This is a genomic window from Cognatishimia sp., from assembly GCF_049116455.1.
GTDB lineage: Bacteria > Pseudomonadota > Alphaproteobacteria > Rhodobacterales > Rhodobacteraceae > Cognatishimia.
Map to the genome: position 1 here is coordinate 287,294 of NZ_JAGDYW010000005.1, position 56,561 is coordinate 343,854.

Here is a 56,561-nt window from a genome sequence, read left to right on the forward strand (position 1 = left end):
TTTTGCTGCAGGCACCGCCATACGCGCCAAACACTAATTCACATTTCTTTTTGGCAAAGATACCCGGGGTGAATGCGCAAAGCGCGGAGGGGCGAAGCCCCTACTGAGCCAGTGCCGCCTGTACCAGTTCTGTAAAATGCTCGCCACGCTTCTCAAAGCTGTCGTATTGATCAAAGCTTGCTGCCGCCGGGGCTAGCAAAACCGTATCGCCTTCTGCAGCCTCTTCCATGGCACGGGCGACTGCGACGTCCATGGAGGTGCAAACCTCAGCCTTAATGTCACCCAATTGCATTGAAAAACTCGCAGCTTCGCGCCCAATCACATAGGCCTTGCTCACCTGACCCGTCGCCGTATGCAGCGCCTCAAGCCCGCCGTCTTTCTCAAGCCCGCCGCAGATCCAGCGAATGTTCTTGAACGCACTTAGCGCCTTTGCTGCTGCGTCGACATTTGTGGCTTTACTATCATTCACATAGGTCACGCCGCCAGCTTCTGCGATGATTTGCGAGCGATGCGGCAAGCCGCCAAAGCTTGCAAAGCCTTGCTCGATCACCCGAGGTGCCAAACCAAGCGTTCGGCAAACAGCATAAGCCGCGCAGGCGTTTTGGTGGTTGTGTGTTCCGGGCAGCCCTTTGATGGGTCGCAAATCAATCGATCCGACCTGACGCCTTTTGCGGTATTCAGCCAGAAAGCCCTTCTTTGCAAAAACCTGCCAGCCCGGTCCTGTCAGCTTCTGATCTACGGAAATTCGAATAACCCGATCATCTGCCGCCGACTGCGCCATTTGCCCAGCCAGATACAACCCTTCGTCTTCATCGATGCCAATCACAGCCCGATCCGGCCCGCCCTCGGCAAACAGACGGCGTTTGGCCGCGAAGTACCCGCCCATGCCGTCATGGCGATCCAAATGATCCGGCGAAAGATTGGTAAAAACAGCCACATCTGGTGTCAGGTTTCGGGCAAGATCAGTCTGGTAGCTTGAAAGCTCCAGCACCACCACATCTCCATCCGCTGCAGGGTCAATGTCCAACACACCGCGCCCAATGTTGCCAGCCAGCTGTGTATTTCGCCCAGCTTGTTCCAACACATGGTGGATCAGCGCAGAGGTGGTGGATTTACCGTTAGACCCGGTGACCGCTACAACCTTTGGCATCACATCAAAATTGTCCCAATCGCGGGTCGCAAATGACGCAAAGAACAGGCTGATATCATTGTCGACCGGCACACCCGCCGCCATGGCAGCACGGATCACAGGATTGGGCGTCGGGTACAAATGCGGAATGCCCGGGGACACGACCAAACAGGCGACATCATCCAATGCGCCCTGCTTACCCAACTCAACAATCTCGAACCCTTCTTCAGCTGCCGCTTCTCGTGCAGAGGGGTTGTCATCCCAACACAAAGGTACCGCGCCGCCTTCGCGCAGTGCGCGTGCAGAGGCCAAGCCCGAGCGTCCAAGCCCTAAAACACCAATGCGTTTACCTGAATATCCCTGAACTGGAATCATACTCTTGCCTCCACGCCAACGCATTTTTTGCTACTGGACTTTAGATCAGAGTGCCAGTTCTTGTGGTAAAATTCATCCCCCAAAAACAGTCAAAATCCGCGCGGCGCTGACTGTTGACAGATCTACAATCAAAGTTCATTTCTTGCGCCGAAGGGGAGAGGGAAAACCAATGGATCAGTCCATTCAAAGCTGCATTGATCATATCGCCAAAGACATGCGACGTCGCGAGGATCGAGGCCAAGTTGCGGCCTATATCCCCGAACTTGCTCGCGTGGATCCAAACCAGTTTGCCATTTCTGTCACCACCGCGCATGGGGACTGCTTTGATGCAGGTGATGTTCATACCGGGTTTTCCGCGCAAAGCATCACAAAGGTTTTCACCCTTGCAATTGCACTGGGCCGGTCCGGCGATCAACTGTGGCACCGAGTAGGCAAAGAACCCTCTGGCAACGCGTTTAATTCGATTGTGCAGCTGGAAAAAGAAAACGGGCGCCCGCGCAATCCCTTTGTGAATGCAGGGGCCATTGTGACCACAGACGAAGTCCTTGCTGGGCGCGCCCCCAAACAAGCCCTTGCTGAAATTGTGGGTTTTGTCCGCGCCGCAGCAGAAGATTCAGATATTCATATCAATGAAAACGTCGCACAATCAGAACTCGCCCACGGAGATCGCAATTTCGCACTCGCACATTTCCTTGCAGCGCATGACAATCTGCGCAATGCGCCTGAAATGACCCTAGGCACTTATTTTCATCAATGTGCCATTGAACTGACAACGCGGCAACTTGCGCTTGCTGGTAGGTTCCTGATGAATGCCAAGACCGGATCCAAGCTTGTTTCCCCATCTCGCGTTCGGCGCATGAATGCACTGATGCTGACATGTGGCCACTACGACGGATCAGGGGATTTTGCCTATCGCGTTGGCCTGCCAGCCAAAAGCGGCGTCGGTGGTGGCATTTTGGCGATTGTGCCGGGGATCGCATCTATTGCGGTTTGGTCGCCGGGCCTTGATCGAAATGGCAATTCCAAACTGGGCACAGAAGCTCTAGAGCGTCTGGCCCACGAAATGGAATGGTCGGTGTTTTAACGTACCTTCAATGTGGCAAGGCCAATCATCGCAAGGATCAAAGAGATGATCCAAAACCGGATCACGATCTGAGGTTCGGCCCAGCCCTTTTTCTCATAGTGGTGATGGATAGGCGCCATTAAGAACACGCGTTTGCCTGTGCGTTTGAAGTAAAGCACCTGAATAATCACAGACAGGGCTTCGATCACAAAAACCCCACCAATGATGCCCAGAACGAGTTCGTGTTTGGTGGCCACCGCGATGGCGCCCAATGCACCGCCCAAGGCCAACGAACCTGTGTCGCCCATAAAGACCGCAGCCGGAGGCGCATTGTACCAAAGGAAACCAAGACCGCCGCCAATGAGGCCCATAGTAAAGATCAAGATTTCGCCCGTGCCCGGAACATAATGAACATCAAGGTATTCCGTGAAATCCACCCGCCCAACGGCATAGGCGATGATACCTAATGCACCCGCGGCAATCATGGATGGCATGATTGCAAGACCGTCCAGACCATCGGTCAGGTTCACGGCATTTGCCGCCCCTACAATCACAAACATCGCGAATGGAATGAAAAAGAAGCCGAAGTTCAGCAAAAGGTTCTTAAAGACTGGCAAAGCCACATGATATTGCAGCTCTTGCGGATGCAAAGTTGTCGCCCAATAGCTGGCGATTGCTGCAATCAAAAAGCCTAGCAACAACCGCACTCGGCCAGATACGCCTTTGGTGTTTTGCTTGCTGACCTTTGCAAAGTCATCGGCAAAGCCGATCAGCGCGTAGCCGATGGTCACAAAGAGAACCAACCAAACAAACCCATTGTCCAATCGCGCCCAAAGCAGCGTCGAGGTCAGCAAAGCGCCGACAATCAACAGGCCACCCATTGTTGGCGTACCTGCTTTGGCGAAATGCCCTTCAGGGCCATCATCTCGGATCGGTTGGCCTTTGCCCTGTTTGCGGCGCAGCACATTGATCAATGGACGGCCGAAGATAAATCCAAAGAACAACGCTGTCATAAAGGCCCCACCTGCCCGGAAGGTGATATACCGAAACAGGTTAAAGAAATCGCCGCCATCAGACAGCGCGGTCAGCCAATATAACATTTACAAAGTCCCCTCGTTCGCTTTCGGGGCGGGATGGCCCAATTTTTTAATGGCGTCAACCAAACGGCCGATGCCCATATAAAGCGAGCCCTTAGCCATCACCACGTCGCCTGCGTCCAGATCTTTAGCAAGACCATCAATCATGCCCGCGGTGTCTTCTGCCCAACGGCCCCGCTTCTGAGGCGGAAGTGCCTCGTGCAAATGGCGCATCAACGGACCGATGCAGTGCACACGATCAATATGATCAATCGAGGCAAGTGCCGCGATGGATTGGTGGATTTCCACTTCGGTCGCACCGAGCTCTCCCATGTCACCAAGATAGGCGATACGGCGACCTTGGCTGATACGCCCAATGTCATCTTTGACATCCGCCGCAGCCAGCACCTCAAGAGAGGCCGCCATAGAAGCTGGGTTGGCGTTATAGGCATCATCGATCAATTCGATTGTGGGCCGAGGATCAGCTGGATCCAGAGCAATCACTTCACGCTGCCCACGTCCAGCACCCGGCTCCCACTGACCTAGGTCTGCAATGGCTATGGCCTTATCAAGCTGCAGCGCATGTACGGTCGCGAGGACGCTCATGGCATTCATTGCGTAATGCCGGCCTGGAACAGCCACTTTGAACAGCAGTTCCTTGCCTGCCACAGATGCCGAAGCCACGGTCGTTGTATCGTTGATGATGACGGAAGACAGGCACAGATCAGAACCCGCACTTTCGCCAAATCCCAGTTGGATTTCGCTAAACTGAGCCGCCGTATCTTTCAATATATCAGTGACTTGCAGGTCATTATTAAAGATCGCAACACCACCACCTTCTAGACCTGAATAAATCGAAGCTTTCTCGCGTGCGATCCCTTCGAGGTTTTCAAAAGCTGCCATATGCGCAGGCGCAACCGTGGTTACAATCGCCACATGTGGGCGTGCCATGGCGACCAAAGGGGCAATTTCACCGGGATGGTTCATGCCAATTTCAATGACCGCTAGGTCTGTGTCGGCTGGCATGCGCGCCAAAGTCAGCGGCACGCCCCAATGGTTGTTGTAACTTGCAACAGAGGCATGAACTTTGCCCTGCCCACCTAAAACGGTGCGCAGCATTTCTTTGGTTGAGGTTTTGCCGACAGATCCGGTTACCGCAACTACCTTGCCCGACATGCGCGCGCGCGCAGCTTTTCCAAGATCTTCCAACGCAACAAGCACGTCTTTGACAATCAAAAGCGGTGCATCCTCAGCTACACCGTCCGGGCGGTGGGTGACCAAGGCGGCTCCAGCCCCTTTTTCCAAAGCCTGCGCTACGAACTCATGCCCGTCCCGCGCAGCTTTCAGGGCGACAAACAAATCACCCTTTTCAATGGTGCGCGTATCAATGGAAACGCCATTACAGGACCAATTACCAATTGCCGTGCCACCGGAGGCCTTTGCAGCCGCCTCGCTAGTCCAAAGCGTCATGCCAAACCTCCGTCAAGCGCCATCACAGCCACGCTAGCTTGTTCGGCGTCATCAAATGGTAGGATGTCATCGCCAACAATTTGACCTGTTTCATGACCTTTGCCTGCAATCAGCAACGCATCTCCGGGCCCTAGAGCATCGACGCCGCGCAGTATCGCTTCGGCGCGGTCGCCGACCTCGATAGCCCCCGGCGCGCCTTCAAGCACCATCGCGCGGATATCAGCTGGGACTTCAGAACGTGGATTATCATCAGTGATAAAAACAATATCTGCGTTTTCCGCAGCCGCTGCCCCCATCAAGGGGCGCTTGCCAGGGTCGCGATCTCCGCCAGCGCCAACGATGGCAATCAGACGGCCCATGACATGTGGGCGCATGGCCTTCAAGGCTGTGGCAACAGCGTCGGGCGTGTGTGCGTAGTCGACAAAGACCGCCGCGCCATTTTCGCGCGTCGCTGCCAATTGCATACGGCCGCGAACAGTTTTTAGTTCTTGCAACACTTCAAAAACACGCATGGCATCGGCACCACAGGCAATCGCCATGCCTGCCGCCAACAAGACGTTTTCAGCCTGGAAGCCACCAATAAGATTAAGCCGGGTTTGGTAAATATCTTCGCCAAAGGAGAAGCGGATATCCTGCCCAGTTTGATCAAATCTTTGCGCCAAAAGTTCCAGATCAGCCGCATGGCGACCAACGGTAATGACCTTCTGGCCGCGCCCAGTGGCAATGGCTGCCATATCCGCGCCGCGCATATCGTCGATATTCACAACGGCTGTGCCATCATCCGGCAAAACCCGCGCAAAAAGCCCCGCTTTGGCATCAAAGTAATCATCAAAGGTCGCGTGGTAATCCAGATGATCTTGCGTGAAGTTGGTGAACCCAGCAGCTGTCAGCTGCACCCCATCCAATCGACGCTGTTCCAACCCATGCGAGCTGGCTTCCATGGCCGCACATTCGATCCCATCCTCAGCTGCATCGCGCAAAGTGCGGTGCAAGGTGACGGGTTCTGGTGTTGTGTGATTGAGGGGCGCTTCGAAATCACCTTCAACGCCGGTGGTGCCCAGATTGACAGAGGGCAGACCCAATTCCTGCCAAATCATGCGCAAGAAGGTCGATACCGAGGTTTTACCATTGGTGCCGGTCACGGCTGCCACAACGGATGGCTGTTTTCCAAACCAAAGCGCGGCGGTGTAGGCCAGCGCCTGACGTGGGTCTTCGCAGATCACCAAGGCGGCATCAGAGGCCTCAAGTTCGGCAGCCGCAATTCGCGCCCCATCAGCATCGGTCAAAATGGCTGTTGCGCCCATGCGCAAAGCGAATTGAATGAAGGTCGCGCCGTGCACACGCGTGCCTGGGAGAGCTGCAAAAAGAAAGCCGTCTTTGATTTCGCGGCTGTCTACGGCAATGCCGGTGATCGTTGGATTGCGTCCCGCTGCAGCGGTCAGACCTAATTCAGAGAGTGCCTTTGCCTGCGCCGTCATGTACTGCCCTTATTGTTGCTTTTTGGCTTTAAAGCGTTTCGAAACTAACTAGAGACACTGTTGATTTCGAAACGCCCGCAACATCCATTAGTTCCACGCGTTTCGCGTTTAGTTCGTGCCTCAAGTTTAACGCAAAACGCTTTAATGAGATGCCAGCGTTATATCAGTCAGGGCGACAGGTTCAACTTGCGGACGCAGCCCCAAAAGCGGTGCAACGCGTTCGATAATTTCAGCCGCTACAGGTACAGCCGTCCAACCGGCGGTGCGACGTGGTTTGTCGCCAGAAGTTTCCACCGGTTCATCCAGGGTCACGACCAGCACGTATTTCGGATCATTTGCTGGGAAAACAGAGGCGAAGGTATTGATAACCTTATCTTCATAATAACCGCCAGTCGGCTTTGGCTTATCCGCTGTGCCAGTTTTACCCGCCACATGATAGCCTGCAACCTCGCCAAAACTTGCAGTTCCCTCGGTCACCACTTTGCGCAGCATCAGCACGCTTTCGGCGGCAACTCGCTCACTCATGACGCGGACACCTTCTTGTGGGCCATTTCGTTTCAGAATCGTTGGCTTGATCATGCGCCCGCCATTGGCCAGCGCGGCATAGGCTGTGGCTAAATGCATTGGCGTGCTGGAAAGGCCGTGGCCGTAAGAAACGGTGACAGCAGACAGGTCGGTCCATTTCGCAGGTAACAATGGTTTGCCGCCAGAAGCTTCAACCATCTCAACCGGCGTTGGTTCAAACAGGCCCAGAGATTTCAGGAATTCTTGCTGACGCTTCGGACCGATTTCCAAAGCCATGCGACCAGTGCCACGGTTTGAACTTTTAACGATAATGTCTGTGACCGACAGCTTGCCGTAGTTCTTATTCTGGAATTCGCCAATGCGGTGGCCGCCCACTTTCATCGGCCCTTTGGTGTCGATGATGGTATTGGCGTTCACCAAACCCAGCTCCATAGCCTGCGCCGAGGTGAAGATTTTGTAGGTCGACCCCAGCTCATAGACACCCTGTAAAGCCCGGTTGAACAATGGGCTGTCGGCGGCGTCACCTTCGGTCAGTGGACGAGGACGATCATTGGGATCAAAGTCAGGCAGGCTGACAATCGACAAAAGCTCTCCGGTTTGCACATCCATCAAAACAGCGGCTGCGCCTTTAGCGTTGAGCAGCTTCATGCCTCCATAGAGCACGCGCTCTGTGGCGTCTTGCACGGTCAAATCCACTGACAACGTCAGCGCTTTGCCGCCATTGGCTGGATCGCGCAGTGCATCATCAAAGGTCTTTTCAACACCGGCAACGCCGATGACCTCGGCCGCATTTACACCTTCGCGGCCAAACCCGGCACCGCCCAATACATGTGCCGCCAGTTTACCATTCGGATACAGCCGCATCTCACGTGGGCCAAATAGCAGCCCCGGATCGCCAATGTCATGCACCAATTGCTTTTGCTCTGGTGACAACTTTTTACGTACCCAAAGGAATTTACGTTTGCCCGTGAAGTCTTTGATAAGGCGCTGTTTATTCAATTCTGGGAAAATTTCGACAAGCCGTTCTGCAACGCGTCCTTTGTCGATCATTTGCTGAGGCTGAGCATAAAGGCTGAAGGTTTCCAGATTGGTCGCCAGAATGCGCCCTTGTCGGTCTACAATGTCCGCGCGCTGCGCGAGGATACGCGCACCGCTGGCACTGGCACGAGGCTCAGCCGCTTCGGTATTGGCCAGCGTGCCCATACGCACGCCAATCACGGAAAACGCCGCTAAAAAAGCGACGCCCAAAACCAACAACCGCCCTTCTGCACGAATGCGCGAGCGGTCTCGCATTTCCTCGTGCCGTTTACGCAGGTTTTCTTTTTCGATCACGTCCGGGTTTTCACCCTGCGCGCGGGCTTTGATGACTGTGGCAAGCGGACGAAGCGGCGTGCGGATCATCAGAGGCCCTCCTGATTAGAGACCTCAACGATCCCATCAATCACAAGGTTTTCAACTGGCGGATAAGAGACCTGTTCGATCCGACCAAACTGATCTGGGCGCAGAGGCAAAAGCTGTAGGCGCTCGAAGTTCAAATCGGCCAAATCGCGCAAACGATCCGGGCGGTTCAAATAGGCCCATTCTGCTTTCAAGATCGCCAAACGATCACGCGCCTCACCGATCTGGATCTGCAGTTTCTGCGCATCATCTAAGGCCGTTTGCGTGGTGTAATTTTCGCGGTAAGCCCAAAAGGCCAGACCAATGACCGAAACAACAGTCAGTACAAACATTAGGCCGCGCATTAGCGTTTCCCCTTGGTTTTGGTATTTGGATTATTTGCCGAAAGCGTTGGCATACCAATTTTCTTACCGTCCACAGTCCCCGCTGGCGCATCGGTGCGGCGCGCAATGCGCAACTTTGCAGACCGAGACCGTGGGTTTTCTGCGAGTTCTTGTTCATCCGGCCCGACAGCCTTGCGGGTTAGCAGCTCGAAGGCTGGAACCTCTTTTTGCACCTCAGGTGCATAACGCGACCCACCACCGGTTTTCCCAGCACGGGCTTGCAGATACTTCTTAACCATACGGTCTTCGATCGAATGGAAAGTGACCACAGCCAGCAAACCACCGGGTTTCAGTGCGCGCTCTGCGGCCATCATGCCCCGGAAGAGCTCGCCGTATTCATCGTTCACCGCGATACGTAGACCTTGAAAGCTACGGGTGGCCGCATGGCTTTGACCAGGCTTGGTGCGTGGGAGGTTTTTCTCAATCAAGTCAGCCAATTGCAGCGTGGAGTTAAATGGCTCTAGCTCGCGTGCTTTGACGATCGCCTTGGCAATGCGACGGCTCGCGCGCTCCTCACCGTAGTGATAAAGAATATCGGCAATCGCTGCCTCATCTGCATTGTTCACGATATCCGCGGCAGAGGGGCCATCTTGGCTCATTCGCATGTCCAATGGACCGTCACGCATGAAGGAAAACCCGCGCTCTGCGAGATCAAGCTGCATGGAGCTAACACCCAGATCGAGCACCACACCGTCTAGATCCTGCGCATATTCATCCATTTTCGAGAAGACGCCTTCGACCAGCTCGATACGCTCGCCATAGTCAGCGACCCAGTCGTCGGCCATTTCAAAGGCCAATGGATCGCGATCGACGCCAAAGACTTTGTCTGCCCCGGCTTCTAGCAGGCCTTTGGTGTAACCACCTGCCCCAAAGGTTCCATCCAACCAGATTCCAAAAACGGGCGAAACGCCCGACAAAAGCGGGCGCAGCAGAACTGGGATATGAGGGGCATCAGCGCTATTTGAGGCTGCATCACTCATATCTTAGCTCTCCGTTTGTTTGTCATTGGTGTTTTGATCCAAGAAGATCAGAGGATCAAAGTCATCTGGCAGCTCATCCAGCCACTCTTCGGTAGCGGAGAGTTCTTCTTGCTCGTAGGTTTCCGTCTTCCAAATCTGGAAGGTGTCGCCTGCAGCGATAAAGAAGGCTTCTTTATCTAGGTCAATTTTCTGACGTAACTTCGCAGGCAAAACCAAGCGACCTGTCTCATCAACCGATGTCGGGAAAGACTGACCATGGAAAAGGCGCTGCAGCATCTTACGTTCCATTGAACCACGCGGAAGCGCGTCGATCTTAGCGTCGACCTCTTCGATGGCTTCAATAGTATAGCATTCAAGGTAATTGCGGCGATGGTCGCCATAAACAATGACAAGCTCTGGCGTTTCGCCGGATTTCCAGTTGGGATCAGAAGCCTCAAGTACACGGCGAAACGAGGCCGGGATAGACACCCTGCCTTTCGTATCCACCTTGTGGTGGCTTTCACCTCTGAACCTGCGTGCCACTGTCTGACCCGCCCTTCTGTTGTTTCGCTCATTGCGACCCGCTGGAAACGAAACAGCGAATTGAACTGCTGCCACTGTTCAATTCGCTGCCCTCGTCCCGCTGTGCGGGTTATGTCCAGCTGCACGCGCCACCTGGGGGGATGTCTGCTCGCTCGCGCGCCGGATCTCTTCGTTCGATGAAAGCGGGGCCTGTATGAAACCTGACTTGGGATTTTTATTATTTGGGGTCTTTAGCGCCCCTTAACTCCCGTCCTCATCTTGAATACAGGGATGCCATGGGAATTTATGGAAATCAACAGATTTTTTGGGAAATCGTGGGAAAATCTGGACTTTTACGCACAACACACACACTTCTCATCCACAATAACACCAAAAAATACTCTATTTTTACCCACATATAGTGCCCGAAGACGAGAAATCACCTATATAATGCGCAATTCTTTCCTCAACGGAAACGTCCCTCAAATTCCCAGAAATTTTGATAAAGTTTGATAAAAACGTATAAGCCGCGCCGATAAACAACATAAAACGCAATAATTCAACACGAAAACTGAAACCAATTAGGGCAGCCATAAGAATTTTGAGCGAATTCCCATTTTCGGACCATGAATTCCCATGCGCGGAAACCACTCAAGCTTCAGCCCCATGTACCCCCATACTTGGGAATGGCATTTTGGCGGATTCAAAACGGGTTCCCGTGACAACCCAAATGAGAGATCGAATTGCAAATGATCAGAAATCCTATATTCTTAGAGCATAATAAAAACAGAGAGCAGTATTCGGTACTGATAGGATGACAGTGCAGCTTCCGATCAAATTGCCAAAAGCCAAGAAACGTGAGCTGCGCAGTCAGTTCGCTGCACTTGTGTATCGCGTTAAAGATGACAAGCTGCAGATCTTGTTGATCACCAGTCGCGGGACGGGCCGTTGGATCATTCCGAAAGGTTGGCCCATGCTGGGCCTGCGTCCAGCCGAAGCCGCCGCACAAGAAGCTTGGGAAGAAGCCGGCGTCAAAGGCGAGGTGACGGATCAATGTATTGGGCTCTATTCTTATTATAAGACGGACACCAAAGACGGCACCCTGCCCTGTCTTGTGAACATCTATCCGGTTAATGCTCGCAAGCTGTCCAAAATCTACCCAGAGGCTGGGCAACGCCGCCGCAAATGGTTTTCTCCTAAAAAGGCCGCAAAGCTGGTGCGTGAACCTGAATTGGCCAAGTTGATCAAATCCTTTGACCCGGAAAAGCTATTCTGATCACACGAAATTCGCACCCGTGTTAAAATGAAGACCGCCCTGCTGCTTGATCCCATGCCAAGTCGAGAATATGTAGGTCTTGTGAACACGGATACGCCCTCATGATCCAATACTCTTTGAAATGCTCGGAAGGGCATCAATTTGACAGCTGGTTCCAGAACGCCGGAGCCTATGACAAATTGCGTCAAGTCGGCATGGTGACATGCGCTGTTTGTGGATCAGCGAAGGTCGAGAAAGCTATTATGGCTCCGCGTGTACGCCCGTCACGCTCTGCAGCCACGCCGCAAATCGAAGAGGCTGTACAGCCTGCACAACCGACCGTCTCAGAAACACCCCTATCGACACCGGCGAGCCCGGCAGAGCAGGCTTTGGCTGAACTGAAAAAGCAAGTCGAAGAGAACTCGGATTATGTTGGCAAGAAGTTTGCCGAAGAAGCCCGCGCCATCCAAACCGGGGATGCGCCTGATCGCGCCATATACGGGGAAGCCAACGCTGAAGAGGCCAAGAGCCTGATTGAGGATGGCGTACCGGTTCTGCCGCTTCCGTTTCGACCAGGACGTAAGTCAAACTGAGCGATTCTGATCCGTCGCCGACGTTTTGACGCCACTGCGAGTTAAAATCCGTGAAGTTGGAACTTTGCCATTCGCTTTCATAAATAGCGGAAGCGGATACAAATAATTGCCGCGCAAACCGCATATCTCGTCGTTTCTCTGGACCCAAATCCTTGTCAGTTGTGTGACGAAGTCGTAAACCGCGCTGACATTTGGAAGACAGGGGCTGGACCAACAACATGCCTACACTTGTAATGAAATTCGGCGGCACGTCTGTCGCCAATCTGGATCGCATCCGCCGCGCCGCAAAACGCGTCGGCGTTGAAGTGGCAAAAGGCTATGACGTCATCGTCATCGTTTCTGCCATGTCCGGGAAAACCAACGAGCTGGTGGGCTGGGTCAATGAGACCTCGCCGCTGTATGATGCGCGTGAATACGACGCAATTGTCAGCTCTGGTGAGAACGTGACGGCAGGCTTGATGGCCCTGACCCTGCAGGAAATGGACGTCCCTGCGCGCAGCTGGCAAGGCTGGCAAGTGCCGCTGATGACCAATTCTGCCCATAGCCAGGCCCGGATCGAAGAGATTCCAACCGACAATATCAACGCCAAATTTGGCGAAGGCATGAAGGTGGCTGTTGTGGCTGGCTTCCAAGGCATCAGCCCTGAAGGCCGCATTACAACGCTGGGTCGCGGCGGGTCTGACACCACAGCCGTGGCCTTTGCTGCAGCCTTTGATGCAGAACGTTGTGACATCTACACCGACGTTGACGGCGTTTACACAACCGACCCACGTATCTGCCAGAAGGCACGCAAACTGGATCGGATCGCCTTTGAGGAGATGCTGGAGCTCGCCTCTTTGGGTGCGAAAGTTCTGCAAACCCGTTCCGTTGAATTGGCCATGCGCTACAAAGTGAAACTGCGCGTGCTAAGCTCTTTTGAAGAACAATCTGACGAGGCCGGTACGCTCGTCTGCGATGAGGATGAAATCATGGAATCCAATGTTGTGGCCGGTGTGGCCTTTTCCCGCGACGAAGTTCAAATGACTCTGCGCTCTGTGGCTGACCGCCCGGGCATCGCGGCGATCATCTTTGGCACCCTGTCTGATGCGGGCGTGAATGTGGACATGATTGTTCAGGACATTTCTGAAGATGGCCGCACCAACATGACCTTCAGCCTGCCATCAGAACAGGTCAGCCGTGCCGAAAAAGCCATGGACGCCATCAAAGGCGAAGAGATCAACTACGAGAATGTTGTGACGGATCTTGATGTTGCGAAAATATCCGTTGTTGGCATCGGCATGCGCTCACAATCTGGCGTTGCCGCCAAGATGTTTAAAGTTCTGTCCGACGAAGGCATCAATATTAAGGTGATCACAACATCTGAAATCAAAATTTCGGTACTGGTGGATCGCAAATACTTGGAGCTCGCTGTTCAAGCCTTGCATGACGCCTTTGAATTGGAAAAAGCAGCGTAAGCCAACGCAAATTCGATTTTAGAAAAGGGCTGTCTTCGGGCAGCCCTTTTTCTTTTGTTAACCAATTCCATGCATGGCTTTTCTCAGACCTGTTGGCGACTGACAGGACACATTGGGGACATAGGGCATGGCAACAACAAATCGCGCATATTGGCTAGACAGTTTGCGATTGATCGCGGCCCTTGCGGTGGTTCTTCAACATTACATCGAACGCAGCTTTCGCGCAGAAGCGCAGTGGTTCTTGCAACTGGGACCGGGCGTGTTTGGTGTTGTGCTCTTCTTTATGATCAGCGGTTACGTCATCCCATTTAGTGTCAAATCAGGCTTTGATTTCAAAGAATTTGTCCTGCGCCGCATATTTCGGATTTGGCCCATGTATCTCTGCGTTCTGGCAGGTATCATGGTGTTGGGGTGGGCCAATGTGGCCCCCTTTGATGCAATTCAGCACCTTGGTTGGATTGATATAGTTTTTAATCTTTTGCTGATCTTTGAATATTCCAACGCGCCAGCCGTGCTTGGCGTGGCGTGGTCACTGTCGCTTGAGCTTATCTGGTATGGTTTTTTCTGCCTCTATGTCATGCGATTTCGAAACCGCCATGCCGCACAGATTGCTTGCGTCGTTTCAGGGCTTTTGGTGACCGCTGCCGGGGTCGCGATTCTGCTCGACACGCGGCTGCCTTTTGGGCGGCTGGGGATGTTGAACGCAGCCATGTTGGGTTATGCCGTTTTCAGCTATCACCAGAGGCATTTGTCAGGCCGGGCATTGGCTTGTGCATTGCTCGCCTTCTTGCTGGCAACCTGGGCTACGCAATGGGTGGGGTTTGGATACTTCACACATGAAAACATTAGCTTACACAGCGGAGTTATATCATGGACAATTGCCTCAATCGTCTTTGCAGGGATTTGCCTTAGCCCAAGAATCCACTTGCACAACCTCTGGCAAGAACCCTGGCTCATTCAGCTGTGTGCAGCCAGCTATTCGATTTATTTACTACACGAACCGGTCAGTCTTTTGCTGGTGCGTTGGTTGAATGGAGGAAGTTTGATCATAGCAGCGCTGGCCTGCACATGCGGCCTCGCCCTCTTGTGCTATCGATTAATCGAAATCCCCGCGATCGCGCTTGGGCGTCAATTGAATTTCCACAAAGGAAGTCAAAACTCGAGGGTTCAACCTATTGACTGACCAAAAACTACGCTTCAAGCGTCCGTTAACGATTGTTCTACCAAGTAAGTATTTTCAAGCGCGACAAACCTCGCCTATAACTGATTTCCGGAACATCGGGAAAAACGTCATGCCCAGAAAGTTTGAAAGCGAAAGCCGTAAGCTCTTGTTGCGCTTGCGCGAGGCTATGGCCGAGGACAGTGCGGGTCAGGCCCGGCTGGATGAGATCACACGTCTGATCGCCTCCTCGATGGGTACGGAAGTGTGCTCTATCTATCTATTTCGTGACGAAGATACGTTGGAGCTCTGCGCGACCGAGGGGTTGAATCCTGAGTCCGTGCACCAGACACGTTTGCGCATCGGGGAAGGTCTGGTTGGCCGCGTTGCTAAAAAAGGACGTGTCGTGAATTCCGCTGACGCGCCCTCCGAACGTGGTTTCCGCTTTATGCCAGAAACCGGCGAAGAGATTTACAGTTCCTTCTGTGGCGTGCCGATCCAACGTCTGGGCGAAAACCTTGGTGTCTTGGTTGTGCAATCCAAAGAAGCGCGCGACTACTCTTCTGACGAGGTTTATGCGCTGGAAGTTGTGGCCATGGTTCTGGCAGAAATGACCGAACTTGGGGCATTTGTCGGCGAAGGCGCTGCTCTGTCACCGCTGCACCAGCAATCTGTGCTGATCAAAGGTGGCACAGCACAGGAAGGCGCGGCCGAAGGTCAGGTTTGGCTGCATGAACCGCGGGTGGTTATTTCAAATCCCATCGCGGATGATCCTGATGTCGAGCTGAAACGTCTGGAAACCGCCATCGACGAATTGCGCGTCGGTGTCGACCGGATGCTTGATGGCGCGGCTGGTGGCGACAAAGAACAATTACAGGTGCTTGAAGCCTACCGCATGTTTGCCAACTCGAAAGGTTGGATGCGTCGGATGGAACAAGACATCGGCCAAGGCCTGTCGGCTGAGGCTGCTGTTGAAAAGGAACAATCCATTGCGCGCGCGCGCATGTCACAAGCAACCGATGCTTACCTACGGGATCGCCTGCATGACTTGGATGATCTGTCCAATCGCCTGCTGCGCATCTTAACTGGACAGGGCAAAGACACCGGGGCCGAGCTGCCCGCAAACCCCATTTTGGTGGCGCGTAATATCGGCCCAGCGGAACTGCTGGAATATGACCGCAAACTTAAGGGTGTCGTGCTCGAAGAAGGCTCTGTTGGTTCCCACGCAGCCATTGTTGCACGTGCGCTGGCCATCCCACTGATCGTACATGCCGACCGGATCACCAATGAAGCGCTGAACGGTGACGCCATCATGGTGGATGGCGACGAAGGTCTTGTGCATCTGCGCCCCGACGACACAGTTGCAACGGCATTCCGCGATAAAATGGCCATGCGCCACAACGCGCAGAAACGTTATGAATCAATTCGTGATTTGCCAGCAGAAACACTCGACGGCAAAACCGTGCAATTGCACATGAACGCGGGCCTCATGGCTGACCTGCCTTCCTTGGCTGGGTCCGGCGCCGAAGGCGTTGGGCTTTTCCGTACGGAATTGCAGTTTTTGATCCGCAATCAGATGCCAAGGCGCGAAGAGCTTGCCGGGCTATACGCACGAGTTATGGACTCTGCGAAAGATAAACGCGTTGTCTTCCGCACGCTTGATATCGGGTCAGACAAAGTGCTGCCTTATATGGCGCCTCAGGATGAACCCAACCCAGCGCTTGGCTGGCGCGCCATTCGCGTGGGTCTGGATAAACCGGGTGTTCTTCGTATGCAGCTGCAAGCGCTTCTGCGCGCGGCGGCCGGTCGACCTTTGACGGTCATGTTCCCTTTCATTGCCCAGTTCGAGGAATTTCGGGCAGCCAAGGCAGAAATGGACAAGGCGGTCGAGCGTGAGAAAATTCTCGGCCATCCGGTGCCAGAAGAACTGAAGGTTGGCGCGATGCTGGAAACACCGTCGCTGGGCTTTGCACCACAAAAGTTCTTTGAAGAAGTCGATTTCATCTCAATCGGCGGCAACGATCTGAAACAATTCTTCTTTGCAGCTGACCGGGAAAACGAAAGAGTGCGTCGCCGCTATGACACGCTGAATGTCAGTTTCCTGACCTTCATCGAAGGCATCGTGAACCGATGCCGCAGCACCGAAGAGCAAACGCCATTGAGTTTCTGTGGGGAAGATGCTGGCCGCCCGTTGGAAGCGGTCTGTCTGGCGGCCATGGGGCTGCGCATTCTATCGATGCGCCCTGCCTCGATTGGCCCCGTGAAAAGCATTCTGCGCCGTGCCAACCTTGATGAGGTGCGTCAGATTATTGTTGAAGCCCGCGAACGTGGCGACCAATCGGTGCGCGATGCGGTTAGGGAACACCTTAAGACGTCTAACGACAGGGCTTAGGAAGGTGCGTCTTTTGTCAAGACGGCCACACTGCGAAATCGCTCCAGCAACTCCGGGTGGTCGACATCCGCATCAATGGACAGCTTGCGCAGGCCAAAATGCACATGCGCCATTTCGCGATAATAATTGATGAACGCATAGTTGGTGGCTGCCCCTGCTGCAGCCCCGAGCACCGGCACTGCCTGTGCGGCCAGCTTTTGACCAAAAACCGCAGCAAGTCGCGGCGCAACCCAGGTCATTAGCTTTTGCATCCCCCCACTCGACAGCGCCATGCGCGCGCCTAGAAAACCCAGATCCGCATTGTCGTCATGCGCCAATGGCCCTGCGGCGGCAAAAACCTGAATGCAGTCAAATTGGATGTTCTCTGAGGCAGGGTCAAAATCATGGTCTTCGGCGACGTCTTGAATGGTACGCAGCAAGACCGTTGTCGTAAGCGGCAATTCCGCCAACGCTGTACCAACGCCCCCGATGCCTCCCGCGGCGCCCATCGAGGTGGCCACGGCTGTCTGCAACCAAGTTGGTTGACCTGGACGAATGACACGACGCGATCCGTTCGCGGCTTTCATGGCCTGTTTCAACGCTGTTTCTGTGGCGCCTTCAAGGCGGTCGCGCACGGGTTTGGGCAAGCCTTCGACCAATCCGTCAGCCTGCGCACCCAAAAGGTTCAATAGATCGATCCCGACACCACCAGCGCTGCGATACCGCAACGCCAGACTGTCCAGTTCTTCTTCGACGTTCACAATGACAAATGGTTGGTCGCGCATGATCTCTCCCTCTGAAGGTAACGTGGGGAGAACTTGCGCCGTTTCAAGCCTCGCCGATGCGATTGACCTGCCCAGTGACGCCGTCCCAGGCGCCTTCAGACAGCGCAATGCCCAATACACGATCGGGGTTAGTGGGCGGCGGCATGATCACGCCTTTCAAGGGATCAAACCCATGGCGACGATAGTATGGTGCATCACCGACAAGGATGACACGATCCCAGCCTATCTCTTTGGCTTTGCTCAGGCTTTCGCGGATCAAAAAACCGCCCAGACCTTCACCTTGGCGAGTTGGGTGCACGGCCACAGGACCAAGCAACAAGGCCACGCTTGATCCAATTTGCACCGGCCAGAACCGGATAGCGCCAGCCAAAATGCCTGCGCTATCGCGTACGGTTAAAGATAATTCAGCCACGGGTTTTACATCATCGCGTAGACGATAAGACGACAAAGCCTCGCGCCCTGGCGCAAAGCAAAGGTCGTAGAGAGCCTCGACCTCCCACCAATCGTCACTGTCTTCCTGCGCTAGGTGAAACACCTGCCCTGCCCTTTCGATTTGTCCCCGAAACTCGGTAAATTTGCCACTATCATGTGGTTTACACATGAGCAAACATGAGCGGCAATTTATTGGGATTCGCTGATGTTTTACCAACCCGAAAATGGCCACGGCCTACCGCACAATCCGTTCAAGGCCATCGTGGCCCCGCGTCCCATTGCCTGGGTGTCCACGCAAGATCAGGCCGGCGTGGCAAACCTTGCGCCCTATTCCTTTTTCAACGCCATCGCGGATGCGCCGCCACAGGTGATGTTTGCCTCGACAGGTAGAAAACCCGATCAGCCCGAAAGCAAAGACAGCCTAAGCAACATTCGCGAGACCGGCGTTTTCTGCATCAATATCGTTTCAAAAGGTTTGCAGGACGCCATGAATGCGTCGTCTGCCCCGGCAGGCAAAGACGTGGACGAATTTGAACTGGCAGGCCTCACCAAAGCAAACTGTGACACCATCACCTGCCCCCGTGTTGATGAAGCGCCTGCGGCCTTAGAGTGTCGCCTGAACCAGATTATCCGCCTTGATGGAGATGATAATTATCTGGTGTTGGGTCATGTGACGGGCGTTCATATCAAAGACGAGGTCTTAAATGACGGCGTGCTGGATGTGACGCGCTACCAACCGCTCGCGCGGCTAGGCTATCGGGACTATAGCGCTGTCGAGTCGGTATTTTCCCTGACCCGCCCAAAAGCATGATCCGTTAGAAGAACATATTCGCCAAAACGATCCAGACTGGCAGGGTGATGGCACTCAGCAGCGTGGACTGTGCCACCATGGTCGCAGAAAGGCGTTGATCCGCGCCTAGAGCCCCAGCCAAGACATGTGACGCCGCAGCTGTTGGTAGCGCGGCATACATGATCAAGGTCTGTGTCAGCCCCCCATTTTGCGCAAAGGCAAGTGCCAGCCCAACCACACAGGCAGGCATCACCAAGAGTTTGGTCGCATTGATGAACAGGCTAAAGCTATCCATCTTAGACAATGCACCCCAGTTCATTGTGGCCCCAACCGAAATCAAAGCGATGGTAATGGCCGGCTGCGACAGCATCTCGAGGGGACGTGTTACCAAGAAAGGTAGACTTAGGCCAAACAACGCGAACGACACACCAAACAGGCTCGACACGAAAAACGGGTTCAGCAGAACCTTTTTTGCCATCTCGAACCAATCCTGCTGCTCACCAAGAGACAAAACAGACACGGCGCAGGCGTTGCTGACCGGCACGGCCATACCAACCACAACGGCGTAAATCGCCATATTGCCCTTGTCCAAGGCAGACACTGCGATGAATCCAATGCCTGCATTAAACCTCCATGTGGTCTGCCAGCATCCCGCAAAATCCAAATACTTTTCTGGTCCAAAACGGCGTGCACCGTAGCCAACCAAAAGCGTGACAGCGATGGTCGCCCAGACCAGCGGAGCGATGGCGGACACATCATCAAGCGTCAGCTTACGCTGAGAGGCGGCGAGAAACAGCAATGCTGGGAAGAAATAGGTGAAGTTCAACCGGTCCAGACCGCGCCAGGCGTTCTCTGGCAATTGGTGGCGCACCAAGCCGCCAACGCCTACCAACATCATCAATGGCAAGAGGCCTGTCATCACTGTAAGCAAAGTCAATTTTCTGCACCGCAGCATTGTAAAGTCGGCGCTCTAATGCATCAGCTTAATCCCCTCTGCAAGAACAAAAAAACCGAGGTCAGGCGACCTCGGTTTTTCCAATATCTTTTGTCGATTTCGACGTATTTAGTGATTGCCCAGAATGCCTGTGCGAACACTGTAGTCCACCGCGATCCCGTATTCAGGATCGTCCTGACTGTCGACCATCAGGTGACCGGCTTTGGTCAGCAATTGGTGACAATCGCGACTGAGGTGGCGCAGGGTCAGTTTCTTGCCTGCGGCCTCGTATTTGCCTGCGACGGCTTCGATTACTTGCAGGGCAGATTGGTCCACGACGCGGCTGTATTTGAAGTCGACAATGACGCTCTCTGGATCGTTCTCGATGTCAAAGAGTTCGACAAACCCGTCTGTAGAACCAAAGAACAGCGGCCCTTGGATTTCATAAACCTTAGCGCCTTTGTCGGTCACGGACTCGCGTTCAATCGCGTGGATACGACGGGCGTTGTTCCATGCATAGGCCAGCGCAGATACGATCACACCGACAACCACCGCAATCGCGAGGTCGGTCGCCACAGTCACAACAGTCACCAGAACAATCACAAACGCATCGGTGAACGGCACTTTGGTCATGATCTTGATTGAGTTCCACGCAAAGGTGCCGATCACAACCATGAACATCACACCCACCAAAGCGGCCAGCGGAATGCGCTCGATCAGCGGACTTGCAGCCACGATGAATAGCAACAGGAACAATGCTGCGACAATGCCAGCTATCCGTGTGCGGCCGCCAGATTTCACGTTGATCATGGACTGACCAATCATCGCACAGCCACCCATACCGCCAAAGAAACCGGTCAGAATATTCGCACCACCTTGGGCAATACATTCTTGTGACGCACCGCCGCGTTTGCCTGTGATTTCACCAACAAGGTTCAACGTCAGCAGGCTCTCGATCAGGCCAATCGCAGCAAGGATCACCGCGTAAGGCAGGATGATCTGAAGTGTTTCAAGGTTGAACGGAGCAAGCGGCGTGCCGTAAAGACCAGCACCTTCGCCAAACGGATTATGGAAGCTTGGGAAGTTACCCTTGATCGAGGCCATATCGCCAACCGTCGGCACGTCGATACCAAAACCAATCACGATCAAAGCAACGACGCCAATACCGGCCAAAGGCGCTGGGATCACGTTCGTGATCTTCGGCAGACCCCAAATAATCAACATCGTCAGACCAACCAGGCCCAACATGCTGATCATCTTAGAGCTTTCCAGCCACATGGATGTATCATCTGGGTCTTTGAACTGTGTGAGCTGCGCAAGGAAGATAACAATCGCAAGGCCATTCACAAAGCCCAACATCACCGGATGCGGCACCAGACGGATGAATTTCCCCCACTGCATTACCCCTGCGACAACCTGCAAGATGCCCATCAGGACAACGGTCGCAAAGAGGTACTCAACCCCGTGTTCTGCGACCAAAGCAACCATCACAACCGCCAACGCGCCTGTCGCACCCGAAATCATACCCGGACGACCACCAAAAACCGCGGTCACCAGACCAATCAGAAAGGCAGCATACAGGCCGACCAACGGGTGAACCCCAGCCACAAAGGCAAAGGCAACGGCCTCTGGCACCAAAGCTAGAGCCACAGTCAAGCCTGAGAGCAATTCAGTGCGGATACGAGGAACAGACCAGCCTTCATCCTGCATGATCGACAGGTTCGGCGGAGAGATATTCTTGGCGAAATTCGCCAATGCTGCGCGTTTCATCGGATAATCCAATCGGGAGGAAGCTTCGTTGCCCGCCACGTATCGGAAAACCCCTTAGTTCACAAGCCTCACGCCCTTTTCGCGTGAACGTGATTTGCTCTGTTGCGCTGCTGCGCCCAAAGATTTGGCAAAACTTCGGAGACAGCGATGCGACACCTATTACCTGCTTTGGCTATGGCTTTGGCGACTTCGGCAACGGCTCAGGATTTGGAAGGCAATGACACCGCCAGCAACTGGAAAGTGACGCATTTTGAGCAGTTCGGGATTTACCTGTCTTCTTGCGATGAACGCAGGGAAGCAGGCGCGCTGAAGCAACGCTGTTATCTGCGCTACGTCGATGTCTTTTCTCCGCGTCCCGAGTTCGCGGCGCAATTCTTTTTTGTGGTCAATGGCGAGGAAGGGCGCGAAGTGGATTTCGGTCTTGAGACCGGAACGCTCTTTGGCCCAAACGGGTTTCGGATCGAAGGGACTGACGGAGATATCTGGAAGACCCGACGCGTAGGCTGCCTGACTGGGCTGTCCTGTACTTTTGACGGCGAAGACGCAGATGAATTGCTGCAAGCTATGCAGGACGGTACGGGTTTTCGGTTCACCTTTCGCGACCGCAACGGCAATCCACAGGACTTAACCTGGCCGCTCGCGGGCTTTGCCGATGCGATGGCCGACTTTGCCGAACAAAGCGAAATTCGCGGTCTTTAAAGCACTGATTTGGTTGCATCCCAGTGGATTGCTCGCCAAGAATACGGCAACCAACAGGACAGGATTTGTCATGACAGACACAATGATTGCCGTGATCGGCGGCTCGGGCATTTACGATATCGACGGGCTTGAAGATGCGAATTGGACTAAGATCGAAACCCCTTGGGGGGATCCCTCTGATGAGATCCTGACAGGATCACTGAATGGCGTTAAAATGGCCTTCTTGCCGCGCCATGGTCGAGGCCATAAACATTCGCCGACAACCGTTCCCTATCGCGCCAATATTGATGCCTTGAAACGCATCGGTGTGACTGATGTGATCTCTGTCTCTGCCTGCGGGTCGTTCCGCGAAGAAATGGCACCGGGCGATTTTGTCATTGTGGATCAATTCATTGACCGCACTGTTGCACGGGAAAAGTCCTTCTTTGGCACAGGCTGCGTTGCCCATGTCAGCGTTGCCCATCCCACCTGCCCGCGTCTGTCAGACGCTTGCGAAACAGCAGGCAAAGCATCGGGCATCAACGTGCACCGTGGCGGCACCTATCTGGCTATGGAAGGTCCCCAATTCTCCACCCTAGCTGAAAGTAAAATGTACCGTGAAAGCTGGGGCTGTGACGTCATTGGCATGACCAATATGCCAGAGGCGAAACTCGCCCGTGAGGCAGAGCTTTGCTACGCATCCGTTGCGATGATCACCGATTATGACAGCTGGCACCCAGATCATGGTGAAGTTGACGTAACTCAGATCATCCAAACCCTGATGGGCAATGCCGACAAAGCCCGCGATATGGTGAAACGCCTGCCAGAGCTTCTAGGTGCCGAACGCAAAGACTGCCCACATGGGTGTGACAAGGCGCTGGAATTTGCGATCCTGACAGCTTCAGATGCCCGCGATCCGGCGGTTGTGGCGAAACTTGACGCGGTAGCTGGTCGGGTTCTCGGCTAACGCCTCTTGACGCTGCCGCATTCCGCTGTCTTTGCTTTCGGTAACTTGTTTTAAGAGGTTCCGATGGCATTTGATCTTTGGCTGGCCTTTGCGGCAGCGTCTACCGCACTCCTGATTATCCCTGGTCCAACAGTCTTGTTGGTCCTTAGCTACGCCATGACACAAGGGCGCAGCGTTGCAGTGGCCTCAGCACTGGGTGTGGCCGCTGGTGATTTGATCGCGATGACTTGTTCGGTGATCGGGCTTGGCGCCCTGTTTCTCGCCTCAGCAACCGCTTTTACCGTTCTGAAATGGGCGGGTGCGCTCTATCTTTTGTACCTTGGTATTAAAATGCTGCGCAGCCCCGCCAGCAAACCGGCGCTGACTGACAAACCGGCAGATCAACCGCCTGCGCGTGTCTTTCGTGATCTGGCAACCGTGACCGCACTGAACCCGAAATCAAACACTTTCTTCATCGCATTCGTGCCCCAGTTCATCCAACCGGAGGCAGCATTTGCGCCACAAGCGGCCATTCTGATCGCAACATTCGTAGGAATTGCAGGGGTGAACGCGTTAGTGTTCGCGTTGGGCGCAAACGCAATGCGTGGTCAAATCAGCCGCCCAAACATTCAGATGTGGATGACTCGCGCAGGCGGAGTAACTTTGATCGCAATGGCAGGCCTGACCGCCACTCTGCGTCGAACAAACTGAACGAATTGAAGTCTTTATTGGCAAAGATGTGATCAGACCGCGCGGCATCTGATCCGGCTTGGGACTTGCCATCATTGTCACCTTAGGCCAAACCCTAGGAAACCAAATTCGGGGATGAAGATGCGTAAATCCAATGACGTAAAAGACTATATTCGCACCATTGCGGACTTCCCGCATGAAGGCATTTTGTTTCGCGATGTAACCACCTTGTTTGCCGATCCGCGTGGCTTCCGCATGGCCATCGACCAGATGCTGCACCCATATGCTGGCGAACGGATCGACAAAGTTGTGGGATTGGAAGCGCGCGGATTCATCTTAGGCGGCGCAATTGCACACCAGCTGAGCGTCGGCTTTGTACCTATCCGCAAAAAAGGCAAGTTGCCCGGCACCACAATTTCTCAGGACTATAAGCTCGAATACGGTGAGGCGATTGTCGAAGTGCATGACGACGCCATTTCTCCGGGTGAGAAAATCCTCGTGGTCGATGATTTGCTGGCCACTGGCGGTACAGCAGAGGCTGGCATCAAACTGGTGGAACGCCTGGGTGGTGAAATCGTCGCCTGTAGCTTTATTATCGATCTGCCTGATCTCGGTGGCCGTAAGCGGCTTGAAGAGATGGGCATGGACGTCAATATTCTGTGTGAGTTTGAAGGGCTTTAAAACCCTTTCAGCACCGCACCGGGGTTCATGATCCCGTTAGGATCTAATGCCGCCTTGATTGCTTTCATGGCGGCAATTTTTGTTGGATCACCGTATTTCAGCAAATCGTCGGTCTTTAAGCGCCCTACGCCATGCTCTGCGCTGAACGAACCACCAAACTGTGCCACAAGATCATGTACTGCTGCTTTCACTTCTGGCTGCAAATGATTGAATTCGCTTTTATTCTTCCCTTCAGACGGGAAAGCGTTGAAGTGCAAATTACCGTCACCAAGATGACCAAAGCAATTCAACCGCAATCCAAATTCTTCGATGATCTTTTGCCCAGCCACAATAAACTCCGGCAGCTTGTCCAACGGCAACGACACATCATGACTGCTGATTGATCCAATCACCCGGTTCGCCAATGGAATGGATTCCCGAAGATTCCAAAAATCTTCACGTTGTTGCTCGGAAGCGGCGATGAAACCATCGTTGACCAGTTCGGCTTCCAAGGCAGCTTCAAAGAGGTCCTCCATTGCGCCCTGCCCGCTTTGGGCCCGGCTCAAACCAAAGTCCAGTAGAACAAACCACTCTGGATGATCAGCAAAAGGCTGCCTGACATCCGGCATGGTCACAGCAAGGAACTCTAATGCTTGTCGCGACATTAACTCAAATCCGCTGACCGCTTCGCCAACCATATCGCGCGCCATTGCCAACAAGGACAGCGCAGCCTGAGGATCGTTGACCACCATCAGAGCTGTTTCAAAAGCTGCTGGACGCGCAAAAAGCTTTAAGGATGCCGCAGTGATCACGCCCAATGTACCTTCAGCACCGATCAACAGATTTCGCAGATCATAGCCGGTGTTGTCTTTGCGCAAAGGCGTAAGCCCGTGCCAGATGTCACCGTTGGGCAGCACAGCCTCAAGCCCCAGACAAAGATCGCGCGCATTGCCATAGCGCAAAACATTGGTCCCACCGGCGTTGGTCGCCAGATTTCCACCAATCTGCGCCGTACCTTTGGCGGCAAGCGACAGAGGGAACAGACGGTCAACCTCGGCAGCCGCATCTTGAACGTCAGACAGAATGCAGCCTGCTTCGACTTCGATCACGTTGGAGTCTGGGTTTACAGCAAGTACTTTGCGCATACGTTCAAGCGAAATCACTATAGGGGATGGCAGGTCCTCGGAAACCTGCCCACCAACAAGCCCGGTGCCTCCGCCATAGGGAATGACAGGCGCTGACGCCGCATTGCAAGCCTTGAGAATGATTGCAACCTCTTTAGCGTTGCGCGGCAAAGCCACCGCTGCAGCAATGCCCTTTGCGCGGCCACGCGGTTCTTCCAAATAGCGAGGTTCTGCAGATTTCAAAGTGCCCGCTGGTAATTGATTTTCCAGCTTATCGAGAAAGGCCTTATCGGCAGGGTTCAGAGTCATTTCAGGCCTTTACCTTTTAAGCAACCGAATGCGCCAACGTATTGGCGAGTGCTAAGATCTTTTCGCAGGAATTCAAGTTTCTTGCGGTTTTTACGTCTGCGATCAAGTGTTTGTCCAGTTTCTCTGCAGCCTTGGATCGTCCATAGCCATTTGGCGTGGCGAGATAAAAGCACTGCTGATCCAGATGAAACTCTTCCTCTGCAGTACAGTGGGATCGTAACCCTTCAGCATCCAATTGCGCGCCTGCACTTAGAAACACCAAGTGCAAAAAGCGTTTGTCCTCAACTGTGAAGGGGCTGGTGGTAATCGCGGCCTCTAGGGCTGGAACCGTTAGCACAAGACCACTCGGTCGGAAGCCAAAGTTCGCTTCTATGAGGTCCTGCACCTCGGTTAGAACCGCCACGTGTTTCCGATCGCTGCGCAGGATTATATTACCGGTCTGAATATAGGTCTTGGCGCCATGATACCCTGCGTCCTTAAGGTTTTTACGCAGCTCTGTCATTGACAGCTTGCCAGCGCCGCCCACATTCACGCCCCGCAAAAGTATAATCAAAGTTTCCATAGCGAAGGGATATCATGCCCGCGTCGCAGGTCGAGGTTATTCTTCAACCATCAAATATTTGGGCTGCAATACGACAATGGTAGGCCGATCAGGCAGCGTGCGCAGTGAGATTTCGAGCGCATGGTCTCCTTTGTTTTCAACCAGATAGCTGTCTGACATATCAGATAGGAATTGGTTCAACGTGCCCGTTCCAAACCAATGCATCGGGATCACAACCGAAGCCTTCAACCGATTCAGAACACGTTTCATAGAAGGCAGATCCAAGGTTCGACCACCGTCCACAGCAGCCATCACCACATCCAGCCGCCCTAGGGCAGCATATTGCGCGTCATCCGGTTCGTGGTGCAGATGGCCAAGATGCCCTACACAAAGCCCGGCGGCTTCAAAGACAAAGATCGAATTGCCCTTGATCCCAACGCCACCTGCACGGCGGATGTCTGTGGGCACATTACGGATCAACATATCCTTGACCGTCAGGTGGTGTTCCGCCCCTTCGCTGCCATTGCCCCAGCCTTTTAACACATGCGGAATGGCCGGATCGGGCGACGGCGTCCAATGGCTGTCATGCCCAATGTTCATCGTGACCACATCCGGCAGAAAGGGCACATTACCAATGTAGCCAGTGAAATCCGTCACCGCAGAGGCGCCGCCCTCGCTGAGAACTAGAAAAGCCGCATGGGTGATATAGCGAATGCGAAGACTATCTTGCGCCACCGGGTCATCGAATGCAGCGCGGTGGATGAATTCAACACCCGGCAGGGCATCTGCAATGGCGATACAATGGCTGGGTTGTCGCTCTTGAGCAAAGGCCAAGGGGGCCCAGAACAAAGACAATAGAAAGACTATAAACGCGCGCATGATCGATCCTCCAGAAAAGAGGATAGCACAAATTAGTGCATATCGGGACTAGCCGGCGGTTGTACGCCCTCGGCGGTCGCTGCGCAGGCAGGCATAAAGCACATGGGTTCGCCATCGCCCGTTGATCTGCAGATAGCTTTGCGCCACACCTTCGTATTTGAACCCAGACCGCTCTAACAAAGCACGGCTCGGTGTGTTTTCCGGCAGGCAAGCCGCTTCGAGACGGCTGAGATCCATTTGGTGAAACGCATAATGGGTCACGGCTTCGATTGCTTCGCGCATATAACCTTTGCGGGCATGTTTCTGCCCAGTCCAATACCCCAAGGTCCCCGATTGCGCAGGGCCACGGCGGATATTGTCCAGCGTTATTGCCCCAACAATCGCATCCAGCTCACGATCTATCATAAACAGAGGCATTGCAGAGCCATTGTTAATGGACCGCTGCGCCCAATAGACACGGTTGGTGAAGTTCTTACGGATCAGATGATCATGCGCCCATTTTGGCTCCCATGGGATCAGGTAATCCGCGCTGCTTTCGCGCAACCACGCCCATTCGCGGAAATCAGAATGCACCGGAGGCCGAAGCGTTAGTCGTTCGGTCTCAATGCGGACTTTCTTCCTGCTCAGAAGCATCAAGCCGCACGCCTCTCCTGCAGTTGGTCCAAATCAGGTGCATTGGTCACCGGCCCATAAAGCGCCAAAGCGGCGCGGGCTTGTGTGGCCATATGCTCGGCAAAGGTCCGGACATCCTCGTTGGTCACGGCATCGATTTTCTCGACCGTTTCCTCAAGCCCCGGCACCCGGCCCCAGATCCCAACCATGCGCGCCAGACGCTCGGCACGGCTTGACGGGCTTTCCAGCCCCATCAGCATGCCCGCTTTCATCTGTACCCGCGCACGGTCGATTTCCTTAGGCGACATATCATCGGCAGCGCGTTTGAGCTCGTCAATGGTGATGGCCGCCAGCTCGCCGATTTGCTCGCCTGAGGTGCCCGCATAGATCGTGGTCATACCACTGTCTGAATAGGCTCCGGTGGAGGCATAGATCGTGTAGCAAAGACCGCGTTTTTCGCGCACTTCTTGGAAAAGACGTGAGGACATGCCCCCACCCAAAGCCACAGAATAAATCTGTGCTTTGTAAATGTTGTCATCGCGGTAGTCAGGACTTTCCAGACCCAACGCAAAATGCGCCTGCTCTAAAGATTTCTCGCGGCGGTATTCGCCCCCTGCAAAGCGCGCAGGTGTGTCGATCAATTTGCTGCCCGGCGTCATATGACCAAACATCTCTTCAGCCAGCTTCACGATTTCATCGTGATCTACGCCACCAGCTGCCGCCAGAACCATGCGTTCTGGCCCATAATGTTGACCGATAAAGCCACTGAGGTCTTCGCGACCAAAAGCTTTCACACGCTCTTCTGGACCCAGAATGGTGCGACCCATCGGTTGATCCGGGTAAGCGCGTTCCTGCAGCCAGTCAAAGATCACATCGTCTGGCGTATCGAGCGCTTGACCTATCTCTTGCAGGATCACCCCGCGTTCGACCTCTATTTCACGCTGATCAAACACCGGGTTCAAGAGGATATCGCCAATCACGTCCATCGCCAGAGGCACATCATTCTTTAGAACACGTGCATAATAAGCAGTGACTTCGCGACTTGTGTAGGCGTTGATATAGCCCCCAACATCTTCGATGGCTTCCGCGATCTGTAGAGCATTCCGGCGCTTTGTGCCTTTAAAGGCCATATGCTCTAGAAAATGGGCAATGCCGTTTTGTTGGGGCGTCTCGTGACGCCCCCCGGCTGTAACCCAAATGCCAATTGAGGCTGATTGCAAGCCGGGCATATGCTCGGTCACAATACGGAAACCATTTGAAAGAGTGTGTAGTTTTACTGTCAACGCGCGGCGATCCGGTCTTTGATGATGGTTTGCAGAAGTGCCAATTGATTTGGCACTTTGCAGAGCCGCTCTTCACGATCCATCAGGTCCGCCATATGCGGCGGCAAGCCCGGACGGGCACCCATGGCATCCTCAACCGCATCTGGGAACTTCGCCGGGTGGGCGGTGGCCAGAGTGATCATTGGCGTATCAGAAAGCTGCTCATTCGCCACCTTTACGCCAACTGCTGAGTGAGGGCAAAGCACTTCGCCAGTGTTTTTGAATTCTGCTTTGATGGTTGCAGTGGTCTCTTCTTCAGAGGCACGGCCGCTGGTGAAGTTTTCACGCAACATTTCCATGGCACCTTGGCTGATGGTGAAGGAACCGTCTTTCAGTTCTTCCATCAATTGCGCCACAGCTTCGCCGTCGCGATCATAGGCATAGAACAGTGCGCGCTCGAAGTTAGAGCTGACCTGTATGTCCATAGACGGGCTGATAGACGGTGTGACGCCACCTTTGGTGTAAGCGCCGGTTTCCATTGTGCGGTGCAGGATGTCGTTCTGGTTGGTCGCAATCACCAGCTTGTCGATCGGAAGACCCATTTGCTTGGCAATAAAGCCCGCAAAGATATCACCGAAGTTGCCGGTTGGCACGGTGAAGCTGACTTTGCGATGCGGCGCACCAAGGGAGGTCGCAGATGAGAAGTAATAGACCACCTGCGCCAGAACCCGGGCGCAGTTGATGGAGTTAACACCTGCCAGCTTTACGCCGTCGCGGAACTCAAAGTCGTTAAACATGTCTTTGACGCGCGCTTGGCAATCGTCAAAATCCCCTTCCAACGCCAACGCATGCACGTTGTCATCTGCCGGAGTGGTCATCTGTTTGCGTTGAATGTCAGATGTGCGCCCATCTGGATACAGGATAAAGACATCCACGTTATCCAGACCACGGAAGGCTTCCATCGCAGCAGAGCCGGTGTCACCGGAGGTCGCGCCGACGATGGTTACACGCTCGCCACGTCGAGAAAGCTCAAATTGAAAGAGCTGGCCGATCAATTGCATTGCAAAGTCTTTGAACGCCAAAGTTGGACCGTGGAACAGCTCCATCAGGTAGTGGTTAGGCCCCATCTGCACCAATGGCGCACGCGCATCGTGGCGGAATCCAGCATAGGCGCGCTCAATGATGCCTTTGAATTCTTCATCCGTGAAGCTTTCGCCGATGAACGGCTTCATCACGCGGAAAGCGATCTCTTCATATGGCAGGCCTGCCATCGCCGCGATCTCGTCTTGCGAGAACGTCGGAATTTTCTTGGGCACATAAAGGCCCCCATCACGGGCGAGGCCCGTCAGCATGGCTTCTGCAAAGCTAAGTTCTGGGGCATTACCCCGAGTAGAGACATATTTCACGGCGATTAAACCTTTTCTCGTGTGCGCATGCGGCGCAGGTAATACAGCGTCATGGAGACCCAGACCAGTGCCAGTCCGAACCATGTAACCGCGTATTGCAAGTGATCATTGGGAATGCCCGACGCAGTTACCGGAAAAGGCGTCACGTCGGTATTATTTGCGGTGTTTTCGCGCAGGACTATGAGGATGGGTTCAGCGTTTAGAACCTCGGCCATGGCGGCCACATCCCGCGCGAACCAGATGTTTTTACCGACATCGGGAGCAGGCGTATAACTGTCGATTTCATCGGGCCAATGCAGGTTGCCAATGATGTGCGTTTCAAAGGACGCACGTGGTGTGTCTTTTTGATTTGGTTTGATCCATCCGCGATCCACCATCAAACGTCGGCCATCCGTTTCAAAAGCCGAGACCACACGATAAATCGCACCGGTCTTTTTACTAGAGGCTAGGACGTGGATTTCGTCGGTGGTGATCTGCCCTTCACCTTCCACAGGCAGGTAACGATCCGCTTTGGCATCAGGGCTCTGCGGGATAGAGACAGGCGCGTCAGCGATGCGCGCATTGATCTCAGCAAGAACTGACTCTTTCCAAGCCAATCGTTGCACTTGCCAAGTACCAAGCCACAGCAGGATTGCCGTGCCAAGAATGCCAAAGAACAAGGGAAGGAAAAGACGGCGCAAGATGCTCGAAGCCTCAAAAAGACAAAACCGCGGCGCATGAACACGCCGCGGTTTGCTATAAACTTATCCGGTCAAAAGGTGCAACCTTTTGCAGCCATTCAGGGCTTACTGACCCCAGATGTAGACAGCTGCAAATAGGAACAGCCATACCACGTCAACGAAGTGCCAGTACCAAGCAGCCGCTTCAAAACCCACGTGGTGCGTTTTGGTAAAGTGACCGCGCTGCAGACGCATCAGGCAAACGAACAGGAAGATTGTCCCGATCAGAACGTGTGCACCGTGGAAACCAGTCGCCATGAAGAAGTTCGCAGCATAGATGGAACCAGAGAAGCCGAACGCCGCGTGGCTATATTCGTAAGCCTGTAGGATGGTGAAGAAAACACCCAGAACGATGGCAACGATCAGACCGTTTTTCATGTCACGACGGTTGTCTTCATGCGCCAGAGCGTGGTGCGCCCAAGTCGCGGCACAGCCAGAGCAAAGTAGGATCAGGGTGTTGATCAGTGGCAGGTGCCATGGGTCAAATGTTTCGATACCCGCTGGTGGAAACACACCGTCAATCGCTGGGCTGTCTGGGCCCATTGGGTAGATCGCGTGTTTGAAGAAGCTCCAGAACCATGCTGCGAAGAACATGACTTCGGACATCACGAAAAGGATAAAGCCGTAGCGCAGGCCGATTTGAACAACCGGTGTGTGGTCGCCTGTTTGGCCTTCTTTGGTGACTTCAGACCACCAAGCAAACATGACGTACAAAACGCCAGCAAGGCCCATCAGGAACAGCCAAGAACCCATGTCCTTGAACATTAGAACTGCGCCAAACAGCATAAAGAAGCCAGCGACCGAACCCATGAAAGGCAGGATCGACGGCGGCAAAATGTGATAATCGTGGTTTTTAGCGTGCGCCATGTGGAGTTATCCCTCGTTGGAGGTTTCTTTAGTTTCTATTTCTACAGCCTGACCCTCCTGGGTCAAAGCCGCGATTTCTTCGGGGAGATCGATTTCGTAGAACGTGTAGCTCAACGTGATTTCCTTGACGTATTTCGCGTCTCGGTCTTCAACGATCTCGGGATCAACAAAGAAGGTGACTGGCATATCAACCCGTTCACCTGGCATCAGCACCTGCTCTGTGAAGCAGAAGCAATCGATCTTGGAAAAGAACCCACCGGCCTCATAGGGCGCCACGTTGTAGCTCGCCTGCCCTGCGATGGGGCGGTCGGTTGGGTTATAAGCTTCATAGAACGCCAGACCAGTTTCACCGATCTTGATTTCCATTTCCAACTGCTGTGGCTTGAATTCCCACATCATGTTGCGATCTTTGGAAGCGTCGAATTTGACTTTGATGGTCTTCTCGAGAATGGTCTCGGAACCAGCATCCGCTTCTTGCGTGATGCCGCCAAATCCTGTCACACGGCAGAACCAGTCGTAAAACGGCACAGAGGCATAGGCCAAACCGCCCATGATGCCGACGACGCCTACAAGTTTTACAACGGTCTCCGCGTTCTTATCCATTGTCCGCCCCTTGCTGGATCGATGCAGGTTCAAAATCACCTCGGGTAACTTTGACAACGGTCAACCCCATTAGCAACGCGACAAAAGCGGCCAGGACAAGCGCAACGCCAAGGTTGCGACCAAAGCGGCGTTTGTGGATTTCGTGCTGTTCAGGAAAGCTCATATTACCAGCCTCCAAGGCCATAAGGGGCCAAAGCAACTTCGGCCAGGATCGCGCCAAAGTGCAGGAATAGATACAGCAGCGAAAATGCAAAAAAGCTTTTCTCGCGCTTGTGATTGTCTGCTTCACACTGCGCATCTGAACGGCGCCAGATCGAAATGGCTCCAATCACAAAGATCGCATTCAAGACAATGGCTACTGTCAGGTAGATCCAGCCACCTACAGAGGTGAAAGCCATGCCAACAGCAATCGCTGCCAGAAGCAAAGTGTACACAAGGATGTGGTTGCGGGTCACAGCCCGGCCATGGGTCACATGCAGCATCGGCACGCCCGCATCCTTGTAGTCAGATTTCATAAAGAGGCACAGCGCCCAGAAATGCGGTGGAGTCCACATAAAGATCAGCGTGAACATCAGTACGCTCTCGATAGAGACACCGCCGGTCACAGCCGCCCAACCGATCATTGGAGGGAAAGCACCCGCCGCGCCGCCGATCACAATGTTCTGCGGGGTCCAGCGCTTAAGCCACATGGTGTAGATCACCACGTAGAAGAAAATAGTGAAGGCCAGAAAACCGCCAGCGATCCAGTTAGTTGCAAGGCCAAGCATGACAACGGACATCACCGAAAGGGTCATGCCAATCGCAAAGGCTTCGTCCTTAGAGACCTTACCAGATGGAATGGGGCGGGTCTTGGTGCGGGACATGACCTGATCGATATCAGCGTCATACCACATATTCAGCGCGCCGGATGCGCCGCCACCAATGGCAATGAACAAAATGGCACAGAAGGCGATAAACGGATGTACACCACCCGGCGCTGCCAAAAGGCCGACCATGGCGGTGAAGACCACCAAGGACATCACGCGAGGCTTCAACAGAGCGAAGTAATCCCCGAAAGAGGCCTCGTTCTCTTGCGCTTGCGAATGAATGCTGGCGTCGCTCATGGTCTGTCCTGTTCACAAGGAAGGGCCCGGCCCTCCCAACGGATTATTCGTCGTTTTGATTGGGCGCGCCGCATCGAGAGCGCGCGCCCATCAGTCACTTAGTTTGCAGTCGCAACCTGGAAAGTAGGCGCAACGGTATCGTTAGACGCCAGATCCTGAGAAGATTTCACCCAAGCGGCGAAGGCTTCTTTGCTGACAACTTCAACTGTGATTGGCATATAAGCGTGGTCTTTACCGCAAAGCTCAGAACACTGACCGAAGTACACGCCCTCTTGCTCTGCTTCGAACCAAAGCTGTGCCAAACGGCCAGGTACAGCGTCTTGTTTCACACCAAAGGATGGGATGGTCCAAGAGTGGATCACGTCATCCGCTGTGATGCCCATCACAACAACAGTATCAACAGGCACGATCACACGTGTGTCTGTCGCCAGTAGGAATTCGTCTTCCTGGTAGCCGGTTTCAACGAGCTTGGCGCGCATTGCGTCGTTCAGCACGAACGGCTCAATGCCTTCGTCACCCTCACCCAAAGTCGCTGGGTGGCCGAGCATATAGCTGTCAAATTCCAGCTCTTGCTCTGGGTATTCATAAGTCCAGTACCACTGGTGGCCGGTCACTTTGATGTACAGTTCACCCTCAGGGATCTCTTGCTGCTTGAAAAGAACTGGCAAAGAGAAAGCACCGATGAAGACCAGAACCAGAATAGGAATAATGGTCCAAGCGATTTCGATTGGTGTGTGGTGTGTGAACTTGGAAGGTGTCGGGTTGGAGCGTTGGTTAAAGCGCACCATGCAATACACCAGAAGCGCTGCCACAAAGATAACAATCGCGAAGATGATGTAGTTGATCATGTTGTCCAGAGACTGAATGTCACGAGACAGTTCGGTGACTGCTGGCTGGAAGCCAAGTGCTTTGTCTACTGGTTTGCCGAGATGTTCGGCGTCTTGAGCAAGTGCTGGAAGCGCGGAAAAAGCTGCCCAGAGGCCCATGAGGGTCGAAAGAATTCGCATGTGTCACCCTGATCGGTTGCGTATTTGGTCGTGTACTGCGGGGAGATTCCTACCACATGGACGGAATCCCATTGTTTTGTCGGTGCTATGAACCATATTCTGAGGCGCAGATAAAGGAATATGCTTGCGTCAAACAGACGCTTTTTTGATTTATATCAAAATTCCTCCCGGTTTTTTGCTGGGTTCAGATCAAATAACCAATGGCAGGAGCGCCCCATGCAGAGCAAATTCAACCCATTTGAGACAACGCTCGATGAGGGCAGCGCCCTTAAAATGCTACGCGAAGCCACAGATGGTGCCGAAGATGGCGAGCTATATCTAGAACGTCGTCGGGCCGAGGGACTGGTTTTTGACGACGGGCGGATCAAAACCGCGAGCTATGACGCATCAGAGGGATTCGGACTGCGCGCCGTGAACGGCGAGGTTGCGGGCTACGCGCATTCCAGCGAAATCTCCGAAGCAGCTCTCAAGCGCGCCGTTGCAACAGCGCGCTTGGCGGTCGGGAATGGTGGTGGCACTTACGCTGATGGTCCGCTGCCGACAAATCGCAAGCTCTACACCGACGAAGATCCCATTTCTGGAGCGCCCTTCCCTGTCAAAATTGAAACCCTGCGCGAGATCGATGCTTTTGTACGCGATCTCGATCCGCGGGTTGTACAGGTCAGCGCTTCGATGGCGGCCTCGATCCAAGAGTTGGTCATTCTGCGTCCCGATGGCACGCGGATTATGGATACACGACCGATGGCTCGACTGAATGTCTCGGTGATTGTTGAAAAAGACGGCCGTCGCGAAAGCGGCAGCGCCGGAGGTGGTGGCCGCTTGGGTCTGGATGGGTTGATGGACCCAAAAGACTGGCAGGCCAAAGCGCGCGAGGCTCTGCGCGTTGCCAACGTGAACCTAGACGCGATCCCTGCCCCCGCAGGTCAAATGGAAGTCGTGCTTGGGCCGGGTTGGCCGGGTATTTTGCTGCACGAAGCTGTTGGCCACGGTCTTGAAGGGGATTTCAATCGCAAGGGCAGCTCAAACTTCTCTGGCCGTGTGGGCGAACAGGTGGCCTCTAAAGGCGTGACCGTGATTGACGATGGCACCATTCCAGATCGTCGCGGGTCTTTGACGGTAGACGACGAAGGCACCCCGTCTGGTAAAAATGTGCTGATCGAAGACGGCATCCTGAAAGGCTATATGCAGGATCGCCAGAACGCGCGCCTGATGGGTGTGGCTCCGACTGGCAACGGGCGACGTCAAAGCTACGCTCATGCCCCAATGCCGCGCATGACCAATACGTATATGGCAGGCGGAGACGCCAATCCCGCTGATCTGGTCGCGTCATTGAAAGACGGCATCTACGCCGTGGGATTTGGCGGCGGTCAGGTGGACATTACCAATGGCAAGTTCGTCTTTTCCTGCACCGAAGCCTATCACGTTAAAAACGGCAAAGTTGGCGCGCCAGTGAAAGGCGCAACCCTGATCGGCGATGGCGCAACGGCGATGATGCAGATCAAAGCGCTAGGGAATGACATGGCGCTGGATCCGGGCATGGGCAATTGCGGCAAACAAGGGCAATGGGTGCCGGTGGGTGTTGGGCAACCGACAGTTTTGATGGGCGGTTTGACAGTGGGTGGATCTGCAACTTAGGTTCCGCCAGTTTTATTCAAAGTAGCTTTACCGCTCATTAACTGAGTTCATCCCATAGTGATTCCGCAAGCAGGCGGAGTCACGGATGACCGACGGCAAACATTCTTCCAATCACCCCCAACTCCCACCCACCTCGGAAGAAGACAGAATTCTCTGGCTTCGCCTCTTGCGATCCCGCCGGGTTGGCCCAGCCACCTTTCATCGTTTGCTGCGTGAATTTGGCAACGTTGCAGCGGCGTTTGACGAGCTGCCAAACATCGCAAAAGAGGCCAGTGTCAAAGATTATGCGCCGTGTGAGGCAGTTGTTGCGATCCGAGAAATGGAGGCCGCAAAGAGGTTTGGTGCAGTCCCCTTGTTTCATGGCACGCTCACCTATCCAGAAGCCCTCTATGATCTACCAGATGCGCCGCCTTTGCTTTGGGCGTTCGGGGATACGTCACTTTTAATGCGTCCACAGATCGCGCTGGTCGGGGCACGCAATGCTTCATCATTGGGCACGCGAATGGCCCGATCAATGGCAAAGGACATAGGTCAACGGGGCCATGTCATTGTCAGTGGCATGGCGCGTGGAATTGATGCGGCGGCCCATGCGGCCAGTCTGGAGTCTGGCACGATTGCTGTCTTTGGTGGTGGCATTGATGTGATCTACCCCGTGGAAAACAGCGAGCTAGCAAAACAGATTGGCGAAAAGGGCCTGATCCTATCAGAACAACCTATGGGGCTACAGCCGCGCGCGCGGCACTTTCCTCAGCGCAATCGCATTATTTCTGGCCTGTCCAAAGCGGTCGTCGTGGTTGAAGCTTCCGCCAAATCAGGCACGCTGATCACTGCAAAGAACGCATTGGATCAGGGGCGCGATGTCTTTGCGGTTCCGGGGCATCCAATAGAAAGCCGCGCGTCGGGGTGCAACATGTTGATCCGAGATGGCGCAACGCTCATTCGGTCTGGCGCTGATGTTATTGAGGCCCTTGCTCCGATTGCTCCGATTGCGCTTGAGGCTGCTCAACAAGAATTGAGATTAGACATTCCATCACCGCTTAAACCGACGACTTTGCGAGATACCGCTTTGCTACACCGCCAAATCATTGACCGCGTCAGCCATGCCCCTATAGCCGAAGACAGCTTGATACGTGAGCTGCAGACACCAACCGAACAAACCGCGTCAGCCTTGGTAGATCTTGAACTTGCAGGCCGCATTCTACGCACGTCAAATGGGCTACTCACACGCATTAGCTAAAAGTGCCTTTAGAGTGCACATAACAACTAATTCACAATGAGTTTTTGGAAATCATTGACATTACCCTCTTTCGCCCCACATTTTTGGCCGCCATAAGGCCGACCTATTGAGTCGAGAGGAAATTGAATGCCAGTTGTCGTAGTTGAGTCCCCGGCGAAAGCCAAAACGATCAATAAATACTTGGGCTCTGATTACACCGTTCTTGCCTCTTACGGCCACATCCGCGACCTGCCGTCAAAAGATGGATCGGTGGATACGGAAAATGATTTTGCGATGACCTGGGAGGTCGACACCAAGTCCCGCCCCCATGTCAAAGCCATTGCCGACGCTTTGAAAGAAGACAACGCACTGATCCTCGCGACCGACCCGGATCGCGAAGGAGAAGCAATTTCTTGGCACCTCGAAGAAGCCCTGCGCAAGCGTCGCGCCATTAAGAAAGATACGCCGGTCAGTCGTGTGGTGTTCAATGCGATCACCAAGTCGGCAGTGACCGAAGCGATGCAGAACCCACGCCAAGTGGACGAACCACTGGTCGAGGCCTATTTGGCACGTCGCGCACTAGACTACCTTGTGGGCTTTAAACTCTCACCTGTTCTGTGGCGCAAATTGCCGGGTGCGCGCTCTGCGGGGCGTGTGCAATCGGTTTGCCTGCGTTTGATTGTGGAACGTGAGCAGGAAATCGAAGCCTTTAATGCTCAGGAATACTGGTCCGTTAAGGCGATGCTACAGACCCCGCGCGGGCAGGATTTCGAAGCCCGCCTAACCGTTCTGGGCGGCGATAAACTCGATAAGATGTCGCTGAAGGATAGCACGGCTGCGGAACTTGCAGTTCAGGCTGTAACATCCCGTAATATTTCAGTTAAATCGGTTGAAGCCAAGCCAGCCAACCGCAATCCATCTGCCCCCTTCATGACCTCCACATTGCAGCAAGAAGCCAGCCGAAAATTCGGCATGGGTGCGCGCCAATGTATGAATGCGGCACAACGCCTTTATGAGGCGGGATACATTACTTATATGCGTACCGACGGCATCGATATGGCTCCAGAAGCTGTGTCAGAGGCACGGGATGCAATCGCAGATCGCTACGGGGCGGAATACGTTCCAGCCCAACCGCGCATTTACAAGAACAAAGCCAAGAACGCGCAAGAAGCGCACGAATGTATTCGTCCAACTGAAATGACTCGTGATGCCTCGCAGCTGAAGGTGTCAGAAGATGATCAACGTAAACTGTATGATCTGATCTGGAAACGCACCCTCGCCTGCCAAATGGAAGGCGCGCGTCTTGAGCGCACCACCGTTGATATCGCCTCTGACGATGGTCAGGTCGTGCTACGTGCCAATGGTCAAGTTGTGTTGTTTGACGGTTTCATGCGGGTCTATGAAGAAGGTCGCGATGACGTTGCTCGGGACGATGAGAACGACAAGCGCCTACCGCAAATCATGCAAGGCGACGCGATTGTCTTTGGCAAAAAAGGCCTGATGGATCAATACACCAAGGCAACTGGTACAAGCTCTGTCATCGACAGCGGCATGTTGCGCGACGCAAAGGCTGTTCTATCAGAAAATGCAGGCGTTCTTGCACTGCAGCACCACACACAACCGCCACCGCGCTATACTGAAGCGACACTTGTGAAGCGTATGGAAGAGCTGGGCATTGGCCGCCCGTCGACTTATGCCTCGGTGATCACAACCATCCAAGACCGCGAATATGTTCGCAAAGAACAGAACCGCCTGTTCCCTGAGGAAAAAGGGCGGATCGTTACGATCTTCTTGATGAATTTCTTCCGCAAATACGTCGGGTATGAATTCACCGCGAACCTTGAAACCAGCCTGGATGACGTTTCAGCGGGTGATATGGACTATAAACAAGTCCTGAATGACTTCTGGCGCGATTTCTCGGCTGCCATCGCCGAAACCAGTGATCTGCGCGTGTCCGAAGTGCTGACCATTCTGGACACAGCGCTTGCGCCGCAACTTTACCCACCACGCGAAGATGGCACTGATCCGCGGGTTTGCCCGAAATGCGGCACCGGACAGCTGCACCTTAAGACATCTCGGACTGGTGGCTTTGTCGGTTGCGGCAACTATCCAGAATGTAACTTCACGCGCGCCATTGCAGGCAATGAAAGCGAAGACAAGCTGCTTGGCACCGACGAAGGTGATGAGATCTGGCTAAAAGATGGTCGATTTGGTCCCTATGTTCAGCGCGGCGAGCCGACCCCTGAAAACAAAAAACCACGACGTACTTCGCTTCCGAAAAAAGGTCGTGAATACCTTCCGGGCTGGTCTCCTGATGATGTTGATCTGGCCAAGGCCGTACAACTGCTGACATTGCCGCGCAAAGTGGGCGACCACCCAGAAGGCAACCAAGTTTCTGCCAATCTCGGACGGTTCGGTCCCTATATTTCTCACAAACATCCGGACGCAGAAAAACTGACCTACGTCAGCATCAAGAATTTCGATGATCTGTTTGACATCGGCATGAACCACTCGGTGGAGCTTTTGGCCGAAAAACGCGCTAACCCGGGTCGTGGACGTGGCGCCGCGGCCAAAGCATTGCGCGAAATGGGCGATCACCCGGACGGTGGCACAATGAGCGTGATGGAAGGTCGCTATGGTCCTTACATCAAATGGGAAAAGGTTAACGCCACTCTACCAAAAGAGATCGAGCCTAAGGATCTGACTGTCGAAAAAGCCATTGAACTGGTGAATGAAAAGGCAGCGGCCAAAGGCGTGAAGAAAAAGAAAGCGCCCGCCAAGAAAAAGGCGGCCGCGAAGAAGAAAACAGCTTCTAAATAAGAAAAGCCGGGCCTAGGCCCGGCTTTTTTATCCGCAATGCCAACGCGTTATCACACCATCATCATCGGTTATGAGGTTCAGGCGCGTTGGAATATGGTCCATTGTCATCATCATCCCAGGTTTCAGAATCCGCGTTTTTTCGGGCAGAAGTTCAGGGTTAATGTCACCCGCATTCATCCCCAATAGATCAAGCTTGATGATCTCATCACATGAATATGGCGTATCGCGATCGTTGATACCCGACTGCCCCTCTTGAGGCACACAAGCGGCCAATAGAATTGCCAGCATTGAATTTGAAACCACACGCACCAATTCGAAGTCTCCTTAACCAAAACCAAGCGACGGGTGCCGCTTGGTTCGATTGATCCATGAGGACATCCCTTAATGCAAGTGAGTTCGCGCTAGCGTCACTGGCTTTCTTGATGCGCGGCAACAAGCAGTTGCAACCGTTTGACCTCGCGGATCACGCGATCGGCTTGCATTTGCGGCATCAAGCTTAGTTTAATTTGGGTGGCCATTAGCAAAAGCACTGCAGATCCAATTCCGGTTTTGACAGCAGGCAGAAGCTCATTTGCATTGAGGAACTTGATCCCCAAATACGCTCCGGCAATGAACATTGTGGTTTGCACCACCATTAGAACCCATGTGACCCACCCCAGTTTTCCGGTGAATTGCTTTAATCCCAGTGCGAACCAGCCGAGTTCCTCAGTGCCATCAAGTATTTCCAGATCATGCCCCGTAAGGGCCGCTTTGATCATTTTGTCTAAGTCATTTTTATGGGTCATCAAACGCTCCTTTCAATTGCGCTTTCAACCGCTCTCGCGCTAACGAAAGCCTTGATTTCACAGTGCCAATTGGCACGTCCAGAGCCACGGAAACTTCCGCAAGGCTCATATCTTCTAGGTAAAAGAGCGCCACAGTCGCTGCCTGTTGTGGCGGCAAGCCTACAATGGCCTCTTGCACGAGTTTCAAATCATCCGAAGGTGTTTCAACCTCGGTTTCTGTAATCGGGGTCAATTCTTCGGCTATTTTGCGCGTTCTTTGATTGCCCGAAATGATCCGCGCGCAACGTCGAGTCACAATACGCGTGGCCCAGGCCGGAAAGGCCACATCCGCACGCAGACCGTTGAGATTACGGAAGATCTCGATCCAAGCCTCTTGAACGGCATCCTGCGCCTCTTCACGGTTTCCCAATAGGCGCGTGGCATGCACCAAAAGTCGAGGCCCACGCATGCGCACCAAATCCGTCATGGCCGCCGGATCACGCATGCGTGCGCCAGCCACGAGGTATTCTTCTAATGCCTGCTTTTTTATTGCCATCTCGGTGCCAAAGCTCGTTTACCTTTGTTTGTACTTAGAAGTGCGCGTTCAGAGGCAAAAGGTTCACGCCATTGTACAATATTTTGGGACAACCGTAGAAATACCGGAAAACACCCGTAATTGTTGACTTGCCCCTGCCCCTCAACAATACCAAGCTCAAGTGAACATCTTAGGGAGAGGACGATGCAAAAAGTCTATGCAAACGCCACAGAAGCGCTGGACGGCCTTCTGGAGGATGGCATGCTGATCGCTGCCGGTGGCTTTGGTCTGTGCGGCATTCCGGAATTGCTGCTGGAAGCCATCAAAGAAGCAGGCACCAAGGATCTGACCTTTGCGTCTAACAACGCGGGCGTTGACGACTTTGGGATCGGCATTCTGCTGCAGACCAAACAGGTCAAAAAGATGATGTCGTCTTATGTTGGTGAGAACGCAGAATTCATGCGCCAATATCTGTCAGGCGAGCTGGAACTAGAGTTCAACCCACAAGGTACATTGGCTGAGCGCATGCGTGCCGGTGGTGCAGGCATTCCGGGCTTCTACACACAGACCGGCGTTGGCACAGTTATTGCTGAAGGCAAAGACGTGAAAACCTGGAATGACAAAGAGTACATTCTGGAAGAAGGTATCTTTGCAGACCTTGCGATCGTGAAAGCTTGGAAAGCCGACGAGACTGGTAATGCGATCTTCCGCAAGACAGCGCGGAACTTCAACGTACCAGCTGCGACCTGCGGTAAGGTCTGTGTGTTGGAAGTGGAAGAGATCGTCCCAACCGGCTCTCTGGACCCAGACGCGATCCACCTACCGGGCATCTATGTGCACCGCATCATCCAAGGGGATCACGAAAAGCGCATCGAACAGCGCACCACCCGTCCACTTGAGGAGGCATAATCATGGCTTGGGATCGTAACCAAATGGCTGAACGTGCCGCTCAGGAACTTGAGGACGGCATGTATGTGAACCTTGGCATCGGTATTCCGACGCTGGTGGCGAACTACGTGGGCGACAAAGACATAACCCTGCAATCTGAAAATGGGATGCTGGGCATGGGCCCCTTCCCGATTGAAGGCGATGAAGATGCTGACCTGATCAATGCAGGCAAACAAACCATCACCGAACTCAATCGCACCGCCTATTTTGACAGTGCAACATCTTTCGCCATGATCCGTGGTGGTAAGATTGCGGCTGCGATCTTAGGTGCGATGGAAGTCGCTGAAAACGGCGACCTTGCAAACTGGATGATCCCCGGCAAGCTCGTCAAAGGCATGGGCGGCGCGATGGATTTGGTGGCCGGTGTAGGCCGCGTGATCGTTGTGATGGACCACGCCAACAAACATGGTCAATCCAAGCTATTGAAAGAATGCACTTTGCCCTTGACCGGCAAAGGCGTTGTGGATCGCATTATCACCAACTACGGCGTTCTGGACGTTGTTGAAGGTGGCTTGAAAATCGTTGAAGTGGCTGAAGGTGTCACAGAAGACGAGCTGCGCGCAGCGACTGAAGCGACCATTGTGAACTGAGCCTAAAGTCAAAAAAGAACTCAGAAACCCGGCCATGTGCCGGGTTTTTTGTTAGACCGTTATTTGCAAGGCACTGGGTAAATCAAAACAAATTTATCCGTACTTAAATAATCATGCTTTCTAGGATCATAACACGTGATTTGACCCTCACCATCAACCCAATACAAATTGGGGTCATCTGCGCTGTGAACAATACTGGTTCCCCGATACAATGTTTCAAAATGCAGGTGGGGAAATCCACTAGAGAGAAAGCCGGTGATACCCAAGGTCCCGATCTGCTCCCCACGTTTGACCTGATCCCCAACACCTGCAACCCGATCTTCAAGGTGCACGTAGCGCGTCCGAGACGTTTTTCCCGAGGAATCGGCTGGATGCAATATCTCTATTTGATTGCCATAAGCCGGACCCCAATACGACTTAATGACCTCACCACCTGCAGCAGCGAGTACCGGCGTACCAATCGGTGCGTGCACATCCAAACCATAATGCTCGTTGTCTTCTATCCTTCGAAACTGCTGGGTAATTGAAGGTGCATTGCTCGGAATAACTATCTCGACAGGCGAATGATAGGACCGCCCATATCCCGCGGCATTGCCGTAGGCTTTTTCCTCTGAAAGGCATCCACTGAGTGACAAAACCAGTGCCAAAAATACTGCGGTCGACTTCATGTGATCCTCCGGTTTCACGGATATACTTCTTTACCCTGCGTAAAGCGTACACATCCGTCAATGTCTTGAACGCCACCAACATTGGCGCTTTCGCCCCTTGGCATTGCTTAATTCCTGTGCATTCATGCGCCTATGACGATCTCTGATCTTGCCTTCACCCATGCCCCCATTGGCATCTGCGTCTTAGAAAACCGCACCGTTCGCACCCCCAACGAGGCCTTTGCTGCCATGTTCGGTAAGACCGTTGACGAATGTCGGGGTCAAAGCATTGCTGATTTCTATGCCTCCGAGGAAGATTTCGAAAACATCGGTGCAAAGGTGAAGAACGCGCTGGAAGAACAAGGCGCTTATCATGATGAGCGCATCATGAAACGCAAAGACGGCAGCCTGTTCTGGTGCCGCGTGCGGGGTAAATCATTGACCCCAGAAAACCCGTTCCATTGTGGCGTTTGGACCTTTGCCGACCTTTCAGATGAACGCCCGGTCGTGTCGCTTACCCAACGCGAGCGCGAAATTGCAATCCTGACCTGCCGAGGTATGACCTCAAAAGAAATTGGGCTGGAACTACAAATCAGCTACCGCACCGTCGAAGAGTACCGTGCGCGGCTGCTCAAGAAATTCGGGGCGCGCAAGCTGGCAGAGTTGGTGGCAAAACTCTCTGGAATGCCACTTTGAGACTTCTTTGCAAAATTTCCCCCTAGCCGAGCCGATTTCCAGTGATTTCACTGCCTAAGCCCTGCTTTTCCTCGGTGAAAAATTAGCCTATAAGCGACCATTAGGGGAAACAAACACATTTCGCGCGACATCGCGCGGCAGAGGACAAACATGAGCAAAAAAACCACCGACTCTGACGTCGCCTTTATCCAGGCTCTGGCAGAGCTGTTGCAGTCCAACGAATTGACCGAAATCGAAGTCATGCGCGAGTACGGCGAAGACGACAGCATCAATGTGCGCGTCAGCCGTCAGAAGGAAGTTGTGGCCGCAGCCGTCGCAGCACCTGTCGCGGCTCCGGTTGCAGCAGCACCTGCACCGGCGGCAGTCGCAGCGGCTCCTGCCGTAGCGCCGGCAGCCTCCAACGATGATCCGGCAAACCATCCAGGTGCAGTGACCTCCCCAATGGTGGGCACGGTGTATTTGCAGACCGAGCCAGGAGCGCCAGCCTTCATCACAGTGGGTGCATCGGTTTCCGAAGGCGACACTTTGCTGATTGTTGAAGCGATGAAAACCATGAACCACATCCCAGCGCCAAAATCCGGCACTGTGAAGCGTATTCTGGTCGCAGACGGTGACACCATCGAGTATGGCGCACCTCTGGTCATCATCGAGTAAGGCCTTCGCATGTTTGACAAAATCCTAATTGCCAACCGTGGCGAGATCGCACTTCGTGTGATCCGGGCCTGCCGCGAGATGGGCATCAAATCGGTTGCGGTGCACTCCACCGCGGATGCCGATGCGATGCACGTGCGCATGGCTGACGAAGCCGTCTGCATTGGCCCCGCTCCAGGCACCGAGAGCTATTTGAATATGGCCGCGATCATCGCTGCTTGTGAAATCACAGGCGCACAGGCGATCCATCCGGGCTATGGCTTCCTGTCTGAGAATGCCAACTTTGTTCAGATCGTCGAAGATCATGACCTGACCTTCATCGGACCGACAGCTGCGCACATTCGCACCATGGGCGACAAGATCACCGCCAAGGACACGATGAAAGAACTTGGGGTGCCTTGCGTGCCCGGTTCTGAAGGCGGTGTGCCAGATCTGGCAGCGGCCAAGAAAATCGGTGACGACATCGGCTACCCGGTGATCATCAAAGCGACAGCTGGCGGCGGCGGCAAAGGCATGAAAGTTGCCGAAACCGCTGCTGACATGGAATCGGCCTTCATGACCGCGCGTGCTGAAGGCAAATCCAACTTCGGCAATGATGAAGTCTACATCGAAAAGTATCTGACCACACCACGCCACATCGAAATTCAGGTGTTTGGCGACGGTAAAGGTAAAGCGGTCCATTTGGGCGAGCGGGACTGCTCTTTGCAGCGCCGTCACCAGAAGGTCTTTGAAGAAGCCCCGGGTCCAAGCATCAGCGCCGAAGAACGCGCCAAGATCGGCAAAATCTGTGCCGATGCCTGTGCGAACATCAATTATATCGGCGCAGGAACCATTGAGTTCCTGTACGAGAATGGTGAGTTCTACTTCATCGAAATGAATACCCGCTTGCAGGTTGAACATCCTGTAACTGAGGCGATTTTTGGTGTGGACCTCGTGCGTGAACAGATCCGCGTCGCATCAGGCATGGATATGTCCTTTGGTCAGGACGATCTGGAAATCAACGGTCACTCGATTGAGGTCCGTTTGAACGCAGAACGTCTGCCAAACTTTGCGCCGTGCCCTGGTAAAATCACGCAGTTCCACGCTCCAGGTGGTCTGGGTGTTCGTATGGATTCAGCGCTATATGATGGCTATTCGATCCCACCCTATTACGACAGTTTGATTGGCAAACTGATCGTGCATGGTCGTGATCGTACAGAAGCACTGGCGCGTCTGCACCGGGCTTTGGGCGAGCTGATCATCGATGGCATAGACACCACCATTCCTCTGTTCCACCAGTTGCTGGAAGAAGAGGACATCCACACCGGCGAATATAACATTCACTGGTTGGAAAAATGGCTTGAGGCCACTTACGACTGATGCCTCTGGGCGCGCGATAATATGGGGGCGATAACGCCTGAGATATTGATGCGCGCCTATGCCATGGGCGTCTTTCCCATGTCAGAACATCGGGACGACCCGGATATTTTCTGGGTCGACCCCAAACGCCGCGGCGTTTTTCCGATCCAAGATTTCCATATTTCGCGCAGCTTGGCCAAACGCATTCGCCAAGGTGGATTTCGCGTGTCATTGAATGAGGATTTCGAAGGCGTTTTGGACGGTTGCGCAGATCGCAGCGACACATGGATCAACGATGAAATCCGCAGCCTTTACATGGCTTTACATCGCAAATCTCAAGCACATTCGCTCGAGGTGTGGTCCGAAGACAATAGATTGATCGGTGGGGTCTATGGCGTCACACTCGGGGCTGCCTTCTTCGGAGAAAGCATGTTCTCGCGCGCGACAGACGCGAGCAAAATTGCCCTCGCCTACCTGACAACTCATTTGATGCGCTGCGGGTTTAGCCTGTTTGACACGCAGTTCCTAACGCCACACTTGCAATCGCTTGGTGCAATTGAAATTTCGCGGAATACCTATCTTGAAGAACTGGCGAAATCGGTGATCAAAGCCGCTGATATCTCGGCTTATTCGGTGCCTTCAGCCGCTGAGGTTGTGCAGCGCAGAACCCAGACATCGTAACGCGCATGATCCATGGCGCTAAGCGCTGGCGAAGATGCAATCATCCAGCCCTGGAAGGCCGGATCACCCACAGCTGGGCCATCGTAGATCGTTAAAAAGGCAAAGGCTTCTCCGGTTGCATTGTCATCCGGGTGACGACATTCCGCTAGATCAACCCGCAGGTTGCCAAAGCCAATGCTATAGCCGTTCTGCAGTTCAAAATCTTCGACCTGCCCGTTCATCTTATCAAGGCCACGCAGCACAGCACCTGAACCGGGGACCGCGCGAACTTCTTCAATGACCTCTTCAAATAGAGGTGTCTGGATCAAAGAAATCCCATCTTCCAAACCGTTGATGGTTTCCAGCTCTTCAGTGACAATGGTCTGCGCGTTTGCAGCCGTTGACATAAAACAGCAAAGCGCAGCAGCCGTACTTAGACGCCAGCTCATTCGCCGCTACCGGACACGAATTTAAGCAACAGGGAAATCAAGCTGACAGCACCTTGCGTGTCTTCGATCTCGTCACCGGCTTCTAAGTTAAACGGAGAACCACCAGGCAGGATTTCAACGAAATTTCCCCCCAAAAGACCCTCTGATGAAATTACAACCGCAGTGTCATCCGGCAGCTGGATGTCGTCTTGAACCGTCAAATGTGCATCCGCGCGAAACGTATGCGAGTTCAGGGAAATGTCGGTCACCGTACCGATTTTCACGCCAGCAAGACGTACATCTGTCCCAACAGTCACACCTTCGATGGACCGGAAAGACGCGGTTAGGTCATAGCCTGAAGCCCCGGAAGCAAAGCCAGTCGCCTGCCCCATATAGATGCCAAAGCCAAGCGCTGCCGCAAGTACGACGCCGCCAACTGCGATTTCTGTGTTTTGAGCTGCCATGTGAGTGATGTGCCGTTTATGCAGTGAAACTTGTTATTCGTTTTACTCTGGAGACCATGCCTCGTAGTCAGAGCGCTTTGCAGGCGCGCCAGCGCGAATGGATCCCGCAGGTGCATAGGCCAAAGCCGTTCCTGTCAGGTTTTCCTGATGTGGCTTTTCCCAAGATTTCTTTTTCAAAGGCTTTTCAGACGGCACTTCGTCAAAGGTGCGATGCAGCCAACCATGCCAATCCGCTCCGATACGGCTGGCTTCGGCTTCGCCGTTATAGATCACCCAACGTTTGCTGTCGTCTTTGTTGCGGTAATAGGCATTGCCTTGATCGTCTTCGCCGACCTTTTCACCTTTGCGCCATGTATAGATCTGAGTGTTCAGGGTTTGCCCGTTCCACCACGTCACCGCGCGCAAAAGAGAGTTCAGAATGCCCATGTAAGATACCCCATGAATGCCTTCGCAAATTCCATTTCTCTATGCCCCATTCAGGGGCAAAGGTCTAGCCTCTCTGCGCAGCGCTGTCTTAGCCTTGCAGGGAGACGCTGATCACTTTCAAACCTTTGTCTTAAATTTTGACGCCCTCCCCCTTTACGTCTGATCAAATTTGGATCAGTCACAAAGGGAAGGAGCCCACATGTCCGACACGTTGATCCAACTTAAGACCTATGGAATTGGCGCCCTTGGCGTGGTGTGTTTTTGGCTTCTTGGATTGCCGTTACCATTTCTGATGGGGCCTTTGGTCATCTGCCTCATTGTCGCTTTGGCAGGCGTTCAGCTTAAGATGCACAAATTCCTGAATTATGGCTTCCGCACGATTTTGGGCGTTGCGATTGGTGCAGCGATCACACCAGAAGTTCTAAATTCCATACCACAAATGGGCATTTCCTTAGCGATTGTTCCTGTGTTCATGGTCCTGGTTGCGCTGACGTCTTTTCCGCTTTTGAAAAAGGTTTTTAAGCTCGATAACGTAACTGCGTATTACGGCGCCATGCCAGGCGGCCTTCAGGACCTGTTGATTTTCGGAGAAGCCGCTGGTGGCAATGTGCGTGCCCTAAGCCTGATCCACGCCACACGGGTTCTTCTTATTATTGGCATTGCACCTATCATCATTGCCGCATTCTGGGACGTCGACTTATTGGCTCGCCCCGGGGCAGCAGCAACTGAAACACCCCCGCTGCAAATCGGCCTGATGATCTTCGCTGGACTTGGCGGCTGGTGGCTCGCGGAAAAACTTAAACTTCTGGGCGCGACAATCATTGGGCCCTTGGTCCTAACAACAATTCTAAGCCTGACTGGGGTCATCACTCAGCGTCCACCGGCCGAAATGATCTGGGCCAGCCAGTTCTTCATCGCCATCGGTGTAGGCGCAAAGTATGTCGGCCTTACATGGCAAGAATTCAAACGCTATGTATTCGCTGGGATTGTGAATGGCGTGCAGCTCGCAGTTGTGTCTGCACTATTCATCCAAGCCATCGTCTCACTTGGCATCGCGCCGGGTCTTGATGCCTTTCTTGCATTTCTGCCCGGTGGACAATCAGAGATGGTTGTTATGGCAATCATCGCCGGGGCAGATCTGACGTACGTCGTGCTTCATCACATCCTAAGAATCGTTATGATCGTTTCGCTCGCGCCGATCTTATTTCGATTGTTCAAGCGCTAACAGCCTCACAAAGCAGGCTATTTTTGACCACACAGGCAAAACTCATGCCCGCAATCGGAAACATTGGTCGCCTTTATGGACCAATATCGGGAAAATCATACCGAAACTCCCCCTCTTCCCCCTAATTTGCTGGCCTATAGTGTAACAGCGGTGTAAATCCGCCTTAAAGTAGCTGACAGGGAACAGACCGTTGCTCGATCTTACCAACGTGCGCTCAACACTCTCCGACCATTATGACCTTGCTCCGAACCCCGATCTGGCGGCTTCGATGCAGAATGTTTACAGCAAGATGGACCGTGTGGTCTCTCCGGCTGACTGGGCAATCTACGCGCCCTACGTGAAGGCCATCGAAGAGATGAAGGCCAAACGGAACGCCGTTATTCTTGGCCACAACTACATGACCCCGGAAATTTTCCACGGCGTCAGCGATTTTGTAGGCGACAGTCTGCAGCTTGCCATGCAAGCGGGCAAAGTCGAAGCGGATGTGATTGTGCAGGCCGGCGTGCATTTTATGGCGGAAACGTCAAAGATCCTTAGCCCCGAAAAAACAGTCCTCATGCCCGACATGGACGCGGGTTGCTCATTGGCTGAATCCATCACAGCTGCGGGCATTGAAGACATGCGCGCCAAATACCCAGGGGCGCCGGTTGTGTCTTATGTGAACACCACCGCTGAGGTGAAAGCCGCATCAGACATTTGCTGTACGTCCTCAAACGCGGTGCAAATCGTGGATGCGATGGAGTCAGACACGGTCATCATGACACCAGATCAGTTCCTGGCACAAAACGTTGCAAACCAGTCCAAAAAGAAAGTTGTCTTCTGGGAGGGCTCTTGCATCGTGCACGAGCTCTATACCGCAGACGACATGCGCGCCTATCGCGAGCTGGATCCAGAAGTCAAAATCATCGCCCACCCAGAATGTACGCCTGCGGTTGTGGCTGAGTCCGATTTCACCGGTTCCACAAGCGGCATCATCAAATGGGTGCACGACAACAAGCCGAAGAAGGCCATGTTGGTTACTGAATGCTCTATGGCGTCCAATATTGCTGACGAGTTGCCAGAGGTCGAATTCGCCAAGCCATGCAACATGTGCCCCTACATGAAGAAAATCTCTCTCGAGAAAATCCTTTATGTGCTGCACACCATGGAAAATCAGGTCGAGGTCGACGCAGAGGTGGCTGAAAAGGCCCGTCAATCTGTACAGGCGATGATTGATCTGTCCAAAGAACTAGGCCTTTAAGCCCCCATGCAAGAGATCAAAACCGACCGCATCGTCATTGTTGGCGCGGGCATGGGCGGGCTGTATGCCGCCCTCAAACTTGCCCCGCGGCCGGTTGTGTTGATCTCTCCGGAACCGCTGGGTGAAGGCGCGAGTTCAGCCTGGGCACAAGGTGGCGTTGCAGCGGCCATGGATGCGGGCGACAGCCCTGAAAGCCATGCGGATGATACGTTAAACGCCGGCGCTGGCACCGTTGACGCTGATGTGGCCACATTAGTCACACGTGAGGCGCGTGAGCATATTCTAGACCTCACCAAACTAGGCACACCATTTGATCGCACGGATGATGGCCAATACGTCTTAAGCCGCGAAGCCGCCCATAGTTTTGCACGCGTAGTGCGCGTGAAAGGCGATCAGGCTGGGGCTGAAATCATGGCCGCTCTCATTGAAGAGGCGCGCCAAACCCCGTCAATCCAGGTGCTTGAAGGCACAATGGCTGTTGAACTCGACGTCAAAGACGGGGCTGTCACAGGCGTCGCTATCCAAGAAAGCGACGATAACCGGTCTGAACCCATCATGCTGCGAGGGGCTGCCTATTTGCTCGCTGGTGGCGGCTCTGGCGGACTTTACGCCATCACCACCAATCCACCGCGTATTCGCGGTCAGGTCATTGGCATGGCCGCCCGAGCAGGTGCCGTGATTGCAGACGCCGAATTTGTTCAGTTTCACCCAACGGCGATGGACGTGGGCGAAGACCCTGCCCCATTGGCCACCGAAGCCCTACGTGGCGAAGGCGCTGTTCTGATCAACAAAGACGGTGCACACTTTATGCAGGCAGTGCATCCTGATGCCGAGCTGGCCCCACGCGATGTCGTAGCGCGCGCAATCTTTGCGGAACACCAAGCAGGCAATCGTCCGATGTTGGACACCCGCGCAGCCCTTGGTGAAGAGATCAAAACCAATTTTCCAAGCGTGGCAGAATACTGTGACCGCAACGGGATTGATCCTGCCAAAGAGCCTATCCCTGTGGCCCCCGCAGCCCATTATCACATGGGCGGGATTGCGACTGATAAAGAAGGGCAATCTTCGCTGAAAAACCTTTGGGTCTGCGGCGAGGCGTCTTCAACGGGTCTTCACGGGGCCAACCGCTTGGCCTCTAACGGACTGCTGGAAGCCTTGGTTTATGCCCGCATCTGCGCAGATGGCATCGCCAAGACTTCTGATGTAGCGCAGGCCGATCCAGTTGTGTTGAACTTTACGGGTGTCGGCTTTGCTCCGGATCCGCAAGGCGTTGCTGCGTTGCGTCAAACCATGACCGATAAAGTTGGCGTGGTACGCAATGCAGAGGGGCTGAAACAGGCGCTCTACAATATTGCGTCTCTTGAAGCGCGTGATCCATCTGAAAATTTTCAAAACATGGCAGCAACCGCGACCTTGATCGCTGTGACGGCTCTTTTGCGCGAGGAAAGCCGCGGGGCGCATGAGCGCTCTGATTTCCCGGAAACTTTGCCTGGTAAAGGCACCCGCTCCATGATGACATTCGCCGAAGCCAAAGCGCTTCGCGATTCACTTACTGAGGAATCCACATGAGCTTTGCGACCGTCCCTGACCTGATCCTGGAACCGATGGTGCGCAATGCCCTGATGGAAGACCTTGGCAGCTATGGCGACGTGACCACGCGCGCCGTGATCCCTGCAGAAACCACCTATGACGCCCGCATCAATGCGCGCGAAGATGCCGTGGTATCGGGCATGCAGATTGCGGCTTTGGCCTTCCGACTGGTTGACCCGGAGCTGAAGGTGAAAACCCTGATCGGCGACGGACAGCCCTGCAAAAAAGGCGACACGCTGATGGAGATCAGCGGCAAAGCCTCTTCGATCCTATCAGGCGAACGCGTGGCGCTGAATTATGCGGGCCGCCTGACCGGCATCGCAACCAAAACCGCAGGATTTGTTGCCGAAACCAAAGGCACCAAGACCCGTGTGACTTGTACGCGCAAAACCACGCCGAACATGCGCCTTGTCGAAAAGCTCGCCGTGCTGCATGGCGGGGGTCACAATCACCGTTATTCGCTGTCTGACGCGATCCTGATCAAAGACAACCACATCGCCGCCGCCGGTGGCGTGCGTCAGGTGCTTGAGGCCACAAAAGCCGCCGCGAGCCATATGATGACGGTAGAGATCGAAGTCGACACGCTGGAGCAGCTTGAACAGGTGCTTGAGGTTGGCGGAGCCTCTGTGGTGCTGTTGGACAATATGGACAACGACACACTCCGCGAAGCGGTGCAGATGGTGGCTGGCCGGATGGTCACTGAGGCGTCCGGCAATGTTAAGCTTGACCGGATCGCGTCGATTTCTGCGACTGGGGTGGATTACATTTCTTCTGGTGCGCTGACGCACTCAGCCCGGACCGTGGATTTGGGGTTGGATTTTTAAATACATTTGTCCGGCATCGTCGAGCAGCGCGCAACCGCCCCATCAAACCTTTGGTCTGCATCCTGCAAAGCGGGCGGGCTATGCCCTCTGTCAGATGACGTAGGGTGGGGTTTCACCCCACCATCGGACATTGCGAACAAAAAAGATGGGGTAACACCCCATCTTACAATGCAAAAGAAAAAGCCGGGCTGAAGCCCGGCCTACTCAAAACTCTTCAGGTTTGGCTTCGCGAGCCATGTGGTCGAGCACCGCGTTCACGAACTTGCCTTCCTTTCCTTCCGGGAAGAAGGCCTGCGCGACCTGAACGAATTCTACGATCACAACCTTTGCAGGGGTGTCGCTTTGCGTGAACTCAGCGCCCGCCGCGCGGAACAAAGCGCGCAGGGTGCTGTCGATGCGGCCCAATGGCCATTTCGCGACCAGCGCACGGTCGGTCATTTGGTCAACCAATGCCTGATGGTTCACGGCTTCTTTGAGCAACAGCGTAAAGAGGTCAACGTCCCCTTCCAACATCGCGTAGCCGTCAAACTCTTCGCCAAAGCGGTGATCCAAGAACTGCAAACGGACCTGATCATAGGTCTGGCCGGAATGCTCCATCTGATAAAGCGCCTGCGTCGCGAAAAAACGAGCGGCGGATTTCATCTTGCGTTTCTGGTTGCCGGACAGGCCGGTTTTGGCTTCAGAGCTCATGCGGTCGGGGTACCCTTGCTGTCACCCGCGATCTTCAACTCGTCAGAAGTTGGCAGAAAACCGACTCCCTTACGCGGGCTGCCCCATTTGCGCGAAAGCGCCACGAGATGCAAGGCCGCAGCGGCTGCTCCGCCACCTTTATTTTGATCTTTAGGATCGGCGCGCACTTCGGCCTGCTTGCGGTTTTCAACGGTCAGGATGCCATTGCCGATGCAAAGCCCCTGCAGACCCAACAATTGGATCGCACGGGAGCTGTCATTGCAGACTGTGTCGTAGTGGGTGGTTTCACCGCGAATGACGCAGCCAAGTGCCACATAGCCATCAAAGTTGGATAGACGTTCTGACATAGCAATCGCGGTGGGAATTTCCAAAGCGCCCGGCATTTCGATGATCTCGTGCGTCGCGCCGCTGGCTTCGATTTCAGCCACAGCACCAGCCACCATATTATCAGCGATGTCTTTATAGTAAGGCGACACCACGATCAGAATTTTCACAGGACGGTCAAATTCTGCACGCGGCATGATGTAATGTTTTTCTGCACCAGCCATGATTTATTCCTTTTTAATCGGACGTGTGCCGACAATTTCCAGACCAAAGGCATCTAGGCCTACATATTTGGTGCTAGGCGAGTTGGTTAGCAAGACCAATTTCTCAACTCCCAGCTTGGATAGGATTTGCGCACCAAGACCAATCTGCTTGACCGTACGAGGTCCCTGATCTTCGTCGGCATAAAGTGAATTATGTGGCGAGCGGAACAGGCAAACAATGCCCCGTCCCTCTTCAGCAACCAGTTCCATCGCAACATTCAACTCATCTGCGCGTTTCGGACCAAGGCCCAGCAGATCACTAGCTTCGTGAAGGGCGTGCGTGCGCACCAGAACCGGCTCGGCGGTGGTGATGTCACCTTTGATCATCACGACGTGTTCAACACCATGGGTTTGATCAGTGAAAATCCGCATGTCCCACGCGCCACCGAATTCGGATTGAACTGTCTGGGATGAGGTCTCAACCACCAGGTTGTCGTTGCGAGAACGGTAGGTGATCAGGTCAGAAATCGTGCCGATCTTCAGGCCGTGCTTCTTTGAGAATTCGACCAAGTCTGGAAGACGCGCCATCGTGCCGTCTTCTTTCATGATCTCGCAGATCACAGAGGATGGGTAATGGCCTGCTAGACGAGACACATCACAGCCCGCTTCAGTATGGCCCGCCCGCATCAACACGCCTCCGCGACGTGCTCGTAGTGGGAAAACGTGGCCGGGCGTAGCAATGTCAGCCGCTGTGCATTGCGGATTGATTGCAGTCGCTACCGTCAAAGCACGATCGGCAGCGGAAATGCCAGTGGTCACGCCCTCTCGCGCCTCAATGGATACGGTGAAGGCCGTTTCATGCCGCGAAGAGTTGTGCATTGCCATCATTGGCAGGCCCAGTTCTTCGATCCGCTCAGCGGGCAATGTCAGGCAGATCAAGCCACGTCCATGCGTCGCCATGAAGTTAATGGCTGTGTCATCCGCAAATCCGGCAGGGATCACCAGGTCGCCTTCATTCTCGCGATCTTCGTGATCGACGAGGATATACATCCGACCCTGACGGGCCTCTTCGATGATCTCTTCGATGGGGCTGATTGCCTCGCGCAGCGCGGCTTCAACGGGACCGGGAGTTTCAAAGCTCATGACGTGCCTTTCACAGTAGAATTTGCACAGGATTTGAAGTGGGCTTACCGGATCATAGCGCGAATGACTAGTGGATCAATTTGCGAAACGCTGCGGTATTCTGACCAAAAATGACCCAACTTATCAACAGGTGCCCGTTTTATTCGCGCGCCAATAACATAGCTATGAAGGCCGAAA

At 53.9% G+C, this 56,561-nt stretch carries 60 protein-coding genes (2 of these 60 running past the window's edge); 25 read left to right on the forward strand and 35 right to left on the reverse strand.

What is annotated here, in order from left to right; translation table 11 throughout:
* Window positions 1–37, forward strand: partial view of an NAD(P)/FAD-dependent oxidoreductase gene (locus JXQ85_RS13375; RefSeq protein ID WP_421749439.1) — the final stretch only. Its footprint begins 1,145 nt before the window's first position; only the last 37 of its 1,182 coding nucleotides appear in the window; its start codon lies off the left edge, out of view; its stop codon occupies window positions 35–37.
* 63 nt (window positions 38–100) lie between these two features.
* Here JXQ85_RS13375 and murD read toward each other — a convergent pair whose 3' ends face one another.
* Window positions 101–1,504 (reverse strand): UDP-N-acetylmuramoyl-L-alanine--D-glutamate ligase, encoded by a 1,404-nt coding sequence (gene murD, locus JXQ85_RS13380; protein ID WP_421749440.1) that lies wholly within the window; start codon window positions 1,502–1,504, stop codon window positions 101–103.
* A 169-nt stretch (window positions 1,505–1,673) separates the two neighbouring features.
* Between murD and JXQ85_RS13385 the strand changes: the two genes are divergently transcribed.
* Window positions 1,674–2,588, forward strand: coding sequence for a glutaminase (locus JXQ85_RS13385; protein ID WP_421749441.1), 915 nt, complete (start codon window positions 1,674–1,676; stop codon window positions 2,586–2,588).
* Here the strand turns inward: JXQ85_RS13385 and mraY are convergent.
* From mraY to mraZ, 7 genes are all read right to left on the reverse strand, one after another.
* On the reverse strand, window positions 2,585–3,667 hold the full coding sequence (gene mraY, locus JXQ85_RS13390; RefSeq protein ID WP_421749442.1) for a phospho-N-acetylmuramoyl-pentapeptide-transferase: 1,083 nt from the start codon (window positions 3,665–3,667) through the stop codon (window positions 2,585–2,587). The two genes, JXQ85_RS13385 and mraY, sit on opposite strands and share 4 nt — an antisense overlap.
* Window positions 3,668–5,113 carry a UDP-N-acetylmuramoyl-tripeptide--D-alanyl-D-alanine ligase gene (locus JXQ85_RS13395; RefSeq protein ID WP_421749443.1) on the reverse strand — a complete coding sequence of 482 codons (1,446 nt, stop codon included), beginning with the start codon at window positions 5,111–5,113 and terminating at the stop codon, window positions 3,668–3,670. It abuts the gene before it with no gap.
* The gene (locus JXQ85_RS13400; RefSeq protein WP_421749444.1) at window positions 5,110–6,591 is read right to left on the reverse strand and encodes a UDP-N-acetylmuramoyl-L-alanyl-D-glutamate--2,6-diaminopimelate ligase; all 1,482 of its coding nucleotides are present in this window, start codon (window positions 6,589–6,591) and stop codon (window positions 5,110–5,112) included. The genes JXQ85_RS13395 and JXQ85_RS13400 overlap by 4 nt, the downstream gene beginning before the upstream one ends.
* Window positions 6,592–6,732: 141 nt before the next feature.
* A complete protein-coding gene (locus tag JXQ85_RS13405) occupies window positions 6,733–8,517 on the reverse strand; it encodes a peptidoglycan D,D-transpeptidase FtsI family protein (RefSeq protein ID WP_421749445.1) in 1,785 nt (594 codons plus the stop codon).
* On the reverse strand, window positions 8,517–8,858 hold the full coding sequence (ftsL, locus tag JXQ85_RS13410) for a cell division protein FtsL (protein WP_421749446.1): 342 nt from the start codon (window positions 8,856–8,858) through the stop codon (window positions 8,517–8,519). The genes JXQ85_RS13405 and ftsL overlap by 1 nt, the downstream gene beginning before the upstream one ends.
* A complete protein-coding gene (gene rsmH / locus JXQ85_RS13415; protein WP_421749447.1) occupies window positions 8,858–9,877 on the reverse strand; it encodes a 16S rRNA (cytosine(1402)-N(4))-methyltransferase RsmH in 1,020 nt (339 codons plus the stop codon). Before rsmH ends, ftsL begins: the two co-directional genes overlap by 1 nt.
* Window positions 9,878–9,880: 3 nt before the next feature.
* Window positions 9,881–10,399 (reverse strand): division/cell wall cluster transcriptional repressor MraZ, encoded by a 519-nt coding sequence (mraZ, locus tag JXQ85_RS13420; RefSeq protein ID WP_421749448.1) that lies wholly within the window; start codon window positions 10,397–10,399, stop codon window positions 9,881–9,883.
* A 793-nt stretch (window positions 10,400–11,192) separates the two neighbouring features.
* Between mraZ and JXQ85_RS13425 the strand changes: the two genes are divergently transcribed.
* From JXQ85_RS13425 to ptsP, 5 genes are all read left to right on the forward strand, one after another.
* Window positions 11,193–11,654 (forward strand): NUDIX hydrolase, encoded by a 462-nt coding sequence (locus JXQ85_RS13425; protein ID WP_421749449.1) that lies wholly within the window; start codon window positions 11,193–11,195, stop codon window positions 11,652–11,654.
* 101 nt (window positions 11,655–11,755) lie between these two features.
* Window positions 11,756–12,226, forward strand: coding sequence for a DUF1178 family protein (locus JXQ85_RS13430; RefSeq protein WP_421749450.1), 471 nt, complete (start codon window positions 11,756–11,758; stop codon window positions 12,224–12,226).
* A gap of 218 nt (window positions 12,227–12,444) precedes the next feature.
* Complete coding sequence (locus tag JXQ85_RS13435) at window positions 12,445–13,680, forward strand: aspartate kinase (RefSeq protein WP_421749451.1); 1,236 nt, start codon at window positions 12,445–12,447, stop codon at window positions 13,678–13,680.
* 127 nt (window positions 13,681–13,807) lie between these two features.
* Window positions 13,808–14,863, forward strand: a complete 1,056-nt coding sequence (locus JXQ85_RS13440; protein ID WP_421749452.1) for an acyltransferase family protein — start codon at window positions 13,808–13,810, stop codon at window positions 14,861–14,863.
* Window positions 14,864–14,972: 109 nt separating this feature from the next.
* Window positions 14,973–17,231 carry a phosphoenolpyruvate--protein phosphotransferase gene (gene ptsP, locus JXQ85_RS13445; protein ID WP_421749453.1) on the forward strand — a complete coding sequence of 753 codons (2,259 nt, stop codon included), beginning with the start codon at window positions 14,973–14,975 and terminating at the stop codon, window positions 17,229–17,231.
* On the opposite strand, the gene JXQ85_RS13450 is transcribed toward ptsP, so the two are convergent.
* Entirely contained in the window at window positions 17,228–17,995 is a 768-nt protein-coding gene (locus JXQ85_RS13450; protein WP_421749454.1) for an EcsC family protein, read from the reverse strand. The two genes, ptsP and JXQ85_RS13450, sit on opposite strands and share 4 nt — an antisense overlap.
* Before the next feature lie 43 nt (window positions 17,996–18,038).
* Window positions 18,039–18,530, reverse strand: coding sequence for a GNAT family N-acetyltransferase (locus tag JXQ85_RS13455; protein WP_421749455.1), 492 nt, complete (start codon window positions 18,528–18,530; stop codon window positions 18,039–18,041).
* Between the two features lie 102 nt (window positions 18,531–18,632).
* On the opposite strand from JXQ85_RS13455, the gene JXQ85_RS13460 reads away from it, so the two are divergent.
* Window positions 18,633–19,238, forward strand: a complete 606-nt coding sequence (locus JXQ85_RS13460) for a flavin reductase family protein (RefSeq protein ID WP_421749457.1) — start codon at window positions 18,633–18,635, stop codon at window positions 19,236–19,238.
* A 4-nt stretch (window positions 19,239–19,242) separates the two neighbouring features.
* On the opposite strand, the gene JXQ85_RS13465 is transcribed toward JXQ85_RS13460, so the two are convergent.
* Together JXQ85_RS13465 and JXQ85_RS13470 are read right to left on the reverse strand one after the other, a co-directional pair.
* Window positions 19,243–20,139, reverse strand: a complete 897-nt coding sequence (locus JXQ85_RS13465; protein ID WP_421749834.1) for an AEC family transporter — start codon at window positions 20,137–20,139, stop codon at window positions 19,243–19,245.
* Window positions 20,140–20,280: 141 nt separating this feature from the next.
* Window positions 20,281–21,921, reverse strand: coding sequence for a SulP family inorganic anion transporter (locus tag JXQ85_RS13470; protein WP_421749458.1), 1,641 nt, complete (start codon window positions 21,919–21,921; stop codon window positions 20,281–20,283).
* Window positions 21,922–22,068: 147 nt separating this feature from the next.
* Here JXQ85_RS13470 and JXQ85_RS13475 point away from each other — a divergent pair, with 147 nt between their 5' ends.
* The 4 genes from JXQ85_RS13475 (at window position 22,069) to JXQ85_RS13490 (ending at window position 24,916) form a co-directional block, all read left to right on the forward strand.
* Complete coding sequence (locus JXQ85_RS13475; RefSeq protein ID WP_421749459.1) at window positions 22,069–22,620, forward strand: hypothetical protein; 552 nt, start codon at window positions 22,069–22,071, stop codon at window positions 22,618–22,620.
* Between the two features lie 70 nt (window positions 22,621–22,690).
* Entirely contained in the window at window positions 22,691–23,566 is an 876-nt protein-coding gene (locus JXQ85_RS13480; protein WP_421749460.1) for an S-methyl-5'-thioadenosine phosphorylase, read from the forward strand.
* A 63-nt stretch (window positions 23,567–23,629) separates the two neighbouring features.
* Window positions 23,630–24,256, forward strand: a complete 627-nt coding sequence (locus JXQ85_RS13485) for a LysE family translocator (protein ID WP_421749461.1) — start codon at window positions 23,630–23,632, stop codon at window positions 24,254–24,256.
* 120 nt (window positions 24,257–24,376) lie between these two features.
* On the forward strand, window positions 24,377–24,916 hold the full coding sequence (locus JXQ85_RS13490; protein ID WP_421749462.1) for an adenine phosphoribosyltransferase: 540 nt from the start codon (window positions 24,377–24,379) through the stop codon (window positions 24,914–24,916).
* On the opposite strand, the gene JXQ85_RS13495 is transcribed toward JXQ85_RS13490, so the two are convergent.
* From JXQ85_RS13495 to coxB, 12 genes are all read right to left on the reverse strand, one after another.
* Window positions 24,913–26,328 (reverse strand): FAD-binding oxidoreductase, encoded by a 1,416-nt coding sequence (locus JXQ85_RS13495; RefSeq protein WP_421749463.1) that lies wholly within the window; start codon window positions 26,326–26,328, stop codon window positions 24,913–24,915. The genes JXQ85_RS13490 and JXQ85_RS13495 overlap by 4 nt on opposite strands.
* 16 nt (window positions 26,329–26,344) lie before the next feature.
* On the reverse strand, window positions 26,345–26,890 hold the full coding sequence (locus tag JXQ85_RS13500) for a DUF1697 domain-containing protein (protein WP_421749464.1): 546 nt from the start codon (window positions 26,888–26,890) through the stop codon (window positions 26,345–26,347).
* Window positions 26,891–26,926: 36 nt separating this feature from the next.
* A complete protein-coding gene (locus JXQ85_RS13505; protein ID WP_421749465.1) occupies window positions 26,927–27,748 on the reverse strand; it encodes an MBL fold metallo-hydrolase in 822 nt (273 codons plus the stop codon).
* A gap of 48 nt (window positions 27,749–27,796) precedes the next feature.
* The gene (locus tag JXQ85_RS13510; RefSeq protein WP_421749466.1) at window positions 27,797–28,381 is read right to left on the reverse strand and encodes a GNAT family N-acetyltransferase; all 585 of its coding nucleotides are present in this window, start codon (window positions 28,379–28,381) and stop codon (window positions 27,797–27,799) included.
* Window positions 28,381–29,643: a M16 family metallopeptidase gene (locus JXQ85_RS13515; protein ID WP_421749467.1), complete on the reverse strand. Its 1,263-nt coding sequence runs from the start codon at window positions 29,641–29,643 to the stop codon at window positions 28,381–28,383. Before JXQ85_RS13515 ends, JXQ85_RS13510 begins: the two co-directional genes overlap by 1 nt.
* Window positions 29,640–31,028 carry a threonine synthase gene (gene thrC / locus JXQ85_RS13520; protein ID WP_421749468.1) on the reverse strand — a complete coding sequence of 463 codons (1,389 nt, stop codon included), beginning with the start codon at window positions 31,026–31,028 and terminating at the stop codon, window positions 29,640–29,642. The genes JXQ85_RS13515 and thrC overlap by 4 nt, the downstream gene beginning before the upstream one ends.
* Window positions 31,029–31,033: 5 nt before the next feature.
* A complete protein-coding gene (locus JXQ85_RS13525; protein WP_421749835.1) occupies window positions 31,034–31,711 on the reverse strand; it encodes an SURF1 family protein in 678 nt (225 codons plus the stop codon).
* 102 nt (window positions 31,712–31,813) lie between these two features.
* The gene (locus JXQ85_RS13530; protein ID WP_421749469.1) at window positions 31,814–32,614 is read right to left on the reverse strand and encodes a cytochrome c oxidase subunit 3; all 801 of its coding nucleotides are present in this window, start codon (window positions 32,612–32,614) and stop codon (window positions 31,814–31,816) included.
* A gap of 6 nt (window positions 32,615–32,620) precedes the next feature.
* The gene (locus JXQ85_RS13535) at window positions 32,621–33,217 is read right to left on the reverse strand and encodes a cytochrome c oxidase assembly protein (RefSeq protein WP_421749470.1); all 597 of its coding nucleotides are present in this window, start codon (window positions 33,215–33,217) and stop codon (window positions 32,621–32,623) included.
* On the reverse strand, window positions 33,210–33,380 hold the full coding sequence (locus tag JXQ85_RS13540) for a hypothetical protein (RefSeq protein WP_265020308.1): 171 nt from the start codon (window positions 33,378–33,380) through the stop codon (window positions 33,210–33,212). Before JXQ85_RS13540 ends, JXQ85_RS13535 begins: the two co-directional genes overlap by 8 nt.
* 1 nt (window position 33,381) lies before the next feature.
* A complete protein-coding gene (cyoE, locus tag JXQ85_RS13545) occupies window positions 33,382–34,320 on the reverse strand; it encodes a heme o synthase (RefSeq protein ID WP_421749471.1) in 939 nt (312 codons plus the stop codon).
* 98 nt (window positions 34,321–34,418) lie between these two features.
* Window positions 34,419–35,327, reverse strand: coding sequence for a cytochrome c oxidase subunit II (gene coxB / locus JXQ85_RS13550; RefSeq protein ID WP_421749472.1), 909 nt, complete (start codon window positions 35,325–35,327; stop codon window positions 34,419–34,421).
* 216 nt (window positions 35,328–35,543) lie between these two features.
* Between coxB and tldD the strand changes: the two genes are divergently transcribed.
* From tldD to topA, 3 genes are all read left to right on the forward strand, one after another.
* Entirely contained in the window at window positions 35,544–36,962 is a 1,419-nt protein-coding gene (gene tldD / locus JXQ85_RS13555; protein ID WP_421749473.1) for a metalloprotease TldD, read from the forward strand.
* 85 nt (window positions 36,963–37,047) lie between these two features.
* Complete coding sequence (gene dprA / locus JXQ85_RS13560; RefSeq protein WP_421749474.1) at window positions 37,048–38,199, forward strand: DNA-processing protein DprA; 1,152 nt, start codon at window positions 37,048–37,050, stop codon at window positions 38,197–38,199.
* 126 nt (window positions 38,200–38,325) lie between these two features.
* Window positions 38,326–40,998 carry a type I DNA topoisomerase gene (gene topA, locus JXQ85_RS13565; protein ID WP_421749476.1) on the forward strand — a complete coding sequence of 891 codons (2,673 nt, stop codon included), beginning with the start codon at window positions 38,326–38,328 and terminating at the stop codon, window positions 40,996–40,998.
* A gap of 27 nt (window positions 40,999–41,025) precedes the next feature.
* Here the strand turns inward: topA and JXQ85_RS13570 are convergent, their stop codons facing one another.
* The 3 genes from JXQ85_RS13570 to JXQ85_RS13580 form a co-directional block, all read right to left on the reverse strand.
* Window positions 41,026–41,307, reverse strand: coding sequence for an I78 family peptidase inhibitor (locus JXQ85_RS13570; RefSeq protein WP_421749836.1), 282 nt, complete (start codon window positions 41,305–41,307; stop codon window positions 41,026–41,028).
* 98 nt (window positions 41,308–41,405) lie between these two features.
* Window positions 41,406–41,783 carry a DUF6768 family protein gene (locus JXQ85_RS13575; RefSeq protein ID WP_421749477.1) on the reverse strand — a complete coding sequence of 126 codons (378 nt, stop codon included), beginning with the start codon at window positions 41,781–41,783 and terminating at the stop codon, window positions 41,406–41,408.
* A complete protein-coding gene (locus tag JXQ85_RS13580) occupies window positions 41,773–42,318 on the reverse strand; it encodes an RNA polymerase sigma factor (protein ID WP_421749478.1) in 546 nt (181 codons plus the stop codon). The genes JXQ85_RS13575 and JXQ85_RS13580 overlap by 11 nt, the downstream gene beginning before the upstream one ends.
* A gap of 183 nt (window positions 42,319–42,501) precedes the next feature.
* On the opposite strand from JXQ85_RS13580, the gene JXQ85_RS13585 reads away from it, so the two are divergent.
* The gene (locus tag JXQ85_RS13585; protein WP_421749479.1) at window positions 42,502–43,206 is read left to right on the forward strand and encodes a CoA transferase subunit A; all 705 of its coding nucleotides are present in this window, start codon (window positions 42,502–42,504) and stop codon (window positions 43,204–43,206) included.
* A 2-nt stretch (window positions 43,207–43,208) separates the two neighbouring features.
* Window positions 43,209–43,835: a 3-oxoacid CoA-transferase subunit B gene (locus JXQ85_RS13590; RefSeq protein ID WP_421749480.1), complete on the forward strand. Its 627-nt coding sequence runs from the start codon at window positions 43,209–43,211 to the stop codon at window positions 43,833–43,835.
* Between the two features lie 59 nt (window positions 43,836–43,894).
* Here JXQ85_RS13590 and JXQ85_RS13595 read toward each other — a convergent pair whose 3' ends face one another.
* Entirely contained in the window at window positions 43,895–44,503 is a 609-nt protein-coding gene (locus JXQ85_RS13595) for a M23 family metallopeptidase (protein WP_421749481.1), read from the reverse strand.
* 138 nt (window positions 44,504–44,641) lie between these two features.
* On the opposite strand from JXQ85_RS13595, the gene JXQ85_RS13600 reads away from it, so the two are divergent.
* From JXQ85_RS13600 to aat, 4 genes are all read left to right on the forward strand, one after another.
* Entirely contained in the window at window positions 44,642–45,178 is a 537-nt protein-coding gene (locus JXQ85_RS13600) for a LuxR C-terminal-related transcriptional regulator (RefSeq protein WP_421749837.1), read from the forward strand.
* A gap of 150 nt (window positions 45,179–45,328) precedes the next feature.
* Window positions 45,329–45,832 (forward strand): acetyl-CoA carboxylase biotin carboxyl carrier protein, encoded by a 504-nt coding sequence (gene accB, locus JXQ85_RS13605; protein ID WP_421749482.1) that lies wholly within the window; start codon window positions 45,329–45,331, stop codon window positions 45,830–45,832.
* Window positions 45,833–45,841: 9 nt separating this feature from the next.
* Window positions 45,842–47,188, forward strand: a complete 1,347-nt coding sequence (accC, locus tag JXQ85_RS13610) for an acetyl-CoA carboxylase biotin carboxylase subunit (protein ID WP_421749483.1) — start codon at window positions 45,842–45,844, stop codon at window positions 47,186–47,188.
* A gap of 21 nt (window positions 47,189–47,209) precedes the next feature.
* Complete coding sequence (gene aat / locus JXQ85_RS13615) at window positions 47,210–47,848, forward strand: leucyl/phenylalanyl-tRNA--protein transferase (protein ID WP_421749484.1); 639 nt, start codon at window positions 47,210–47,212, stop codon at window positions 47,846–47,848.
* Here the strand turns inward: aat and JXQ85_RS13620 are convergent.
* The 3 genes from JXQ85_RS13620 to JXQ85_RS13630 are packed head-to-tail and all read right to left on the reverse strand — an operon-like array spanning window position 47,794 to window position 49,145.
* Window positions 47,794–48,276 carry a DUF2155 domain-containing protein gene (locus JXQ85_RS13620; RefSeq protein ID WP_421749485.1) on the reverse strand — a complete coding sequence of 161 codons (483 nt, stop codon included), beginning with the start codon at window positions 48,274–48,276 and terminating at the stop codon, window positions 47,794–47,796. The two genes, aat and JXQ85_RS13620, sit on opposite strands and share 55 nt — an antisense overlap.
* Window positions 48,273–48,719 carry an outer membrane lipid asymmetry maintenance protein MlaD gene (mlaD, locus tag JXQ85_RS13625; protein ID WP_421749486.1) on the reverse strand — a complete coding sequence of 149 codons (447 nt, stop codon included), beginning with the start codon at window positions 48,717–48,719 and terminating at the stop codon, window positions 48,273–48,275. The genes JXQ85_RS13620 and mlaD overlap by 4 nt, the downstream gene beginning before the upstream one ends.
* A gap of 42 nt (window positions 48,720–48,761) precedes the next feature.
* Window positions 48,762–49,145 carry an NADH:ubiquinone oxidoreductase subunit NDUFA12 gene (locus JXQ85_RS13630; protein WP_421749487.1) on the reverse strand — a complete coding sequence of 128 codons (384 nt, stop codon included), beginning with the start codon at window positions 49,143–49,145 and terminating at the stop codon, window positions 48,762–48,764.
* Window positions 49,146–49,344: 199 nt separating this feature from the next.
* Here JXQ85_RS13630 and JXQ85_RS13635 point away from each other — a divergent pair, with 199 nt between their 5' ends.
* The 4 genes from JXQ85_RS13635 (at window position 49,345) to nadC (ending at window position 54,024) form a co-directional block, all read left to right on the forward strand.
* Window positions 49,345–50,370 (forward strand): AbrB family transcriptional regulator, encoded by a 1,026-nt coding sequence (locus JXQ85_RS13635; protein WP_421749488.1) that lies wholly within the window; start codon window positions 49,345–49,347, stop codon window positions 50,368–50,370.
* 190 nt (window positions 50,371–50,560) lie between these two features.
* Window positions 50,561–51,610 (forward strand): quinolinate synthase NadA, encoded by a 1,050-nt coding sequence (nadA, locus tag JXQ85_RS13640; RefSeq protein ID WP_421749489.1) that lies wholly within the window; start codon window positions 50,561–50,563, stop codon window positions 51,608–51,610.
* 6 nt (window positions 51,611–51,616) lie between these two features.
* Complete coding sequence (locus JXQ85_RS13645) at window positions 51,617–53,179, forward strand: L-aspartate oxidase (RefSeq protein WP_421749490.1); 1,563 nt, start codon at window positions 51,617–51,619, stop codon at window positions 53,177–53,179.
* Window positions 53,176–54,024: a carboxylating nicotinate-nucleotide diphosphorylase gene (gene nadC / locus JXQ85_RS13650; protein ID WP_421749491.1), complete on the forward strand. Its 849-nt coding sequence runs from the start codon at window positions 53,176–53,178 to the stop codon at window positions 54,022–54,024. Before JXQ85_RS13645 ends, nadC begins: the two co-directional genes overlap by 4 nt.
* Window positions 54,025–54,228: 204 nt before the next feature.
* On the opposite strand, the gene nusB is transcribed toward nadC, so the two are convergent.
* The 4 genes from nusB to JXQ85_RS13670 all read right to left on the reverse strand — a co-directional run.
* Window positions 54,229–54,714, reverse strand: coding sequence for a transcription antitermination factor NusB (nusB, locus tag JXQ85_RS13655; protein ID WP_421749492.1), 486 nt, complete (start codon window positions 54,712–54,714; stop codon window positions 54,229–54,231).
* Window positions 54,711–55,262, reverse strand: a complete 552-nt coding sequence (locus JXQ85_RS13660) for a 6,7-dimethyl-8-ribityllumazine synthase (RefSeq protein WP_421749493.1) — start codon at window positions 55,260–55,262, stop codon at window positions 54,711–54,713. The genes nusB and JXQ85_RS13660 overlap by 4 nt, the downstream gene beginning before the upstream one ends.
* 3 nt (window positions 55,263–55,265) lie before the next feature.
* On the reverse strand, window positions 55,266–56,384 hold the full coding sequence (ribB, locus tag JXQ85_RS13665; RefSeq protein ID WP_421749494.1) for a 3,4-dihydroxy-2-butanone-4-phosphate synthase: 1,119 nt from the start codon (window positions 56,382–56,384) through the stop codon (window positions 55,266–55,268).
* A 162-nt stretch (window positions 56,385–56,546) separates the two neighbouring features.
* Window positions 56,547–56,561 carry the 3' end of a hypothetical protein gene (locus JXQ85_RS13670; RefSeq protein WP_421749495.1) on the reverse strand. The gene runs 462 nt beyond the window's last position, so only the last 15 of its 477 coding nucleotides appear in the window; its start codon lies beyond the right edge, outside the window; it ends in the stop codon at window positions 56,547–56,549.

Coding starts and splice junctions, on each gene's coding strand:
- murD (WP_421749440.1), bottom strand. CDS start 1,504: ATGATTCCAGTTCAGGGATATTCAGGTAAACGCATTGGTGTTTTAGGG.
- JXQ85_RS13385 (WP_421749441.1), top strand. CDS start 1,674: ATGGATCAGTCCATTCAAAGCTGCATTGATCATATCGCCAAAGACATG.
- mraY (WP_421749442.1), bottom strand. CDS start 3,667: ATGTTATATTGGCTGACCGCGCTGTCTGATGGCGGCGATTTCTTTAAC.
- JXQ85_RS13395 (WP_421749443.1), bottom strand. CDS start 5,113: ATGACGCTTTGGACTAGCGAGGCGGCTGCAAAGGCCTCCGGTGGCACG.
- JXQ85_RS13400 (WP_421749444.1), bottom strand. CDS start 6,591: ATGACGGCGCAGGCAAAGGCACTCTCTGAATTAGGTCTGACCGCTGCA.
- JXQ85_RS13405 (WP_421749445.1), bottom strand. CDS start 8,517: ATGATCCGCACGCCGCTTCGTCCGCTTGCCACAGTCATCAAAGCCCGC.
- ftsL (WP_421749446.1), bottom strand. CDS start 8,858: ATGCGCGGCCTAATGTTTGTACTGACTGTTGTTTCGGTCATTGGTCTG.
- rsmH (WP_421749447.1), bottom strand. CDS start 9,877: ATGAGTGATGCAGCCTCAAATAGCGCTGATGCCCCTCATATCCCAGTT.
- JXQ85_RS13425 (WP_421749449.1), top strand. CDS start 11,193: ATGACAGTGCAGCTTCCGATCAAATTGCCAAAAGCCAAGAAACGTGAG.
- JXQ85_RS13430 (WP_421749450.1), top strand. CDS start 11,756: ATGATCCAATACTCTTTGAAATGCTCGGAAGGGCATCAATTTGACAGC.
- JXQ85_RS13435 (WP_421749451.1), top strand. CDS start 12,445: ATGCCTACACTTGTAATGAAATTCGGCGGCACGTCTGTCGCCAATCTG.
- JXQ85_RS13440 (WP_421749452.1), top strand. CDS start 13,808: ATGGCAACAACAAATCGCGCATATTGGCTAGACAGTTTGCGATTGATC.
- ptsP (WP_421749453.1), top strand. CDS start 14,973: ATGCCCAGAAAGTTTGAAAGCGAAAGCCGTAAGCTCTTGTTGCGCTTG.
- JXQ85_RS13450 (WP_421749454.1), bottom strand. CDS start 17,995: ATGCGCGACCAACCATTTGTCATTGTGAACGTCGAAGAAGAACTGGAC.
- JXQ85_RS13460 (WP_421749457.1), top strand. CDS start 18,633: ATGTTTTACCAACCCGAAAATGGCCACGGCCTACCGCACAATCCGTTC.
- JXQ85_RS13470 (WP_421749458.1), bottom strand. CDS start 21,921: ATGAAACGCGCAGCATTGGCGAATTTCGCCAAGAATATCTCTCCGCCG.
- JXQ85_RS13475 (WP_421749459.1), top strand. CDS start 22,069: ATGCGACACCTATTACCTGCTTTGGCTATGGCTTTGGCGACTTCGGCA.
- JXQ85_RS13480 (WP_421749460.1), top strand. CDS start 22,691: ATGACAGACACAATGATTGCCGTGATCGGCGGCTCGGGCATTTACGAT.
- JXQ85_RS13485 (WP_421749461.1), top strand. CDS start 23,630: ATGGCATTTGATCTTTGGCTGGCCTTTGCGGCAGCGTCTACCGCACTC.
- JXQ85_RS13490 (WP_421749462.1), top strand. CDS start 24,377: ATGCGTAAATCCAATGACGTAAAAGACTATATTCGCACCATTGCGGAC.
- JXQ85_RS13495 (WP_421749463.1), bottom strand. CDS start 26,328: ATGACTCTGAACCCTGCCGATAAGGCCTTTCTCGATAAGCTGGAAAAT.
- JXQ85_RS13500 (WP_421749464.1), bottom strand. CDS start 26,890: ATGGAAACTTTGATTATACTTTTGCGGGGCGTGAATGTGGGCGGCGCT.
- JXQ85_RS13505 (WP_421749465.1), bottom strand. CDS start 27,748: ATGCGCGCGTTTATAGTCTTTCTATTGTCTTTGTTCTGGGCCCCCTTG.
- JXQ85_RS13510 (WP_421749466.1), bottom strand. CDS start 28,381: ATGCTTCTGAGCAGGAAGAAAGTCCGCATTGAGACCGAACGACTAACG.
- JXQ85_RS13530 (WP_421749469.1), bottom strand. CDS start 32,614: ATGGCGCACGCTAAAAACCACGATTATCACATTTTGCCGCCGTCGATC.
- JXQ85_RS13535 (WP_421749470.1), bottom strand. CDS start 33,217: ATGGATAAGAACGCGGAGACCGTTGTAAAACTTGTAGGCGTCGTCGGC.
- JXQ85_RS13540 (WP_265020308.1), bottom strand. CDS start 33,380: ATGAGCTTTCCTGAACAGCACGAAATCCACAAACGCCGCTTTGGTCGC.
- cyoE (WP_421749471.1), bottom strand. CDS start 34,320: ATGAGCGACGCCAGCATTCATTCGCAAGCGCAAGAGAACGAGGCCTCT.
- coxB (WP_421749472.1), bottom strand. CDS start 35,327: ATGCGAATTCTTTCGACCCTCATGGGCCTCTGGGCAGCTTTTTCCGCG.
- tldD (WP_421749473.1), top strand. CDS start 35,544: ATGCAGAGCAAATTCAACCCATTTGAGACAACGCTCGATGAGGGCAGC.
- dprA (WP_421749474.1), top strand. CDS start 37,048: ATGACCGACGGCAAACATTCTTCCAATCACCCCCAACTCCCACCCACC.
- topA (WP_421749476.1), top strand. CDS start 38,326: ATGCCAGTTGTCGTAGTTGAGTCCCCGGCGAAAGCCAAAACGATCAAT.
- JXQ85_RS13575 (WP_421749477.1), bottom strand. CDS start 41,783: ATGACCCATAAAAATGACTTAGACAAAATGATCAAAGCGGCCCTTACG.
- JXQ85_RS13580 (WP_421749478.1), bottom strand. CDS start 42,318: ATGGCAATAAAAAAGCAGGCATTAGAAGAATACCTCGTGGCTGGCGCA.
- JXQ85_RS13585 (WP_421749479.1), top strand. CDS start 42,502: ATGCAAAAAGTCTATGCAAACGCCACAGAAGCGCTGGACGGCCTTCTG.
- JXQ85_RS13590 (WP_421749480.1), top strand. CDS start 43,209: ATGGCTTGGGATCGTAACCAAATGGCTGAACGTGCCGCTCAGGAACTT.
- JXQ85_RS13595 (WP_421749481.1), bottom strand. CDS start 44,503: ATGAAGTCGACCGCAGTATTTTTGGCACTGGTTTTGTCACTCAGTGGA.
- accB (WP_421749482.1), top strand. CDS start 45,329: ATGAGCAAAAAAACCACCGACTCTGACGTCGCCTTTATCCAGGCTCTG.
- accC (WP_421749483.1), top strand. CDS start 45,842: ATGTTTGACAAAATCCTAATTGCCAACCGTGGCGAGATCGCACTTCGT.
- aat (WP_421749484.1), top strand. CDS start 47,210: ATGGGGGCGATAACGCCTGAGATATTGATGCGCGCCTATGCCATGGGC.
- JXQ85_RS13620 (WP_421749485.1), bottom strand. CDS start 48,276: ATGAGCTGGCGTCTAAGTACGGCTGCTGCGCTTTGCTGTTTTATGTCA.
- mlaD (WP_421749486.1), bottom strand. CDS start 48,719: ATGGCAGCTCAAAACACAGAAATCGCAGTTGGCGGCGTCGTACTTGCG.
- JXQ85_RS13630 (WP_421749487.1), bottom strand. CDS start 49,145: ATGGGCATTCTGAACTCTCTTTTGCGCGCGGTGACGTGGTGGAACGGG.
- JXQ85_RS13635 (WP_421749488.1), top strand. CDS start 49,345: ATGTCCGACACGTTGATCCAACTTAAGACCTATGGAATTGGCGCCCTT.
- JXQ85_RS13645 (WP_421749490.1), top strand. CDS start 51,617: ATGCAAGAGATCAAAACCGACCGCATCGTCATTGTTGGCGCGGGCATG.
- nadC (WP_421749491.1), top strand. CDS start 53,176: ATGAGCTTTGCGACCGTCCCTGACCTGATCCTGGAACCGATGGTGCGC.
- nusB (WP_421749492.1), bottom strand. CDS start 54,714: ATGAGCTCTGAAGCCAAAACCGGCCTGTCCGGCAACCAGAAACGCAAG.
- JXQ85_RS13660 (WP_421749493.1), bottom strand. CDS start 55,262: ATGGCTGGTGCAGAAAAACATTACATCATGCCGCGTGCAGAATTTGAC.
- ribB (WP_421749494.1), bottom strand. CDS start 56,384: ATGAGCTTTGAAACTCCCGGTCCCGTTGAAGCCGCGCTGCGCGAGGCA.